The organism is Nocardia sp. NPDC127579, from assembly GCF_042672005.1.
Lineage (GTDB): Bacteria > Actinomycetota > Actinomycetes > Mycobacteriales > Mycobacteriaceae > Nocardia.
In genome coordinates, this window is record NZ_JBHXVZ010000001.1 from 295,751 (window position 1) to 353,421 (window position 57,671).

Sequence of the window (57,671 nt, forward strand, 5' to 3'; positions counted from 1 at the left end):
CGACCTTGTCGAACGCCTCCCCCGCCGCGTCGTCGACGGTGCTGCCGAGCTCCCGGATCGGCTCGGCCAGATCCTCGACGTGCAGCAGATGGGTGTGCCCACCGGACACCAGCAGCGCCACACACGGCGGCATCGGACCGTGCTCGAGCGTGTCCACCGCCACGTGCCCGCCGAGATGGTTCAGCGCGTAGAAGGGGATATCCCAAGCCGCCGCATACGCTTTCGCGGCCGCGACCCCGACCAGCAGCGCACCGGCCAGGCCCGGGCCGATGGTGACGGCGAGCGCGTCCGGCTTGGTGATGCCCGCCGCGGCCAGCGCCCGGCGCATGGCGGGAACGATGGCCTCCAGGTGCGCGCGCGAGGCGATCTCCGGGACCACGCCGCCGAAGCGGGCGTGCTGGTCGACGCTGGAGGCGACCTCATCGGCGAGCAGCTCGCAGGTGCCGTCGTCGTGCCGCCGGACGATGCCGACTCCGGTCTCGTCACAGGAGCTTTCGATGCCCATCACGATCACGACAGCACCTCGTCCGGTAGCGGCAGCGCCGAGAGTTCGGGACGGCGCATGGTGTACGCGTCGGCGCCGCTGGGATGGTAGTAGTTCTTGCGCAGGCCGATGATGTGGAACCCGTGCTTGGCGTACATGGCGATGGCGGGTTCGTTGTCGGTGCGCACCTCGAGGAACACCGGGCCGCCGCGCTTGCCCGCCTCGGCGAGCAGCGCCTCCAGCAGCAGGGTGCCGACACCACCGCGATGACACACCGGGTCCACGCCGATGGTGTGCACCTCGGCCTCGGGGTGTTCGGCATCGCCGAGCAGCGCGATACCGGCGTAACCGACCATGCGGTTCCGCTCGTCGCGGGCGGTGATGTAGCGGTTGTGCGTGGCCGCCAGCTCCGAACGGAACGCGACGGCGGGCCACGGATCGTCCTCCGGGAACAGCAGCTGTTCGAGTTCCACGCAGCGATCGATGTCCTCGACGGTCATCGCTTCGATTCGGACCGGCCCGGGACGGGTGCCTGGGTTCACCGGCTCATGCTCCCTTGGACCTCCGGCCGGGGCAGGGTGCGGAAGGAGTTCTCGACCGCGTCGGGCCGGCGCAGATACAGCGGCACCAGCGGTTCGGGTTCGACCCGGGCGAGCACGGCCGCGGCGGCCACGGCGACCAGACCGGCCGCCGAGGGCGTCTCCACCGGCAGCACGGCCAGGTCGAAAAAGTCGACGTGCGAGGCCGATCCGGCGATGGCCGTGGCCTCGGCGGTGTCCAGCTCGCCCGGCTTGATCACGCCCGGCCCGGCCACCCGGACACCGTCGCGGTATCGCGCCCAATACACCTCGCGCCGGCGCGCGTCGGTCACGACGAGCAACTCGCGCCCCGGGTTGAGGTCGGGTGCGGCGTCGGCGGCGATGGCGTCCAGGCTGCTCACGCCGTGGACGGGGATGCCGAGCGCGTCACCGAAGGCGGCGGCGGTGGCCATGCCGACCCGCAGGCCGGTGAACGGACCGGGCCCGACACCGGCGACGACCGCGGCCAGCTCGGCCCTGGAACGACCTGCCTCGGTGAGACATTCGAGAATCTGCGGGGTCAGCACTTCCGCGTGCGCGCGAGCGTCCACCCGGACCCGCGAGGCGACGGTGCGCAGCCGCACCGCGCCGGTGGCGTCCTGCTCGAGTTCCACCAGTCCCGCCGTAACGGCCGGGGTCGCGGTGTCGACAGCTAGTACAAGCATGATTGCCCCAACGATACCGGGTGGTACCTCGCCGCGGTGCGGTGCTACCTGCTCGGCTCAGTCGAGCCGATATCGGCCCGGCGCTCCGTCATTGACGCAGGTCACTCCGGGCGCACAGGGTGTCGCGGGCCACGCCCCGGACCGATCCATTCCCAGACGGCCGTACGCACGTCGGACTCGGGTTCGCGGGCCAGCCGGACCAGCAGATGCCGGTCGGCCAGGTGCTCGACCACCCCGAGACCCCACTCCACCACGACGACCGCGTGATTCAGGTCGGTATCGAGATCCAGTGCGTCCAGATCGTCGAGGTCACCGCCGAGCCGGTAGGCGTCCACATGCACCAGGGCGATACCGCGTTCCCCGGCCCGGTGCTGCCTGGCGATGATGAAGGTCGGCGAGCTGACCCGGCCCAGTACCCCGAGCCCCGCGGCGATCCCCCGGGTCAGCGCGGTCTTTCCGGCACCGAGCGGTCCGTCGAGGACGACCAGGTCACCGGCCTTCAGGTCCCGCGCCAGCTCCCGCCCGAATGCCTCGGTGTCGGCAACCGTCGACAGCGCGCGCTGCTGCGTCACCATCGACCTCCGCTCCGTGTTCGTTCCCGTGTCGACCGGAGCCTACTAGCCGGAGTTCCGCACGGATTCCGCCGCGGCCGCGCGCGGCGAATCCAGCGCGCCGGCGCGGACCAGGAGATGGTTCAGCGCCTCGTTGACCACGTCCGGGAATTGCAGGTGCGGCATGTGAGCGGCATCACGGAGCAGGATCAGTTCGCTGCCGGGGAGATCGCGGTGCAGGGCACGGGAATTGCGGAACGGGATGACCAGATCATGCAGGCCGCTGATGATCAGGACCGGAATACCGGCCAGCGCCGGGAGCGCGGCCGACTCGTCGTGCAGTTCGAAGGCCTTCAGGAATTTGACGATGGTCTCGATCGGCGTGCGGTCGATCATCATCGTGGTGAAACGCGACAGGGTGGGGCTGACCTGGCCGTGATAGGAGCTCACGTGCAGGATCGGGCTGATCACGTGGCGGACGGTGGCGCGCCCGGCCTGCACCAGCGCCGGTGCGGTGTGCACGGCCAGCCGGAAGCCATCGATGGCGGGGTTGCGCAGCAATTGGGTCAGACCCGCGACGGTGACCTCGGCGGCGGCGGTCGAGAGCAGGCCGACACCGATCACCCGCTCGGCAAACAGGGCCGGGAATTGCGCGGCCGCGGCCAGCACGGCCATGCCGCCCAGCGAATGCCCCACCAGCACAACGGGTCCCGCCGGGGTGGTGGCCGCGATGACGGCGGCCAGATCGCGGCCGAGCTGAGCGACGGTACAGCTCTCGGTGCTCGGCGCCCCGGAGTCACCGTGGCCGCGCAGATCGAAGAACACCAGGCGCGCGCTTGCGCCCCAGCGCTTTTCGAGATCGCGGCGCTGAAAGTGGAAGGACTCCAGGCTGTTGCAGAACCCGTGCACGAAGATCACGGTGACCGGGGCATCGGCCGCGCCGCAGGTGCGGGTGGCCAGCGCCACGCCGTCGTCGGTGCGCACGGTGCCCGCGGGGTCCCGATCGAACAGGGCGAAATCCTCGTCGCGGTACTCGTCGCGGCGGGCGGGCCACAGCACGCGCGCGCCGATCCGCCGCAGCACGTGTGCCCCGGCCAGGGCGCCGACGACACCCGCCGTGGCCATCCCGCCCCGCATGACCCTGCTGCGATTCGCGCGTCGCGATCCCATCGACAACCTCTCAGACCCAGCCTGACTATCGCTCCGAGTCGAACACACGCGGTGTGACCGGACAATGTCGGGGGTCACAGCCGCGGCGCGGTCCCCGTGTGTCGACGTACGACTCGCCCCTTCGGCGCGCAGACGACCTCGTAGTGAATGGTGTCGAGCAGGTCGGCCCATTCCTGGGGATGCGGACCCTCGGGCCCGAAGAGGACGGCGGTGTCGCCCTCGGTCACCCCGGCGGCGTTGTCGCCGAGATCGACCACGAACTGATCCATGCAGACGCGCCCGATATTGCGACGGCGGGCGCCGCCCAGCCAGACCTCGAAACGGTTGCTCAGCGGCCGGAACACGCCGTCGGCGTACCCCGCGGGGATCAGCGCGACCGTGGTGTCACGCGGGGCGGTCCACTGGTGGCCGTAGGAAACGCCCTCGCCCGCCGCGACCCGCTTGACCAGCGCGACCTGGGCTTGCAGGGTCATGGCGGGGCGCAGGCCGAAATCGTCGGCGACGGGGCTGAGCCCGTACATGGCGATACCCGGGCGCACCATGTCGAAGACCAGATCGGGCCGGGTCAGCGTGGCGGCGGAATTGGCCAGATGCACCAGCTCCGGTTCCAGGCCGTGCGTTTTCGCGGTGGCGATCGCGGTGAGGAAGCGGTCGCGCTGCACGTCGAGGAACGGGTGCTCGGGCTCGTCGGCGTGCGCGAGGTGGGAGAAGATCGCGCGCAGGCGCAGCGTCCCCGCCCGGACGAGCGGCTCCAGCGCCGCCAGAACCACGGGGTATTCGGTGGGCGCGATGCCATTGCGGTTCAGACCGGTGTCCACCTTCAGCGAGACCGTCGCCGGGCCACCGGCGGTGCGGGCCGCGCGCTCGACCGCCCGCAGATGGCTCAGCGAGGACACGCCGATCTCGATATCGGCCGCGACCGCCGCGGCGAAATCGGCGTCGGAATTATTGAGCCAGCACAGGATCGGAGCGGTGATCCCGGCCCGCCGCAGCGCCAGCCCTTCACCGACCGTGGTGACGCCGAGCCCGGCTGCCCCGGCAGCCAGCGCGGCACGGCCCACCTCGACCGCACCGTGGTTGTAGCCGTCCGCCTTCACGACCGCCATCACCGCCGCGTCCCCCGCGTGTGCCCGCAGGATCCGCATGTTGTGGGCAATGGCATCCAGGTCGACGACCGTCTCCACTTGCGCATTCACAAGACCTGATCCTGCCATCCGCTCCCGGACGCCCATGCAGGTCATCGGGCCGCAGCCCGATTTGCCGATCCTCGAGCAGGTCGGTATGCCGGTGATCGATGACGCCGGAGGAGCGGCTGGCGCGCTGCACCCCGCGGGGGCCGGTTTCGGCAGCCGGCGAGTTCGGAACTATGCGCCCAATGCGCGCAGCGTTGCGATGGCGGGGCGCAAATGTGCCAGCAGCGGCGACGCGGAGATCGGCGCGGACGCTGGATTCGCTTCCTGCGCGGCGAGATTCGCCGCGAGGGCATGGGCGCGCGCGGCAGCGGCTGCTGCCCACCGCGGTTCCAGTCCGGCGGCGAGCAGTGCGCCGATGATGCCGGAGAGCACATCGCCGGAACCGGCTGTGGCGGCCCAGGAGCCTCCGGCCTCATTGACCAGCACGGGACATCCGGGTGCGGCGATCACGGTGGCGCGGCCCTTCAACAGGACTGTCAGGCACCAGGACTCGGCGAGATCACGAACCGCACCGACCCGATCGGAACCGATTTCGCGACCGGTCAGACGCGCGAATTCCCCCGCGTGCGGCGTGAGAATGGTCGGGGCGGAGCGGCCACGCACCAGGCCCGGATCCGCGGCCAGCAGGGTGAGCCCGTCGGCGTCGACCACCACGGGCAGATCGGTGGCGAGAATCTCGGCGAGACGCTTGTGTGCGTCGGAATCGATGCCCACGCCAGGGCCGTACACCCAGGCCTGGACCCGACCCGTCGACGAAATATCATCGCTGGCAACAACTTCCGGGAAGCGAGCGAGCACGTCGGCCGCACCGGTGCCCGCATAGCGCACCATGCCGGAGGTCGCCGCGACCGCCGCACCGGTGCACAGGACCGCGGCCCCGGGATAGGTCGCGCTGCCCGCGCAGACGCCGGTCACTCCTTGCGTGTACTTATCGTCGGTGGCGCGCGGGACCGGCCAGCGGGCGCCGATCGCGGCGGGTTCCAGCGCCGCCAAGCCCGGCTCGGGAAGCCGTAATCCGATGGGCACCAGCTCGATTCGACCGCACCAGGGCGCGGCGAGCGCGTGCACCGGTTTGTACGCGCCGAACGCGACCGTCACCTCGGCACGCACGGCCGGGCCATCGATCGCGCCAGTATCCGGATCCACCCCGCTCGGCAGGTCCGCCGCAACGATCGGGGCCTCGATACCCGCGACGAGTTCGGCGGCGTGTGGCCGCAGCGGGCCGCGACCCGAGATGCCGACTATGCCGTCGATCACGAGATCGGGCGCGCCAATCTCCTTCGCCACGCGTCCTCCGGCTTTGCGCAGCGCCGCAAGGCCTTTCGCATGCGCACGCTCCGGATTCGACAACACCGCCGACACCGCCACGCCCCGGCGGCGCAGGAACGCTCCGGCCCAGAGCGCGTCACCACCGTTGTCTCCCGACCCCACCAGCAAGGTGACCGATCGGCCCGCCACCCCACCGGTTCGCACCCGCAATTCCCCCGCCACCACATTCGCCAGCCCGAAAGCCGCCCGCCGCATCGGAACTCCGCCGGGCACCCGTGTGAACAACTCCGCCTCCGCGGAGCGCACCTCGTCGGCCGTGAAGTAGCCCCGCGCCTGCGACATCCGTTCGCCTCCCGATTCGGCTCCCTGACCTGGTTCGACCCTACCGGTGCGGCAACGGGGATTGCCGAATCACGGCCGGGTGCCCTACTGTTGGCCGCGTGACTGCCGGGTCGGCCTTGCGCCGCACACAGACGGGTATCCCGGCCGCTCGGTGATACCCGGGCGGGCCAGAGGCCCGCCGCCTCCTTCGCAATCCCCTTGCCCCACCAGGTTTCAGGGACCGAAAGGAGATGATTCTCATGTCCCAACCCGAATGGCCGGAATTCGTCCAGGCGCACAGCGTCGGCGGAGTCCTCGAAGGCGCGGTTGTCCAGATCGTCGCGTTCGGCGCGTTCCTCGAGCTGGCGCCCGGCATCCACGGGCTGCTGCACCGCAACGAATGGCCGGACTGGTCGAACGGCCCGGAGGTCGGTAGCACGCTGTCGGTACGCATCGTCGATATCGATGCCACCCGGCAACGCGTAGCCCTCGCCCCCGCCTAGTGACACGTGTGCGGAGGCAGACTCCACCTGCCTCCGCACACCGTCTCAGCGTAACCGCCGACTAGGCTTCGGGCTCATGCCATTCAGTCGCGTGCAGTCCTTGCGGGTCCTCGCCGGTTTCGCCATCGCAGCAACACTGCTGACCGGATGCGGGTCCGACGACACCGAACCCGCCGCGACCAGCACCACCAAGACCACCGCGACGGTGACCACGACCGCGGCCCCGCGCAGCACGGTGACCATCGACGTCGACGATATGAAGTTCTCCCCCGACACCGTCACCGTACGGGTCGGAGACACCGTCACCTGGAAGTTCGACGACAAGGTGCCGCATTCGGTGCAGGGCATCGGCGACAAGGCGATGGGCATCAACAGCCCGATCTTCGATCAGGGCGAATGGAGCTACACCTTCACCGCCGCCGGCACCTACCGCTACCTGTGCTCCCTGCATCCGGAGATGCGCGGCAGCGTCACCGTGAACTGACTATTCGACCGTGACCGACTTCGCCAGATTGCGCGGCTTGTCCACGTCGTAGCCGCGCGCCTGGGCGATCTCGGCGGCGAAAACCTGCAGTGGAATCGTCGACAGCAGCGGCTGGAACAGGGTGGGCGCGGACGGGATCTCGATCAGGTGATCGGCGAACGGGCGCACCGTGTCGTCGCCCTCCTCGGCGATGACGATGGTGCGGGCGCCGCGCGCCTGGATCTCACGAATATTGCTGAGCAGCTTGGAGTGCAGCACCGCACGCCCCTTCGGCGACGGCATCACGACGATCACCGGCAGGCCGTCCTCGATCAGCGCGATCGGGCCGTGCTTGAGCTCGCCCGCCGCGAACCCCTCGGCGTGCATGTAGGCGAGTTCCTTGAGCTTCAGCGCACCTTCGAGGGCGACCGGGTAGCCGACGTGGCGGCCCAGGAACAGCACGGTCGGCACGTGTGCCAGCTCGCGGGCGATGGCACGCACCTGCGGTGCCGTCTCCAGCACGCGTGCGACCAGCTTCGGCATCGCTTCGAGTTCGGCGAACTCGCGGGCCACCTCGTCGGGGTATTTGGTGCCACGCGCCTGAGCCAGGGCCAGACCGACCAGGTAATTGGCGGCGACCTGGGCCAGGAACGCCTTCGTGGAGGCCACTCCGATCTCCGGGCCGGTCCGCGTGTAGAGCACCGCGTCCGACTCGCGCGGGATCTGCGCGCCATTGGTGTTGCAGATGGCCAGGACCCGAGCCTTCTGCTCCTTGGCGTGGCGGACCGCTTCCAGTGTGTCGGCCGTCTCGCCGGACTGGGAGATCGCCACCACCAGCGTGGAGCGGTCAAGCACCGGGTCGCGATAGCGGAATTCGCTGGCCAGCTCCACCTCGACGGGCAGCCGGGTCCAGTGCTCGATCGCATACTTGGCCAGCAGGCCCGCGTGATATGAGCTGCCGCAGGCAACGACGAAGACCTTGTCGAATTCGCGCAGCTCCTGATCGGCCAGGCGCTGTTCGTCCAGGACGATGTGGCCGCCGTGCTCATCGGTGGTGAAATGCCCGATCAGGGTGTCCGCGACAGCGGCGGGCTGCTCCTCGATCTCCTTGAGCATGAAGTAGTCGTGGCCGCCCTTCTCGGCGGCGGCCAGATCCCAGTCGATCGTGAACGGGCGGGTCTCCACCTCGGGGTTGCCCGCGAAATCGGTGACCTGGTAGCCGTCGGCGGTGATCACCACGGCCTGGTTCTGGCCGAGCTCGACCGCCTCGCGGGTGTGCTCGATGAACGCGACCACATCCGAGCCGATGAACATCTCGCCCTTGCCGACACCGACGACCAGCGGCGTGTTGCGGCGGGCGGCGATGATCCGGTCCGGGTGGTCGGCGTGCGTGAACACCAGCGTGAACGCGCCCTCCAGCCGCTGTAGCACCGACAGCGCGCTCGCCTCGAAATCGCCCGCGGTCGGTCCCTCGGCGTAGGCCCGGGCCACCAGATGCACCGTGACCTCGGTGTCGGTGTCGCTGTGCAGCTCGACACCGGCCTCTTCCAGCTCTTTGCGCAGCGGCGCGAAGTTCTCGATGATGCCGTTGTGCACGACCGCGATCTTGCCGGTGGCGTCGCGATGCGGGTGCGCGTTGCGATCGGTCGGCGCGCCGTGGGTGGCCCACCGGGTGTGCCCCATGCCGGTCGTCCCGACGAACGCGTCGGCGCCGACTTCGGCCAGCTCAGCCTCCAGATTCGCGAGCAGGCCCGCCTTGCGTTCCACCGCCAGCGCGCCCGCGCCGTCGAGGATCGCCACCCCCGCGGAGTCGTAGCCGCGATATTCCATGCGGCGCAACGCGTCAACGACAACACCGAGCGCGTCCCGGTACCCGACGTAGCCAACGATTCCGCACATGGCTCACCAGAGTACTTATCGGATAACGTTCATGCCGTGTCGGCGTCTGTGAAATCGCTACTGAGCACCCTGACCAGCCGGGGACCGCACCGCGTGTTGCGCGGAAACCTGGCCATCGCAGGTCAACCCGGGGTGGTGTTCACGCCCGAGTCCGGTCGGGATCTACCGTGTGTCGCGTTCGGGCACGGTTGGCTGACCGGTGTGTCGCACTATCGCGGCACGCTGGAGCATCTGGCCTCCTGGGGCCTGGTGGTCGCCGCGCCCGACACCGAGCGCGGACCGATCCCGTCCCATCTGGGTCTGGCCACCGATCTGCTCACCACCCTCGACATCTGCACCGGTGTCCGTCTCGGCGACGGCACCGTGCGCGTGCATCCCGAACGGCTGGCCCTGGCCGGGCACGGCATGGGCGCCGGGGCCGCCGTGATCGCCGCCGCCCAGCGCCCGGTCACCACCCTGTGCGCGCTCGCCCCCGCACCCACCGCGCCAGCCTCGGAAACCGCGGCCTCCGCGCTGACCATCTCCGCTCTGGTCCTGTCCGGCGCCGCCGATATCGACAGCGTCAACTGCAACGCCATCCCCCTCACCGCCGCCTGGGCAGGCCCAGCCATCCTCCGCGCCCTCGACGGCGCCTCCAACAACGGCATTGTCGAAGGCCGCCGCGCCCTCGCCGCCCTCGGCGTCGGCAAATACGAGCACAAAACCGCCCGCACCGTCCGCGCCCTCCTGACCGGCTACCTCCTGCACCAGCTCACCGGCGACAAGAAATACCAGCCCTTCGCCGACCCGGAAGCCGTCATCCCGCACACCCAGGTCATCGACCCGAACGCACCGCAGGAAGAGGAGAAGCCGAAGGTAGGGATCGGGACGGTGGTGGGGTTGCTGCGGAGGTAGGGATTATCGCTTGATCAGTGCGGAATCGGCGAACAGTTCGTCAATTCGACCGACGTCGAGCGCTGAGCGCAGCCACCTCTCCAATTGATCCAAATCCTTGCAACCCGTGATCCGGTCCCGAATCTCGTCGGTCACCGTGAATCCCCGGGCGTCGAGGACAATCGAAGTAGCCTCGGCCAAGCCCAGCGCTATTTCCTTCACTCGGCCCATCGCACGAATCAGCGCCCGGCTGGGCACATCACCCTCCGCGATGTACTGGTCCCGGAAGTAGCAAACGAACCCACCGTCGTACTCGTTGATGAGGGCATCCAGAGGGTGGTTGCCACCAGAGATCTCGGTCATGTCTACCTTTCGGTCGGGGTCGCTCTCGAGCGAAGTCGTAAGCCGGCGCGGACAATCAAGGGTCGACCCCACTCCGTTTTCGGCTATGCCGGTAGCGTGGGCGATGTACTCGCGCGCGATGTCGCTACTGAGTCATTACAGAAGGTCAATACCGCGGCGGTGTGGTGCGCGGTCGGGGCGAGCACACACGCCCGTCCATGCTGCGGTACGACGGACTCGTATTCGGGTAGTTCGCAGCCGAGCGAGGTCAGCAACGATGCAACCAGAGCTGGCTGCTCGGTGAACATGTCGATGATCACTTCATGTGGCGCCGACGGCATACCGAACACCCAACGCTCATCGATCCTCCGCTCCGAATCGACCACGGCGCGTTGCATCGGACACGACCAACGCGCGGACTCGACATGCCAAAGCTGCTGCGTAATAGAGCAATCCGACGGCTACGGGTCGGGCCCAGCAGAATCTCGCCCCGGGTATCCCAGCACGGGTTGGGGGGCCTCATCTGGTGGCGAGTTGTCCACAGCTATTCGGCTATCCACAGATTTCCTGTCTCCCCAGGCCGCCGACACCGAGATGAGTCGGGTGTCGGTCACTCTGGGGGGCATGCGACCAGGGCTGGATGATGTGCGGGACAAGCAGTTCGGTGTGTTCGCCTTGTGGCAGGTGCTGTGCGAGTACACGCGTGGGGAGATGCGGGTACACGTGGATCGCGGTGAGTGGGTACGGGTGTTTCGCGGGGTGTATCGGGAGGCGGGCACGCCGTGTACGGCGCGGATGCGGGTCGAGGCGGCGCGGTTGTCGCTGGGGTTGCCGTCGGTGGCGGCTGGATATGGCACTGCGGCTGAGCTGCACGGGTTTTCGGGGCAGGAGCCCGCCACGCATGTGTTCGGTCCGCGATCGTCGCGAACCAGACGGCTGGTGGTGCATCACGATCGGATCGATCGCGCGGAGCTCGAACTGGTGCAGGGTGTGCTGGTCACCGGCATCGTCCGCACGGTCCTCGATGTCGCGCGAACAGCCGCCCCGTCGGTAGTGCTGGTGACGGTGCAAGCAGCGCTGCGACAAGGGGTTTCGCGGTCCGCGCTGCACGTCGAAGCCGCGCGGCACGAGCGCAGACTGGGCTGGGGCCGGGCGATCGAGCTGATCGAACGCGCAGCCGCGCAGACGTGTCGTCGGCGCATCGATATGCGGGCTTTCCGCAGCCGGTCGCCGTTGGCGGCGGAGCTGCGAATATTCGATTGCGACGCGGTATCTCGAGTTCCTACCATGGAATTACCGACGCGGGGTGGAGGCAACTAGGTCGCCCACCGGTCTCATAAGCCGGGTTATGCGGGTTCGAATCCCGTCCCCGCTACCAAGGGGAGCCGGGTCGCCGCAGGGCGATCCGGCTCAGCTCTGCGTGAGCTGCCCGTCCACCATGTGCCAGCGACGGGTGGCGCGCACCGAATCCAACATGCGGCGATCGTGCGTCACCAGGATCATCGTGCCGGTGAACGTGTCGACCGCCTGCTCCAGCTGTTCGATCGCGGGCAGGTCGAGGTGGTTGGTCGGCTCGTCCAGCACCAGCAGGTTCACGCCACGCGCTTGCAGCAGCGCCAGGGCGGCGCGCGTCCGCTCCCCGGGCGACAGGGTCGCGCAGGCCCGCGTGACATGCGGTCCCCGCAGCCCGAATTTCGCCAGCAGCGTGCGCACCTCGGCATCGGGCCAGTCGGGCATCTCGGCACCGAAAGTCGCCGCCAGCGCGCCATTCCCGTTGAACAGACCACGCGCCTGATCGACCTCGCCGATCGCCACACCGGACCCGAGTGTGGCAGTTCCGTTGTCCGGCTGAATCTTTCCGAGCAGCAGGCCGAGCAGGGTGGACTTTCCCGAGCCGTTCGCTCCGGTCAATACGATCCGGTCGGCCCAATCCACCTGTGTCGTCACAGGTCCCAGCGTGAAATCGCCACGCGTGACCATGGCGCGCGACAGTGTCGCCACCACCGCGCCGGAGCGCGGAGCCGCCGCGATCTCCATGCGCAGCTCCCATTCCTTGCGCGGCTCCTCCACCACCTCCAGCCGCTCGATTCGCCGCTGCGTCTGCCGTGCCTTGGCCGCCTGCTTCTCGGTCGATTCCGCGCGGGCTTTGCGGCCCATCTTGTCCGAGTCCCCGCCCTTGGCCTTGCGGCGCACATTCCGGACACCGTGTTCGAGCCAGTTGCGCTGCATCTGCGCCCGGGCCTCCAAACCCGCTTTGGTGTCGGCGTATTCGTCGTACGCCTCGCGCGCGTGCTGCCGGGCGATCGCCCGCTCGGCCAGATACGACTCGTACCCGCCGTCGTACACCCCTACCTGCCGCTGTGCGAGATCCAGCTCCACGATCCGATTCACGGTGCGCGCCAAGAACTCCCGATCGTGGCTGATCACCATCAGCGGAACCCGCACCCCGGTGACGAACTGCTCCAGCCGCGCCAGCCCGTCCAGGTCCAGGTCGTTCGTAGGCTCGTCCAGCAGCAGAATGTCGAAGCGCGACAACAGCACCGAGGCCAGACCGGCTCGCGCCGCCTGCCCGCCCGACAGGCCGGTCATCGGCGTATCGAGTCCGCCGGCCAGGGATTCGGCGAGACCGAGTTCGGCCGCCACCTCCTCGGCCCGCTGCTCGAGGTCCGCGCCGCCCAGCGCCAGCCAGCGCTCCAGGGCGGGCGTGTAGTCGTCGTCGCCGCCGTCGGCCAGGCGCTCGGCCGCCGCGTCCATGCGCTGCTGGGCCGCGGTGACTCCGGTGCGGCGACCCAGGAATTCGAGCACGGTCTCACCGGCGACCCGCTCCGGTTCCTGCGCCAGATACCCCACCGTCGCGTCCGGCGGGCTCAATGTGATGCTGCCGGTCGGCGCGTCGCGCTGCGCCAGCATGCGCAGCAGCGTCGACTTGCCCGCTCCGTTCACACCGACCAGGCCGATCACATCGCCGGGTGCGAGGGTCAGATCGAGGTCGTCGAACAGCGTCCGCTCACCGTGTCCGGCGGACAGTCCGCGCGCATGCAGAGTGGTACTCACCAGGGCATTCTGCCGGTTGCGGTGATCGGTCCGGTAATCGAGGTTCAGGGTCCACCCTGAGCCCGCAGGTCGCGGAAATCAGGGTGCGGATCCGGCGGAGGACCGATGTCGGGCGGCTATCTCCGGAGGACAGTGGATGTCACAGCGACCGAAAGGAAACACCATGACCGCCCCCGCCCGCCGCCTCACCCGTTCCACCCACGACAAGTGGATCGCCGGAGTCTGCGGCGGTCTCGCCGAGTACTTCGGCTGGAGTCCCGCTGTCGTGCGGCTGCTGTTCGTGCTGTCCTGTCTGCTGCCCGGCCCGCAGTTCGTGCTGTACATCGTGCTGTGGCTGGTCATCCCGAAAAAGTGACACTCCCCACCGAGGCGGCACAGCCACGCAGATCGCGCGCTGTGTCGTGCGGTGCGGATCTGGATAAGGGGCTGCGCCGCACGCTCGCGGATGACAGGATGGAGTGACCCGCACGTCGCGGGTACCGGCATCCACAGTCCGTCGAGGAGGAGTCCATGGTCGTCCCGGGTGAGTTCTCCGGTCTGGATCTACCCACAATCGATGCCCATACCTCCCTCGACGGGCTCGGCGCCGTCGAGCTCGACAATCCCACCCAGGACATCAACGGCGACGGCTACCTCGATTCCATCACCACCACCGGTGAGGAGTCGATGCAGGTCTGGTCCGATTTCGATCACGACGGGATCGCCGATCACGTCAAGGTGGTCGAGAAGGACGGCGATTACGCGGCCTGGGAATTCCATCAGCACCCGGACGGCACCCAGGAGTGGGTGCGAACCGATCAGGGTTCGCTGGGCAAGTAGTTCCGGAACCTGGCCGGTCGCACCGGCCAGGTTCGTTCAGTTCGGTATGGGTGTGGTGGCCAGCGGAGCCGGCGTGCTGGTTGCCTGCTCTCCGGTTTCCAGCGGTCCCGCGATCGCGTAGACACCACCCGTCATCCGGCCGCGGTCTACTTCCAGAATCGACAGCAGTACCTTCTCGACCGGCACCGACGCCGGAAATGCCCCGGGCGCAATGGTATTCACCCGCACGCCGAATTCTTTGAACTCCACGGCCAGGTGCCGGCTCAGATGATTGAGCGCCGCCTTCGACGCGCTGTACAGCGCCTGCCCGCCCTCATAGATCTCCGAGCCCGACATGCTCGAGACGTTGACGATATTGCGATTGCGCGCCAGGTTCGTCTCGCGATCATGCATCCAGCACCGCTGCGCCAGCCGCGTCGCCAACCGCAGCGGCACAGCGACATTGGTGTGGAAGTGGTTGTCGAAGTCGTCGAGCGCGTTGTCGCCGTCGACCAGTCCCTGCCCGTGAAATGCCATGTGCGCGGCATTGTTGATCAGCAGATCCACCGTGCCGAACCGGGCCAGCGCCAGATCGACCACCCGTTCCACTTCCCCCGGCTCGTTCAGATCCGACCTCAGCAGGTACACCTGTGAATTGTTCTCCGGCAGTTCGGCTTCCGGATCGAACGGATCGATGAACCATTCATACTGCGTCGGCACCCCCGGCGTCCGACCGCGATGCACGGCCACGATGTCGTACTCGGTGTACAGCGCCTGACAGAACGCGTTCCCGAGCAGCCCGCCCGCCCCGGTGATCAGCGCGACCTTACGGTCACCCAGCACCCGTCCACCGTTCGCCACTGTCGATCTCCTCCCCATCGTGCAAGCCGTTCGATCTTAGGGTCTGAGCGCTGCGGATTCGACTCCAGCACCGCTATACTCGGCACAACGGTCCCCGCATCCCGTGCCCTTTCGAAGGGCAATCCCGGGCCGCAGGCTGCGATGATCCGCGCGTTCCCGCGCGGATCATCGGAACCTGCGAATGCCTACTCGGAGCGCTCGGCCATCGATGCCAGCAGAGCTTCCTTCAATCGCTGCGGATCCGACCCGAGCAACTGTGTCACCGGGCTGTATATCCGCAGTACATCGGCCTCGAGCATGCGTGCGCGGGTCGCGTCGTCCGGAATCCAGGATTGGAAGTACGCTCGCGCTTCCGTCCAGTCCCCGCTCGCCGCTGCCCGGTGCACCAGGTCTCGCGAGCGCAGCATGAATTGCAGCTGGATCGGCAGGCTCGGGTTGTCCCACCAGTAGTTCGAGAACTCGCCGTGATTGCTGAACTTCGCCACCCAGCTGTCGAACGACGAGTTCGGATAGTGCAGGATCACGGGCCCGACCGCCCAGTGATGCTCACCTTCGTAGTCGTGGAATTCGTGGATCCCGGCCCGCACGCCGGCCGATGCGCGGACCGCGCTCTTGCCGTTGCCGTAGGCCATGAAATCGCTTCGCCCGTTCACTCGGAACAGCGTGCACTCGGCAAAACAGTTCTCGGGTTCCTGCTCGACCGGCACCGCTTCGTGGTTTGCGAAGCTCACCTGCCCGAGGTGGTCCTGCTGCCGCCAGGCCCCGTCGCTCTCGTCGTAGAGCAGCTCATCGGTGTCGATCGCCGCGACCCAGTCCACGCCGTGCTCTGTGGCATACATTACAGCGGCCTGGGTATTGGCCATGATCCGCCGCATGACCGCCGACGGCGAATTGTCCTGCCGGTCCCCGGCCCCCACGCGCAGCAGCACCCGCCGCTCCCCGATCACTTCCTCGAACAGCGGCCGCTTGTCCGGATCGTCCAGGAAAATCATGATCAGCTCGGCCTGACGCAGATGAAAGTCCAGCCAGAACCCGAACCCAGGACTCGGGTCCAGCATCGTCGAACAGATGAGAAAGCGGTTGCGCGCCCCCGGCGCAGACTTCACGGACACGGGGCGATCGTAACCAGTCGATTGAACCTTGCGCCCCGGCCCAGTAGATTTCCGGAACATACACCTCGGCCGGCGCGTGACCTCGGATTCGAATGGAACCGATCCGAGCTCGCATACGTCGAAGGTAGTAGGGCCACATTCGGCGAACGCGATGGAGTCGGTGCCGGGAGCCAGAAAGGGGAGACGATCATGGGCTGCGCGCGTGGGACGCACGACAGGATGGAGGACGATCCATGTCTACGTTAGATGTCAGTACGGCCGATCTGACGACACTGTCGAACGAGATGAAGCGTTCGGGCGGAGCGGTCGCCACGGAGATCACGAACATCAAGAACAACCTCTGGGGTACCGGCACCCACAACGGGCAACGTGAATCGGGGAAGAACTATCAGAAGCAGGGGGAAGAAGCCAATGCCGCGCTGGAGCGGGTGGCTTACTGGTTGGCGCATTGGAGCACGGCGGTGAAGTCCACCGGCAGCGCTCTCGGTCAGAGCGCGATCGCTTACTCGAATACCGACGCGCTCAATGCCAAGAAGGTCAGCGAGCTGTCCTGATGGAATTCGGAAATCAACTGCCACGGATGAATTGACCGAGTAGGGACTATGGCCGAAGCAAATGTTGACGACATCCTGACAGCTGGGAACCGGGGGCTGGAGTACTGGAGGCAGTTTCATCCACATTTCGTGAAACTGTGGCCGGGCGAGTGCCAGTACACGGTCGCGCAGCTGGTCGACCGGTACCACGAACAGCAGGGCATGAACCTGGTCAAGCTCAATACGACGCTGGAAGCCCTGAAGAAGGCTAAGACAGTCGCCGATCAGGAGATCACCAGCCAGCGCAATGTCGTAGGGCGGCTGCCGAACGTGTGGAGCGGCAACGCTTCGTCCAACGCGCAGAAGATGATCTGGGAGCAGATCGGACTCGCCGAAGCGGATGTGACGAAGTTGCAGACCGCGATCAATGCGATCGGAACCTTCATCAACGACACCAAGACCGCCGTCGACACCAAAGCAGAATTCACTCTCGCTCTACTCAAAGAAGTCTGGGTGGAACGCGTCGCGGTCGAATGGAAGACCGGGCAGAATTTCAGCGGCCTCGAGGTGAAGATCGACGGAAAAGACGCCGATGCCGTCGCGAAGATGATCGATATTCGTAACGCAAAAGAGTGGTTGAGCTACGACCAGATCTGCTGGGTGTACGACAACTTCCCGGAAACCAAGTCGTTGATGGACGACCCTGTCCGCAAGACTTACAAAGACGGGGAGATGAACAAGCTCGACTCGGAGGATCTGGCGAATGCCAAGGCCGGGAATTATGACTGGAAAGTCAATAATGCCGAGATAGCCCAGACGGCGGTCAACCGGTGGCTCGATACGGTTTTCAAATCGGACTTTTCCGGCAAGCTGTCGAAGTATGTCCAGATGTGCACGGATGTAGACACACTCATCGCGTCGCACTACACGACGATGAAGAACTCGCTGGACCCACTCGACCGCGACGCCTATCCCCAGCCCGCTGGTACCCCGTCGTCTCCCGCGCCGTCCGCGCCGGGCCCATCCCCTGCGTCACCGAGCCCCACCTCGCCGAGTCCGACAACACCCAGCCCGACCACGCCCAGTCCAACTGCTGGTGTCCCGACATCTGGAACACCTGTCTCGGGAACCCCGTCATTTGTCAACACCGCTCTCAGTGGCTTGGCTTCCGCCCTCACTACCGCATTGTCGTCGGCGGCGACTGCGATGACCACCCTGGCCTCGAGCGGCTTGACCACGCTGACCAGCACAATCTCCGAAGCCATCGAAGACTTGACCGAAGAGGTCAAGAACGGCAACACCGACGGTGAGAAGAAGGGGACCTCGGCCGAATTCACTATCGACGGAAAACAGTACAAACTCGAGGTCGGCGCGGACGGTCAGCCGAAACTGGTCGAGACCAGCCCGGACGGCAAGACGCACGAATACAGCGTGAAGCTGGACGCCAACGGCAATCCGATCATTTCCGACGAGGAGAAGACATCCGAGCCGGGCACTCCCAGTACCGGAACTCCGAACGCGGGCACCCCGAACACGGGAACCCCCAATACTGGATCTCCGCCGTCCGCTACGCCCACTCCCAATGTGACGGTGCCACCGGCTGCTACGAAGAAGGCCACCGAGGATGGCGAGCACACGCCGAAGACCGCGCCGGTCGCCGGCGAGCAGCAGCCTGCACCGGTCCAAACCGGTGCCGAGTTGTCCGAGGCGGGCCCGCTGTGATCGGTCAGGGCGAGCCGAAAATGGTTGAGGTGTAGTGGCGATGGACTATGTGCGGCAAATGGAGTACGCCTTCGAGGATTTCCGGCGACGCTCACGAGCGAATCTCGCGGAACTCGAAGAGCAGCAGCGAGAAACCCGGGATGCCTACAACAGGGCGGTCGAGCAGGCGTTGGCTGATGCGCGTCGATTCCGTGAGGAACACGCGGAGGAGATCGAGGCCGCTCGCGCAGCGGAGGCGGAGCGGGAACTACTCGAGGTCGAGGCACGCGCCGAGCAGGAAAGGCTCGAAGCCGAAGCTCGTGATCAGCGCGATTCCATTGCGCGGTCCGCGTTGTCCCGCCAAACCCAGGGATACGAAGCACCCAGCGATGACGATGAGTGGGACGACCCGGACTCTCAGTACTACCGCCGCGACAGCTGGCTCGTTTAAAACCATTGGGGCACAAAAGAAAATGGCATTGAAGCTGGATAACGACTGGCAGCATTGGCTGGCCGAGAACGTCGAGCGTGGTTGTACCGCCGAGACGATTGTCACCGCGATGGTGGGGGCGGGGTTCACCGAAAGCGCGGCCGAGGCGGCCGTGAAGCGGGCGCTGGGGGGTGAGACCGCGCAACCTGTTGCGCGGGAGGCCAATCCGGCTTACACGTATGACGGGTGCCCGGTATCCGAGGACAACGTCATCCACGCCCATGACCGCGATGTCCGAGTGCTGTTGCGGGTCAAGCAACCTCAGGTCGTCCTGTTCGCCGATGTGCTGTCGGCGGATGAGTGCGATCAGGTGATCGAGCGGTCTCGGCATCGGTTGAAGCGGTCCACCACGGTCAATGGGGAGACCGGTGTGGACGAGGTGATACCCAACCGCACGAGTGAGGGCGCGGTCTTCCAGCGCGGGGAGGACACGTTCATCGATCTGCTGGACCGGCGAACCTCCGCGTTGATGAATTGGCCGCTGGATCACGGTGAGGGATTGCAGACGCTGCGCTACACGGCCGGCGGCGAATACCGCCCGCACTTCGACTATTTCCCGCCCGAGGACGCCGGTAGCTGGCAGCACGTCGCGGTGGCCGGTCAGCGGGTTTCCACGCTGATCGTCTACCTGAACGATGTGGAAGCCGGTGGCGCCACCTCATTCCCGGAAGCCGGGCTTTCGGTCACTCCGAAGAAGGGCGATGCCCTCTACTTCCGCTACTGCAACACCGCGGGCCAACTGGACCCACTGACCCGCCACTGCGGTGAACTGGTCACCAGCGGCGAGAAGTGGATCATGACGAAATGGATGCGCCAGCGCCGGTTCTAAACGGCCGCAACCCGTTTCGCCAGATCATCGGCCAGCTGCTGGGCGCGTTCGGGATCGGTGGCTTCCACCATGACGCGGACGAGCTGTTCGGTGCCGCTGGGGCGCAACAGGATACGGCCGGAGTCGCCGAGGATGGCCTCGGCTTCGGCGACCGCGTCGCGCACCTCGGGGGCGGCGGCGACGAGCGCCTTGTCGGTGACGGGAACGTTGATCAGCACCTGGGGCACGGTGCGCAGGACCGATGCGAGTTCGGCGAGGGGGCGGCCGGTCTGGGCCATGCGGGCCATCAGTTTCAGACCGGTCAGGATGCCGTCACCGGTGGTGCCGTGCTCGGGCAGGACGGTGTGGCCGGACTGCTCGCCGCCGAGTGTGTAGTTGCCGCGGCGCAGTTCCTCGAGCACGTAGCGGTCACCAACGGCGGTGGTACGCACCGTGATTCCCGCGTCGCGCATGGCGATGTGCAGGCCCAGATTGCTCATGACGGTGGCGATCAGGGTGTCGTCGCGCAGGGTGCCTGCGTCCTTCATGGCGATGGCGAGGATGGCCATGATGGAATCGCCGTCGACTACGATGCCGGCGGTGTCGACGGCCAGGCAGCGGTCGGCGTCACCGTCGAAACCGAGCCCGAGGTCGGCGCCGTGCTCGACGACCGCCTGCTGCAACGTGCCCAGATGGGTCGAGCCGCAGCTGTCGTTGATGTTGAGGCCGTCGGGTTCGGCGTGGATCGCGATGACGGTCGCGCCCGCGGCCCGCAGCGCGGCGGGGCCGACCTCGGAGGCGGCGCCGTGCGCGCAGTCCACCACCACCCGCAGCCCGGACAGGTCGGCGCCGGTCGCCTCGACGAGGTGCGCGACATAGCGCTCGTGGGTTCCCTCCAGGCTGTACTGGTCGGGAACGGCCTGGCCGTGATCGCGCGCACCGGCGGCGTTCAGTACGCGACCGATGCCCGCGCCGGTCGGGCGGATCGGATGGGGCTCGGCGAGCAACGCCTCGATGCGATCCTCGATGGCGTCGTCGAGTTTGTGGCCGCCTGCGGCGAAGATCTTGATTCCGTTGTCCGGCATGGGGTTGTGCGAGGCGGAGATCATCACGCCGAGGCACGCGTCGTACAGCCCGGTCAGGTAGGCGACGGCGGGTGTCGGAAGTACGCCCACGGGAAGCACATTCATGCCCGCGGCGGTCAGGCCCGCGATCACGGCCGCCTCGAGCATCTCCCCCGATGCCCGCGGATCCCGGCCGACCACCGCGACCGGATGCTTCTTACCCCGGCCGAGAATCTGCGCTGCCGCACCCGAAACCCGCAGTGCCAGTTCCGGACTGAGTGATTCGTTAGCGAGCCCGCGAACACCGTCGGTGCCGAACAAACGTCCCATAACCTCGTCGCCCCTGTAGCTAGTGCCTTGCCGGGATATAGCACGAGAGCAGGCGACCAGCGGGAAAAGCTGGAAGCCTGCTCTCATACAGCTGCCGCGCCGACCGGACCGCCTCCGACACCACCAGGGTGACGGACGGCGACGGCCGGCGAAGCCAAAATCAGCGCTTCGAGTACTGAGGCGCCTTACGGGCCTTCTTGAGGCCGTACTTCTTACGCTCGGTGGCACGCGGGTCACGGGTCAGGAAGCCGGCGCGCTTGAGCGCGGGGCGATCCTCGGGGGTGACCTCGATCAGCGCGCGGGCGATGGCCAGGCGCAGGGCGCCGGCCTGACCCGAGGGGCCGCCGCCGACCAGGCGGGCGTGGATGTCGAAGGACTCGGTGCGCTCGACCGTGACCAGCGGGGACTTGACCAGCTGCTGGTGCACCTTGTTCGGGAAGTAATCCTCGATGGTGCGGCCGTTGAGCACGAAGTTGCCGGTGCCGGGGAGCAGCCGCACCCGCACGACGGCTTCCTTACGACGGCCGACGGTCTGCACCGGGCGGTCGATCACGATGGGGGCGTAGGTGGCGGGCTCGGCGTCGTAGCCGTACTCCTCCTCCACGACCTCGACGACGGCTTCACCGTCGGCGACATCGGCGCCGAACTCTTCGGTGTATTCCTCAGGAGCGGTCACTGGGCCACCTGCTTGATCTCGAAGGGGATGGGCTGCTGAGCGGCATGCGGGTGGTTCGGGCCCGCGTAGACCTTGAGCTTGCCGGCGATGGCGTTGCCCAGCTTGTTCTTCGGGATCATGCCCTTGACGGCCTTCTCCACGAGACGGTCCGGACGGGTCTCCAACACCTGACCGACAGTGCGGCTCTTGAGACCGCCCGGGTGGCCACTGTGGTGGTGGATCAGCTTGTCCTGCTTCTTGTTGCCGGAGATGGCAACCTTGTCAGCGTTGATGATGATGACGAAGTCGCCGCCATCGAAGTTCGGCGCGTAGGTCGGCTTGTTCTTGCCACGCAGCAGGCCAGCGGCCTGCACGGCAAGACGGCCGAGCACTACGTCAGTGGCGTCGATGACGTACCACTTGCGGGTCACGTCACCAGCCTTGGGGCTGTACGTAGGCACAGTGCTTCCCTGTCTGTAGTCGGTGTTGCCGGCCAGGCGTGCGGTCGAGTGCTGCCCCGGCGGCCGGTGGAGACCCGGGACTCGGTGGCCGACCCGAGCCGAAGCCCGCGCCGTCCACACGCCAACGAGCCACGATACCGGACCGGCATCAATTCACCGAATCGGGTGCTAACCCGATCCGAACAGCTTGCCCTTGGTCTTGCCCCACAGCTTGCCCTTGCGCGAGTGGGTGTCCTCGTCGTCGTCGCCCGGATCCCCCCAGAGTTCCTGGGCGCTGTGGCCGGGCGGCGGCTGATACGGCGCGTGCGAGCTCTGCTGCGGCAGTTCCTCGCGGGTGACCCGGGTGGTCGGCGCTTCGCCCTGGGAAGCCGACGGATAGCCAGGACCGTAGGTCACCACCGGGCTGCCGGGCTGCTGAGTCGGCATGTCACGGCGGACCGGCGGCGGGGCGGGCTCGGCATGCCGCCCCGAGGACACCGGCTCGGCGGCATCGTTGTCGGTGACCAGCAGATGCGTCGCGCCGAGCACCAGCGCGTGCATCGGGTGATCCGCCACCTGTAAGCGGTGGCCCAGGTGATTCTGGAACGCCAACCGCAGCGCGTCGTTGAAGCAGACGTTTCCGCACAGCAGCACCGTCGAGGTGTCCGCGCCGATCGAGCGGGCCGCGGCCATCACCTCGATCACCACGTTGTCGGCGGAGCGGGCGTCGCGCATGGCGTCGGCGTCGACCGGGACGTCCACCGATTCGGTGGGCATCTCGTCGTCGCCGTGCACGGCGACCACCAGCATGGTGCGGCCGTCGGAGTAGACGCCGGTCGCGCCGATACCGCGCGGGTCGCGGTCGTCGGGGCGGCGTACCAGGCCGAGCGCGCGCACGTAGCCGGACAGCGCGACGCTCTCCGGCAACGGCTCCACGGCCACGTCGAGTTGCTCGACCAGGGCCGCGTAGACGTCGACCTTCTCGTCGGGCCACGGGTCCGGATACGGCAGCGCCACCACGTCCGGCTTGCCGCGCAGGTGTTTGCCGATGGCGGCGAGCGGGTTGTAGAGCCGGGCCCGGAAGACCAGCTCGGCGGGCCAGGTGGCCCCGGCGACGACGATCTGCGGGTGTCCGAGGATGTCGCGGACGTCGGCGATGGCGCGGCCCAGATCCGGGCGCGCCTGTTCGACCCCCGCGGTGTGCAGCCGACCCTGAGCATCGGCCAGCAGGTACGCCGGCGGGGTATAGGTACCTTCGACCTGCACCGGACGGATCGGCACTCCGCCGCCGCCGGCGGCCACGGACACCACATCCCAGCCGAGATGTATTGCCCCTACACGCACTGTCACAGGCATAAGTGTGCCTGCTGTCCGAACCGAACGCTCGCCACGCCCGACCACCCCAGGTCGGGCGGGGTATTCGCGGCCGGGTTCATGCGGCGGCCTTCTTCTTCAGGCGCAGCCGCTGCCAGATGACCAGCGACAGCAGCGTCGCGATGAGGGCGAGCACGCCCACGTCCAGCGCCCAGGAGAAGATGTCGTGATCGAAGAAGGTGTCGTCGTCCTTCTGTAGCCCGACGACCAGCCGCTTCAGATCCACGGTCGACGCGCTCGCCGCGTATCCCCAGCGCGAGGGGAACAGCCAGGACAGCTGTTCCAGGCCGACCCGCTTGGTGACGGGGATGAAGCTGCCCATGGCGACCAGCTGGACCACCAGCGCGAGCACCAGACCCGCCATGACCTGCTCGTTCGACTTCACGAACGAGGAGATCAGCAGACCGAGCACCACGCTGCAGATGGCGAGCAGGGTCAGGTCGAAGAACAGCTCGGCCGCGCCCAGCCCGTTGTACATATCGAAGCTGTTGGACGCGGTGACCGCGGCGTCGTCGGGTTTCGGGAAGAGCACGCCCTGCTCGGGCGGGTTCTTGAGCAGCAGCACCATGCCCACCATGGCCGCGATCTGATAGACCGCCGCCACCGCGAACACGCCGATCTTCGACCACAGGTAGGCGAAGGAGGACAGGCCCACCGCGCGTTCGCGCTGATAGATGGTCCGCTCGCCGACCAGGTCGCGCACGCTGAGCGCCATGCCCATGAAGAACGCGCCGATCACCAGGAACGACAGCAGCGTGGCCGCCTCGCCGCTGGAGGGGATCTTGAAATCGCCGGTGATCGGGTCCTGTGCCATGGCCGGTTGTTTGAACCCGTTGGAGCCGGGCGCGGCCAAGGTCAGCAAACCGATGACGAGCGGCATGAGCAGCAGTTGCAGCATGTACACCCGGTCGGCGAACATGAGCCGGGTCTGCCGGCGCGCCAGCGTCGAGAATTGTTTGCGCGTATTGGTTTTCGGCGGTTTGCCGGCCTGGCCGCTGCGCACGGCGGGTGGCGGTGGCATCGGCGCGGAGGCCTGCCGGGACCGGTAGGCCGCGAACGCCTGGTCCGGATTGGCGGCGACGTCGCCGAAGATCTTGGCCCAGTCGCTGGTGCCCATCGCGCTGCCGACGCCCGCGGGATGCCCGCAGAAGGCGGTCTTGCCGCCGGGTGCGAGCAGCAGCACCTGATCGCACATGTCCAGGCAGGCCACCGAGTGGGTGACCACGATGACGACGCGACCGGCATCGGCCAGCTCCCGCAGCATCACCATGACCTGGCGGTCCAGCGCCGGGTCCAGGCCGGAGGTCGGCTCGTCCAGGATCAGCAGCGAGGGGCCGGTGAGCAGTTCCATCGCCACCGAGGCGCGCTTGCGCTGGCCGCCGGAGAGCCGGTCGACCCGGGTGTCGGCATGCTCGGTGAGCGAGAGTTCTTTCAGCACACCGTCGATCACCTTCTGGCGATCGGCTTTGGTGGTGTCGGGCGGCAGTCGCAGTTCGGCGGCGTAGCCGAGGGCCTGGCGCACGGTGAGCTTGAGGTGCAGCACGTCGTCCTGCGGGACCATGCCGATGCGAGAGCGCAGCGCCTCGTATTCGCCGTGCAGGCTGCGGCCCTCGAAGGTGACCACGCCGACCGACGGGTTGGTGGCGCCGGCGACGAGCCGGGCCAGTGTCGACTTGCCGGCTCCGGACGGGCCGATCAGCGCGGTCAGCGAGCCCGGCCCGGCCTGCATGTTGACATCGACCAGCAGCTGCTTGTTGTTCTCGACGGTGAACCCGACGCCGTGCACGGCCAGGCCCTGCTCGGCGGCCGGCTTCTTGCGGTGGACGAGCGTGCCGTCCTGGACTTCGAAGTCGACGTTGCCGATGGTGACCACGTCGCGTTCGCGCAGCACCGTGCTCTGCTGGCGGTGCCCGTTGACGAAGGTGCCGTTGGCCGAGCCGAGGTCCTCGATGACCAGTTCGCCCTTGCGCGCGACCAGTCGGGCGTGCTTGCGCGAGGCCAGCGGATCGTTGACGACGATCTGATTGTCGGTGGTGCGGCCGATGCCGAGCCCGTTCGGCGGGATCCGGTCGGCCTTGGCGATGGGCTGGGTCGAGGCCTTGGCTCGTTTGGGCGGGGTGACCGGGCGGCTGGTGAAGTCCGCCTTCATCGTCATATTGAAGTTCGGCTGCTCCGGCTCGGCGGCCGTGGGCGGCTGGGCGGGCGGCTGATAGGACATGGGCGGCGGCGCGGGCTGGTGCTGCGGCGGAATCGGTTGCTGCGGCGGCTGATACGACGGGCGCGGCGGCTGGTATTGCTGGTATGGCTGTTGCTGGCGTGGCGGCTGGGGCCGCTGTTGCATCGGGGCGGGCTGGTAGCTCTGGGGTTGCACGGGGGGCGGCTGCGGCGCCCGATGTGGTTGCGGCGGCGGCTGATAGCTCTGCGGCTGCATGGGTGGTTGCGGCGGGCGGGCCTGTGGGCGCGGCCCCGGGGTCAGGCTCAGCAGCGGCCCGGTGATCGCGTCGCCCAGGCGGACCTGGGTGGGCCGGTCGATCGTGACCGGCTGACTCAACCGGCGCGCGTCCACGAAAACACCGTTGGTACTGCCGTTGTCGGCCAGCACCCAGCCGTGTCCCTGCCACGTCAGCGTCGCGTGCACCCGCGAGACCAGCGGACTGTTGACATACAGCGTGACTTCGGGCGCACGGCCCATGGTGATCTGTTGCGCGGAATCGAAGACCCGTTCGGTTCCATCATGGCGCACGGTGATGGTCTGCGCCCCCGGTGAAGACATGCAGCGGATACTATGCCATCACCCGGACATCGGCGGTGCCCCCGACGCGCCTTCCGCCCGGTTGTTAAGCGAATGACAAGAGAGTGTTGAGTTAGTGAGACCGGCCGACTTAGGGGGAGCCTTGCCGAAACTTCCTGTGACCGCCGTGGTTACGGTTCTGCTCTGCGCGGTGGCATTGCTGGCCGGCTGCACCCGTTCGGTGGATGGGCACGCGGTGTCGGTCTACGCCGACCCGTTCAAGGTCGGGGGGCTGCCCACCACTCAGGGCCCGAGCGGCCCGCGCCAGGGGGTGCCGGACAGCTCCCTGAAAGCGACCAACGGCGACGGCGGCGAGATCGACACCCTCGCACTGAACGCGGTCGACGATATCCAGACCTACTGGTCCGCCGAATACAAGAAGTTCTTCGACGGCGAGTTCGACCCGGTCGACAAGCTGCTGTCCTGGAGCGCGAAAGCGCCGCGCGCGCAGGCGCCGGAGTTCTGCAAGGACACCACCCACCGGCTGGTCAACGCCGCCTACTGCCGCCTGGACAACTCGATCGGCTGGGATCGCTCGGTGCTGCTGCCCACCATGGTGGAGACCTTCGACAAGATGTCGGTGGTGATGGTGCTGGCGCACGAGTACGGCCACGCCATCCAGACCATGTCCAAGATCGTCGGCACCAAGGACCCGGTGATCGTCAAGGAGCAGCAGGCCGACTGCTTCGCGGGGGCCTTCATCCGGCATGTGGCCGAGGGCAAGGCGAAACACTTCACCATCAACACTTCCGACGGTTTGAACAAGGTGCTCGCCGCCACCGTCGCCATCCGCGACTCCAACCCCGACGATCCGGAGAGCGTGCACGGTTCGGCCTTCGAGCGTGTGACGGCCGTGCAGATCGGCTTCACCGACGGCCCCTCCTCCTGCAAGCGGATCGATGCCGATGAGATCACCGCGCGCCGAGGCAATCTGCCGCAGACCACCGGCGGCGGCGAGACCGAATACGAGATCGACAAGAACACACTGAACGAGCTGAGCAAGGCGCTCGCAGCGATCCTGCCGTTGAAGAAGGCGCCCAGCTACGACTATTCGTCCGCGAAGATCGATTGCCGGGACGGCTCGGCCACTCCCCCGGTGACCTACTGCCCGGCCAAGAACACCATCGCCACGGATGTGGCGGCGCTGGCCAAACGCGGGTCGGTCAGCAAGGAGGACGCGGACAATCCGTTGCCGCTCAAGGTCAGTGGCGACTACAACGGCTACGTCGTGTTCATCTCCCGCTACGCCCTGGCGGTGCAGCACGAGAACAAGCAGTCGCTGACCGGAGCGAAGACCGGGCTGCGCGCGGCGTGTCTGGCCGGGGTTGTGACGGGCAAGCTGGCGGACAACACCCGGTCGCAGGATGAGGGCGATATCATCCTGGCCGCAGGCGATCTCGACGAGGCGGTGTCCGGCCTGCTGACCGACGGCCTGGCTGCGAGCGATACGCAGGGACAGACAGTCCCGAGCGGTTTCTCCCGGGTCGACGCGTTCCGGGCCGGAGTGCTCTACGGCAGCAACGTCTGCACCGCGCGCTACTCGTAGCCCTCAGCCGAAGGGTGGGGGTGCGGCGGCTTCGAAGCGCAGGACGCGGTTGCCGATCATGACCTCGGTGCCGGGGATCAGGGCCATGGGCTGGTTGGGGTTGAGCCGGACCCAGTCGCGGTAGCCGGGCAGGCGGGTGCGGGTGCCGTTGGTGGAGCCGCGGTCGATCAGTGTCACGTCCCAATTCACCAGGTGCAGTTCGGCGTGCGCGCGGGACATGCCGCCGGAGGAGTCCTCCACCTTCAGTGGGACCAACCCGCGCCGCGCGGCGTCGGAGTGTTCGGGGTCGCGGCCCAGGACGGCGTCGGCGGCCAGCAGATACGTCATGCCGTCGTCGAGTACCAGCATGCCCAGCGGCGGGCGGAGCACTTCGCTGATCGCCTGGGTCTGATCGACCGGCATGCCGCACACTGTGCAGAAGGCCGAGCGCGGATCGCTGGGATGCGCACGGGCGCATTTGAATCCCAGCACCTTGACGGCCAGCGTGGTCGCTTTGGCGGTGGCTTCGAGCCGCGCCTGTAGGTCCGGGTCCGGCGGCGGCGCCGGATTGGTGCCGCTGTCCTCGAGGTCGCCGTGTTCGGTGGGGGCGTGGTGCGGGTCGTGCACCGAGGTGTCCGCGTGTTCGCGATCGTGCCGCGGTTCGGGATCGATGCGCGCGGTCGGACCCGGAAAAGGCTGGGCCACAGGGGTTTCCGCGGCGTGGCGACCGGACCGGACCGGCTCGGACCAGACGATCGCGCCGACGCCCGCCGCGATGCCTGCCACAAGCCGGCCGATACCGGGCTCGGCGGGCAGTTCCGGGGTCGGGGCGCCTGGGTCGTCGGCGAAGAGCGCGATGGCGCGAGCCGGGAGCGCGGCGACCCGGTCGACGGTGAACGCCGCGTCGCTGCCCCGGAATTGCTCGACGCCGACCGCGCCGGCCAGGACGGCCGTGACATTCCCGTGCAGGAAGATCGCCACACCGCCGTGCTCGGCCGGAGACAGGATCCCGAAGTCGATGGGCACGCCCGGGCTGAGCTGTTCGGCGTGCTTCATCAGCCAGCGAGTCGCCTCCCGGGCCACCAGCGCACCCGGCGCGGCCGGTGCCTGCGCGGTCGCGGACCGGACCAGTTCGGCCAGCGATTCCAGGGCGTGCGCGGCGGTCGATGCCGCGGTCAGCGGCGCCGGTTCGCGGTGCGCGACCACGACCAGCGCACTCGCCACGCGAGCCACCGCATGGCGACCCGCGACCACCTCGACCTGCTGATCCTTCACCGGAATCCGCCTCCGCGCAGCGCTGGGTTTCGGATCGCGGTCATGTCAGACAGGGTAGTGGGCCGCGGCGGCACCAGGTGGGGTTGGTCGATTTCGGCGGGCGGTGCGCACTTTTTCGGTCGCTCACGCAGGCGGTCGTCCGGTAACTTCGAGGGGCACATACGGGAGGAAACGAGGGCCTGTCATGGTTCGGATGTCGCGGGTCGCGATCGGGGTGGCGTGCGTACTGGTGGCGGGGACGCTGAGCGCGTGCGGCGGCGTAGCCGGTAGCCCGACCGCTGGTGAGCTGGATGTTCGCAAGCTGGAAGTCGGGCCCTATCCGGTGGACCGGCACAAGTACGACCAGAGTTCCGGCGGCAAGGGCGCGATGCTGGAGGGCATGCGGATGGCCGATGCCGTCCCGCCGACGGTGAAGATCGACTCCTCGCTGGTCGTCGGGCGCGGCAATACCGTGTTCACCGATACCGAGACCGCCATCGACTACCTGGCCAACGTCTCCAAGCCGATCCTGGAGCGCCGGAAGATGATCGCGGGCTACGCCGCGAGCGGCGCCGACAAACCCGATCCGAAGGATTCGAAACGCCCCGCCGCGGGCACGACCGCCATCACCATGGTGGCGCTTCGCTTCCCGGACGAGTCCGCCGCCGAATCGGCGGCCAAGGAACTCGAGGACGCCGATATCGGCGTCTCCCCGGACAACCGCAAACTGCTGTCCACCAAGTACCCGGACGCGCTGCTGCACTGGCGCCCGGGTATCGCGAACGTCGGCGCGTTCTACGCGCACAAGAGCTTCGTGATCTCGCTGTTCGTCGCGCGCCCGCGCGCCGACAGCACCGATCTGATCAACTGGGTGGAAAAGTCGCTCGCCGTGCAGATTCCGGCGCTGGACAGCTTCCAGGCCACCCCGGCCGATCGCATCGATGGGCTGAAGGTCGACCCGCAGGGCCTGTTGGCGCGGGTCGCCGTGCAGGAGCGCAAGGAGCACACACCCGATCCGCAGCGGTTCGCCATCTACGGGCCGAACAATTTCATTCACGATTCCCGCGACGAGAGCCGCGCCGCGAAACTGCTGACGGACACGGGTGTCGACCAGACAGCGCATGTCTCGGCCAGCTCGGTATTCCGCGCACGTGACGAGGCCGCCGCGCAGCAGCTGCTGCCGGGGCTGATCGTCGAGGCGGGCGAGAAGTTCGATCCGATCGGCGCCCCGGAGGACGTGCCGGGCGCGAAGTGCTTGAAGCTCAACGACAAAGGCGACACCGAGCGGGACTACAAGTACCGCTGCTATGTGCCGTACAAGCGGTACGTGGGCCTGGTGACCAGCGACAAAGAACCCGACGTGCGACAGAAGGTGGCGGCACAATACGCGCTGCTGGCCAATAGCCTGTAGCCGAATTCGCGACTGGCACCGACCGAGCGGTCACCTGTAGCATCCCCGGCGGGAGTTGGCTTGTCGGAGGGGAAGCATGGGGTGGAACGCGATTCGGCTCGCGGGTGCGGTGCTGATGGTTACGCTGAGCGCGAGCGCGTGCGGAACGGAGCAACCAGCGGCCGCCGCCTTGCCGCCGGAGCCGGTGATCGATCTGAGCACCCTCGATGTGGGCGGCCATCCGACCCGTCCCCGGGATTACGGCAAGGTCGCCACGCTGGAGCAGGCCAAGATCATCGAGTCCGAACGGCTGGCGAACTTCATTCCGCTCACTTCGGAGATCGATCCGCGCTTCGCCTTGGGACATCGAGTCAGCCTGAGCTCGCGGGTCTTCTACGATCCGGCGCACTCCAATCTGGGTGATGCCATCAAGCTGGACCGATTCGCCTCGGTCGCACCGGATTTCGTCACCGGATTCGCCAGCGGCGGCACCACCGATCAGGACATGCAGGGCATCGATCTGATGAATGTGGTGCTGGTGTTCCCGACCGAGCAGAAGGCCGCCGAGATGGCGGTCGCGCTGGAGCTCTCCGATCGCGAATACAACAACCGCAACGTCCCGGTGGAGATCCCCGGCTACCCGGCGGCCAAGGCCCATTGGCAGCCGGACAAGCAGTCCATCGGATCCTGGTTCGCCAGCGGCAAACTCGTGATCTACAGCTGGGTGTACGACTATCTGCGGATCACCGCCGAGGTGGTCGATCAGAACGAGTTGGTGACCCTGGTGCGCAAGAGCCTGGACACCGTCGTGCCCGCGGTCGCGAAATTCACGCCCACGCCGCCCGATCAGCTGATGACGCTCGCACTGGACATCGACGGCATGCTGGGTCGGACCCTGCCGCGGATCAACGAGGAGTTCTACACCAGCCCGCCGGGCGCCTACACGGGACTGGCCGGATTGCATTTCGAGTCGGAACCGGCTGCGACGCGGGCAGATTGGGAAGACGCCGGTGTCGACCGCTATGCCCAGGATCAGGCACGGGTCTACCGGGCCCGGGACCGGGCGTCCGCGCTGCGCCTGTGGGAGCGCCAGACTCGGCTGGACAAGCGCCTGCGCACCGTCGCGTCGCCGAAGAACCTGCCGCAGGCCGAGTGTCATGAATATCTCGGCAGCGACAAGTGGGTGGTGCGCTTCTACTGCTCGGTGTCCTACGACCGCTACACCGCGCTGGTCGCGTCCCAGCAGTTGCTGGACGCGCAGCAGCGGATTTCTGCGCAGTACGCACTGCTGGTGAACGCGAAATGAGGCGGCTGATCGGCGCGCTGGCGCTGGCGCTGGCGCTCACCGCCTGTGGTTCGACCGTGTCCGGCACCTCGGCGCCCGGTGAAATCGATGTCCGCGCTTTGAATGTGGGCAAATACGCGACCGTGCCCTATCACGCGCACAATGACGAGATCGTGCCGAGCTTCCAGTACAAGCGGGAGATCGCCGCGATGCGCCTGGCCGAGCACGTGGCCACCTCCTACGATATCGATCCGCGCCTGACCTCGGGCTACTGGCCGTATTCGATCAGTACCGGCGTGCTGCCGGACGCGCTGGGCCGCCGCGCGGATCTGGAACCGATCGCCGTCCGTAACAAGCTGCTCTACGGTCTGGTGACCAACGGTTCGGATCGGGATTTCAGCCTGTCGGCCGGTTCGGACGACTGGGCGACGAAGTCCACCGCGGAGGAGACGATCGTCGTCTCGATGGTCATGCAGTTCCCGGACGCCGAGCGCGCCCAGACGGCCGCGCGGGAGTTCCACGAGGCGAGCTTCGCCGCGAATCCGGCCAATCAGCCGGTGACGCTGTCGAAGTACCCTGCGGCACACACCTATTGGCGCCCGGGCACGCCGTTCCTGCGCACCCTGCTCGCCCGCGGCCCCTTCGTCGTCGGCTTCCTGGTGTCCACCCCGGACACCGAGCCGACGGCGCTGCAGGCGCTGGCCGAGAAGTCCTACGAGACCCAGGTCCCGATGCTGGACCGCGTCCAGCCGCTGTCGGCCACCGAGATGTTCCAATTGCGCTGGGATACCGGCAATCTGGTCAGCCGCGCGCTGCCGAACAGCACCGCGACCCCGCAGCCGAGCTATTCCGGCCGCAGGGTCACCGTCGGCCGTCAGGGCCTGCTGCATTTCGCCAGGGACCGGGCCGTCGCCAAGGCCGCCTACACCGCCCTGGGTACCGATGCGTTCGGCATGACCGAGGACGCCCTGGTGGCTCGCCTGCCCGACGCGGCGGCCGCACGCCGGATCGTCGCCGATCTGATCGTGCCGTTCGAGAAGGTCCGGGTGGCCGCCGCACCGGCCCAACTGCCCGATTCGGCATGTGCGGAGACCAAACGGCGCGGCTCGGGTGCGCAATTCACCTGTGTGGTGGCCTATCACGAATACGTCGGCATCGTCAGTTCACGCACCATCGCCGACGTGCACCAGCGAGCCGCGGCGCAGTACGCGCTGCTCGCGAACAGCTAGGAGATCGCATGCGCCCAGGCACCATCGTCGGCGGCTATCGGATCGAGCAGAAACTCGGTGCCGGCGGGATGGGCACGGTCTACCTGGGCAGGCATCCCAGCCTGCCGCGCACCGACGCCATCAAGGTGCTCAGCGCCGAGCACACCGCCGACGACGAGTTCCGGGCCCGGTTCCAGCGCGAGGCGAATCTCGCGGCGGGACTGGATCATCCGAATATCGTCTCGGTGTACAACCGCGGCGAGGAGAACGGGCAGCTGTGGATCGCCATGCAGTACGTGCGCGGCACGGACGTGGCCGCCGAGCTGGAGCGCGACCCACGGTCGATGAATCCCGTACGCGCGCTGCGTATCATCACCGAGGTCGGCAAGGGCCTGGACTACGCGCACCGAAAAGGCTTGCTGCACCGTGACATCAAACCCGCGAACTTCTTGCTCTCGCACGAGGACAGCGACGAGGAACGCGTACTGCTCACCGATTTCGGCGTCGCGAAATCCTCCGATGACGCCAACGAGCTGACCCAGACCGGCACCTTCCTGGCCACCATCGCCTACGCCTCGCCCGAACAGCTGGCCGGGGGCCATCTCGACCCGCGTTCGGACATCTACAGCCTGGCCTGCTCGCTGTACAAGCTGCTCACCGGCCAGAACCCCTACCCCGGATCGCAACCGGCGCTGGTCATGATGGGGCATCTGCAACAGCCGCCGCCACGGGCCAGCGCGGTGCATCCGGGGCTGCCCGCCGCCCTGGATCAGGTGTTCGCCCGCGCGCTGGCCAAGAACCCGGCCGAAAGATACGCCACCTGCCGGGAATTCACCGATGCCGCCGCCCGCGCGCTCGGCGGCGAGGCGCCGCAGCACACCTCCCCCACCTATCCGATTCGGGCCGCCGCGCCGACGGCTCGCCCCGCCGCCGCGGCCACCGGCGGTAAACGCTGGATCGGGATCGCCGCCGCGGCCGTGGCGGTCGTCCTGGCCATCGGGGGCGGGCTCTGGCTCGCCGGGCGCGACAGCAGCACTGCGCACACCGCCACACCGAGCACCACCACTCGACCGGCGCCCTCGCTACCTCCGAAAGAGCAAGCACGAAGCGACAATCCGAAGTTCGCGGGCAAGCCCATCCTGATCGTCGACGTGACCGGCGCCGATCGGGAGGACGAACCCGATGTGGCGGTGTACCTACAGAACTCCAAGCCGGCGCAGTTCCTCGGCGAGCTCGGGTTCGTCTACAACGACTACTTCGTGGCGCGCGGCGACGAGAAGTCCACTCGCGCACTGCCGAAGGAGTCGCTCTACACCGCGTTCAACGCGGTGACCTCGGGTTACATCCTCGCGGTACGCAGCGACGCGCGTGCCGGGGGCGGTGGCCTGCTCGGCCTGCCGCACGCCCTGCTCAACGCGAAGGCCACGGTGCTGGCCATCGATGACGCACAAGCGGTCAACGCGCTGCGCTACTGGTCCGCGGACTCCGAGACCGTGCTGCTCGCCGAATTGCTGCCGGTGCTCGCGACCGGGGTCCAGTAGGATCGCGGCAGCCGAACAGGACTGGGGAGGAGCGCCGTGCCGAGGGGTTTGCGTGCGGGCGTACGAGCGTGGGGTACCGCGCTCATCCTGCTGATTTCCGGCTGCGGCACAGTGCCCGGGCAGGCGCTGCCCGCGATGGCGCCGGCCGATCTGGCTCGGCTCAATATCGGCCCGTTCGAAGGCAAACCGGTCGACCGGGCACCGGTCGTCGATGACCGGCTCGGGGTGTTCCAGATCGAATCGCGGCGGATGCTGGGCTCGCTGGTCGCACCGTACGAGGTCGACGCCGACCTGACCGACCCGCTGGGCACCCATCTGCTCGCCCTCGGCGAGGCCGCGCTCTACGCCGAGTACGGAGCGAATCTGCCGCCGCAGTTCCAGCCGGTGCTGGAACGCAACTACCTCATCTCCGGCGCGCTGACCGCCCGCTCCAACGCGAACCCGCGGACTTTGAAGGGGCTGACGCTGGGGATCCTCCGGTTCCCGTCCGACGCCCTGGCACAGACGGCCACGATCGAACTCGACGCCGCCACCGGGGCATTCAAACCCGACCGCCACCCGGTGGGCGTGCCGAATCATCCCGATGCGCGCGCCTCGGCGGCCGCCGACGACCGCAAGGGCTACGCCTACGCCGCCCGGGGTCCGTTCGTCGTGCTGGCCATGGTCACCATCCCGGTCTCCGACGTGAACAGCCTGGCGGACCAGTTCAAACGCGTCCTGGACCGGCAGCTGCCGCGTTTGGAGAGCCTGACGCCGACTCCGGTCGACGACATCCTCGACCTTCCGACCAACCCCGACGCCATCATGCGGCGAGTGCTGCCGACGTCCACCGAGGCCACCGATCTCGAGGTGCCACGCCAGACCGTCGGCGTCTACGACCCGGCCGCGCACCTGCACTACGAGCGGGACGGCGCCACCCTCAAGCAGGTCTTCGCCGACACCGGCGTCGACCTGGTGGCCCGCAACGCCGGAATCGTCTATCGGACCCGCGATCTCGCCGCGGCGTTCCGGCTACAGCACGCGCTCACCGCACTCGGCCGCGACGACGAGGCGATCGGGAATCCGCCCGGGGTCGCCGACGCGAAGTGCGTCAAGCTGGACACGAGCGCACCACCGCTGGGCACGCAGTATCTGTGCGCGGTGGTCCACGGCCGCTACGTCGCGGTGGTCGGCAATCGCGCCAAGGTCGGCGGCGGACTCGACGCCACGCTGTATCAGCGCGCCGCCGCGCAGTACTCGATCCTGGCCAAGAGCGCATGAGGCTGCGAATGTCTGTTCCGCGCACCAGGATTCGAGCCGCACTCGCCGGACTGACGACACTGGCGCTGCTGGTCACCGGCTGCGGCGCCGGTGACTCCGCCGGTCCGTCGGCCGAGCCGGCCAAACTCGATGCCGGCAACTACCCGATCACACCGCGCAATCTGGACCGCGAGCGCACCGCCGAAACCGGCGCCATCCAGGAGGCCCTGCGGCTCGGCGGCGTGGTTCCCCTGATGATGGATCTGGACAGCCGGCTCGTATACGGCCGGCCCGGTGTGGCCGGAAAGGTCACCGCCCAGCATCCGCCGGGCACCTGGGTCACCCCGGACGAACGGTTCGGCGAACTGGTACCCGGCCTGATCGCGGGCTGGCGCACCGCGGGTTCGCGCCGCGACAGCACTCAGCTCGGGTTGAACGCCGAACTCGCGCTGCTGCGGTTCGCGAATCCCGATCTCGCCGCCAACGCGGCCCGGGTGCTCGCCGAGGAGAACCACCGGAAGTACCCGCCGAAGGGCCCACTCGAGATCGCCGGACACCCCGGCCACAGCTTCCTGTCGCAATACGACGCGGTCGACACCTGGGTGTCCCGCGGCGATTTCCTGGTGCGGCTCTATGTCAGCAATGCCCTGGCCACCCCGCCGGACCCGGCTCCCCTGCTCGATTTCGCCAAACGTGTGCTGGACAAGCAATTCGAGCTGCTCGCTGGCTTCACTCCCACGGTGGCCGACGAACTCGCCGAGCTGCCGGTCGATTCCGAAGGACTGCTCGCTCGCACCCTCCCGGCCGAGCGCCCAGGCACCTACGAGGACCCGACCGGCGTCTACACCGCCGCCGCGGACCTGCACCTGCGTGAACGCCCGGACCGGATGCGGCCCGCCTACGCCGACGCCGGAGTCGACCTGGTGGCCAGCGCGGGCTCCCGGGTCTACCGCACCCGCGACGCCGCGGCGGCGCAGCGCCTCCTCGCGGCGCTCAGCGCCCCGCTCACCGCCACCCACTACCCCTACGACAGCCCGCCCGGTCTGCCGGATGCCAAGTGCTACAAGGACAAAACCGGCCCGCGCTTCCTCTGCTATCTCGCCTACGAGCATCTGGTAGCGGAGGTCGAGGCCGCCCAGCCCGCGGACTTGAATCAGCGGATGGCAGCCCAGTACCAGCTGCTCACGCATGGTCGGTAGCCGCGTCCCGTAGGATCGCGCCGAGATCAGGCGTAAGGAGAGGGACCGTGAACCTCGGGGGACGAGTCCGGCTACTGGCCCTGGCGGCACTGCTGACCGCGGTGGGCGTGGGCTGCTCATCGACGACGGTCGCCGGGAACCCGCGCCCGATGGCGGCGCCGGTCGATGTGGCCGCGTTGAAGACCGGTCCGCACACACCGGAGCCGACCGCCTACGACCCCGATATCGACACGGTCGGCGATCTGCGCACCCTCGAAGCCCGCCGGCTGCTCAATTATGTTGTGCCGTCCTACCGGATCGATCCGGAGATCGATGTCCCCGGCACCGTCCAGCTCTTCTACGACGGCAAGTCGATGGTCAGCTCGGAGACCTTCCCCGAGAAATACGAATCCGCCGCGGTCGCCAACAATCTGCTCGCCGGCGCCTACGTCTCGCGGATCAACGACAATCTGCGCAGCCGCAAGAAGCTCATCATTGCGGTGCTGCGCTTTCCAACCGAGGCGCAGAGCCGCACTGCCGCAGTCCAATTCGACCAGATCACCAACGCCGATCCCGGCCGCCATCCGTTGTCGATCGACGGCCATCCGAACGCGCTCACCTCCTCGGCCAACGATGTCACCGCGATCACGTTCCTGGCCCACGGCCCCTACATGGTCGTGGTCAACGGTGGCATTCCCACAGCGGATCCGGCCGCGCTGACCAGGCTGATCGGGCAGACACTGAGCCTGCAATCGGCCCGCCTGGACCAGCAGCAGACACCACGCCTGGACGACCTGCTCGACATCCCACTGGATCCGGACGGCATCATGCGCCGGGCGCTGCCGTATTCGATGGATGTCAGCGAACCGTTCATGCTCCGAACCGACTTCGGTGCGTATCAACCGTCGGGGCAGTTGCATTTCGAGCGCAATCCCGCGGCGGTTCAGGCGGCATTCGATCAGGGCGGAGTCGACCTGATCGCCCGGCAGAGCGGAATCGTCTACCGCGCCCGCGATCTCACGAGTGCGTTCCGGCTGCAATCCGCGCTCCTGAAAATGGGAAAGAACGACGAGGATCTCGGCTCACCACCCGGGCTGCCGGACGCCCGCTGCGTCAGGCTCGATCTGCGTGACCCCATCCGGAATTACGACGCGCTGTGCGCCGTCGTCTTCGACCGCTATGTCGCGGTGGTCACCTCGCGGATGCCCGCCCTGGCCCGTATCGATCAGAGTCTGTTCCAGCGCGCCGCCGCACAATACGCCATTCTGGCCAGGAGTTAGTGAGAGCGGCATGCGAATCCGACGAACACTCTGCCTTTCGATCGCGGCACTGCTCACCGCCGTCGCCGGGTGCGGCGACGACGATTCCGGGCCGAGCACGCCCGACATCGATATCACCACGCTGAATTCGGGCAACTATCCGATCGTGCCGTGGAATGTCGAAGCGACCCGGACACCGCTCAGCGGTCCCACCGTGGAGACGATTCGGATCGGCGCGGTGATGCCGGTGCCTTTCGAGCTGGACAGCAAATACATTCACCAGCGTTTGACCCGAGCCGATCGAACGACCGTGCCCGGCACGGACAACACGGTGCGCTCGCTGGACAAGGATGAATTCGCGGCGATCGCGCAGGGCCTGGTCGCCGGCTGGGCGACGAGCGCGGAGCGGCGCCCCGGAACGCAATCGTCGGTCGGCAGCTCGGTATCGATCGAACTACAGCGGTACAGCAACGCAGACACCGCCGCGGCGGCCGCGACCGCGTTCGCCGATCGGCAGGCGCTGAATCTGCCCGGCGACACCGTCGAGATTCCCGGCTTCCCCCGCGCCCGCGCGAAATGGTCGATCAGCAAGCGATATCTGGATGCCTGGCTGGCACACAACGACATGGTGCTCCATGTGCATTCCGAGGATCCGGTGAACGAGCCGGCCGAGCCGCAACTGCTGGCCGAATTCACCCAGAAGGCATTCACCAGGCAGATCGAAATGCTCGCCGAGTACCGGCCGACGCCGCTCGACCGCATCGAATCCCTCCCGCTCGACACCGATGGATTGTTGAGCCGGACGCTGCCGCTGGAGGAACGCCAGCGAATCAACGGGTCCGACCAGTCCCGGGTGCTGCCGACCCGGGCGGCACTGCATCTGGAATTGGAGCCGACACTCGCGGCGGCCGCCTACTCCGACGCCGGAGTGGACCTGGTCGCCTATGCCAACTCACGCGTCTACCGGGCGCGTGACCATGCGAGCGCGCAGCGGTTGATCGCCGGTCTCATCGCCATCGACAATGCCGGATGGAGCCCGATCGACAGCCCGCCCAATATGCCGGGTGTGCAGTGCTTCGACACCAAGGACAAAAAGGTGAGCGGGGCGCGATACGCACCGGCCTGCTTCCTCACCTATGAACGCTATGCCGCTCGGGTCAGCGGACAGAATATCCAGGAATTGCACCAGATGGCCGCCGCGCAGTACAAACTGCTGGCCCACACACCGTAAAGGGTTGGGGGACTTGTGAAGCTGACCATCGGATCGAACCGGTCCCGGATCGCGTCCGTGCTGCTGGCCGTCGCGGTGCTCGCCGTGGGCAGCACCGGATGCGGCGCAACCGTCTCGGGTCGCGCCCTGCGCGGGCAGCCCGATCTGTCGAAACTCGATGTCGGCAACTATCAGTCCAAACCCCGTCAGGTCGGAAACGCCAAGAACGAACGGCAGGCCCGGGCCCGGGAAGCCCAGCGGCTGGCCGATCATGTCATCCTCCCCTACGAGGCCGACCCCGCCTACGTCGAGGACACCTGGCGGCTGCGCTCGCATATCGTGCTCAATCACAAGACGCTGGGCAATCTGGTCATCAACGACACCTTCGACGAGGTGGCCGGGGATTTGGTCGCCGGCTGGGTGAATGCCTGGTCGACCGAAGCGACGGACGACGGCAAGCAGCGCACCGCCAATATCGCGGTGCTGATGTTCCCCGACGCACGGTCCGCGCAAGCAGCGGGCCCGGCGCTCGAACGCGACGACTTCACCTACAACCCCGAGAATCAACCGGTTTCGATCACCAAGCACGCCGGTACCTACGCGCATTGGCGGCCCGGCATCTCTTCCATCGGCTCGTGGACCGTGCACGACCGCTACATCGTCTTCATCAAGGTCGTGGACGAAACCTCCGCACCGGATCTACCTGCGCTCGTCGGCCATGTCGAACGACTGCTGGATGCGCAGATCCCGCTGCTCGCCACATTCGAGCCGACCCCCGCGGCGGCGCTGTCCCGAATTCCGCTGGACCCGCCCGGGATCGTCGGCCGGACGCTGCCGAGCAATCCGGAATCACCGTATCGTCCCGAGCCGGACGGCTACTACACCGGGCGCGGCGCGACCACGCTGTTCCTCGAAGCGGGACCGGCGCTGATGGAAACGCTGAAAAATGGTGAAGTCGAATTGGTTTCGTTCGGTGACGCGGTCGTCTTCCGCAGCCGGACCGCCCGGGGCGCGGATACCCTGTGGCAGAAGTGGAAGTTCTCCGGCGAGGTCGAGGCGAACGAGAAACTCGTCGATCCGCCCGGAGGTATCGCCGGGAATATCGAATGCCAGGCGGAGTATTCGAGCACCGAGAGCCGCATTCTGCTGGGGCACATCTGCATCCTGAGTGTGGACCGCTATGTCGTGCAGGCGCGCAGCAAGAATCTGCAAGATCTGTATCAGCGCATCTCCGCGCAGTACGCACTGCTCACCAGCGGGTGATCGGCCGGAGCACACGAGGTCGTGTACCGGGCCGCGGCTTGCTAGATTTTCTCCCGAACGCTCGTGCTCGGCGCGTTCGACATCGTTAGGAGGAGCGAATGGCGTTGCGGCCCGGCGCGATCGTGGGTGGATACCGGGTGATTCAGCAGCTGGGTAGCGGCGGAATGGGCACGGTCTACCTGGCGCAGAATCCGATTCTGCCCCGCCGCGACGCCCTGAAGGTACTCAGCTCCGAGCTATCCTCGGACGACGAGTTCCGGGCCCGATTCGAGCGCGAAGCCAATCTCGCCGCGGGCCTGGACCATCCGAATATCGTCGCGGTGTACAACCGCGGCGAGGAGGACGGGCAGCTCTGGATCGCGATGCAGTACGTCCAGGGCACCGACGCCGCCGAGGAGGCGAAGCGAGGTCCGGCGGTCATGACGGCGCAGCGGGCCTTGCGCATCGTCGCCGAGGTCGGCAAGGGTCTGGATTACGCCCATCGGCGCGGTCTGCTGCATCGCGACGTGAAACCGGCCAACTTCCTGCTGTCCGCGCCCGACGCGGGCGATGACGAGCGCGTCCTGCTGACCGACTTCGGTGTCGCCAAGTCCGCCGAGGACGGCCAGGATCTGACCCAGACCGGGAACTTCATGGCCACCGTGGCCTACGCGCCACCGGAGCAACTGGTCGGCACCAGCCTCGATCCGCGGGCCGATATCTACAGCCTGGGCTGCGCCTTCTACAAACTCGTCACCGGGCAGAACCCGTACCCGTCGACCATGCCGGCCGTGGTCATGATGGGTCACCTGAACGAACCGCCGCCGAAGATCAGCGCGCTGCGGCCCGATCTGCCGCCTGCCCTGGACGCGGTCATCGCGAAGGTCATGGCCAAGGACCCGGCGGAGCGATACGGCACCTGCCGGGAGTTCATCGTCGAGGCGCAGGCGGCGCTGTACGGGACGCCCGCGCATCAGCGCGCGCCCGGCTTCGAGACCGATCCCCGCGCCACGCTGCCGGGCTACCGGATCGAACCGCACACCCCCGCCACGCCCTACCCGGTCGAGCCGCACACTCCGGTCCCGCCCTACAACGCGATTCCCCAGACGACCGGACACTGGCCGACGCCCGGCCCGCAGCATCACATCGAGCGGACCGATCAGTCCCTGGTGAATACGGCACGAAACGGACATGGCGACAGCCCGGCGCGGAAGCGAAAGTTCCTGATTCCCGCCGTCATCGGTGTCGTGGTGGCCCTGGCGATCGCGGCGGGCACCTACTTCCTGACCCGGCCGGAACCCACCGGCGGCTCGACCCTGGCCGATGTCCGCGCCCAGCATCCGGCCTTCGACGGTCGCACGGTCACCGCGCTCAACTACGGCAACGCGACGCTGTCGGTGGCCTTGAACCCGAGCTCGCAGGCCGAGTTCCTGCAAGGCATCGGATTCCGCTACAGCACCAAGTACAAGGCCGTCGGCGACGAGAAATCACCCCGTCAGCTCTCGATCAACGCCTCGTCCTCGGATCTGGAATCCGAGGTGGTCATCATCTTCCGGACCGACAAGGACGCGGGCAACGGCGGCTTCCGCGGCCTGCCGACGGGCATCGCCAACAGCTCCGCGCGGATGGTCATCGTCGACGATCTGTCCACCGTGCAGGCCTTCCAGGTATGGACCGAGCAGTCGAGCGCGCTGCTCGTCGAGAAGCTGGTCCCGAAGATCGCCGAGGTTGTGAAGTAGGACTCGTCTGCGGCCCGGCGGCGCCCCGCGGCCGGGCCTGGTTCGTCGCCGACACGGTGACCTGGGGATTGCTGCACTTGTGCAGGCCAATCGCTGTAGCGCGAGCAGATCGCATTCGGTAGGGTGATGCCCAGCCAGCCCACTCGCGGACAAGTTGTAGCGAGCAGGGGGAAGGAGGGGATCACGCGCTGGCTAGCGACCGATGCGACGGCACCGCGGTCGAGATGTCCGGGGGGATCTCATCTAGACCCCCGTCCTCGGTGTAGCTGGTCGATTTCGCGCCGGGCCACGGATCCACGGGAACCGCCGAATTCTTTCGGATTCGGATGGAACCGATCGGGCTCAGGATGCGTCCAACATTATGAACAGGGTCAACCGACACCTCGGACGTTGACAGCAAGCAGGAGGAGGAAGTCCCCATGGCGGGAAACCAGCAATTCGTTGCAAGTACTGAAGAGATCAATGCGAAGGCCAAGGAATTCCAGGAGCAGCACGACAAGCTGATGATCGCCATCCGTCAGCTGAAGACGGACGAGGACAACGTCACCAACGGCGCCAACTGGCAGGGTGCGGCGCGTGACGCCTTCAACGCGTTCATGGAGCGCTACTACGTCCAGGCCGACAAGATGAACGACAAGCTCATGGAGACCGCTGACAAGCTCTTCAAGATGAGCAACTCGTTCGACGAGAACGTCAACGATCACGCTGCCAAGGTGCAGGCTCAGATCTCGAGCCTCGACCTGCCCGCGCTCTGATCCACGACAAGCCACACACTCTTAGGAGCCCATCATGAGCAAGCCTATCTCCGCTAATTTCGAAGGTGTCGAGGCCGGCGCGCAGCAGATCGTCAAGCGCGGCCGCGAGATCGGCGACGAGCTGCAGGCCTTCCACCAGAAGGTCGACGCCTTCTTCCAGACCCAGGGCGGTGCCGCGAAGGAAGCCGCCCAGCAGTTCCAGGCCACCTGGAACCAGCACGTGCAGCAGCTGAACGAGACCCTCAGCGGCGCCGGCACCCTGGTCAGCACCGGTAACTCGGAGCTGCAGAACACCGACACCGCCATGGCGAACCTCTTCTGAGTTCAGCTCGGAAACAACTCGGGCCCCGGCACTGTGTGCCGGGGCCCGAGTATTTGTGTGGCCGACTAGGAGTCGGGCATGACATGCACAGAGCCGACGAACTTCTCGCAAGTCTCCCGCAGGGCATCCCAGTCGTCCTTGTACTGGCAGCCGATATTCACCTGAATTCCGTACTCCGCCAGGATGAACCAGCGCACAGTCGAACCGTCACCGGGCTTCTCCGTGTAACCGAGACCGGAGCGACCACCGAAGACGTAGTCCCGCCGCAGATCCGAGAGAACGGGCTTGTCCTTCATCTGGTTCTCCAGATCGGCCGCGATCTGCTGGTAACCGACACCGGGTGCGATCCTGCGCTGCGTGACGATCAGCCGCTGCTTGGTGCCGTCGAACGGGGTCAGCTCCACCCGGTTGTTGTCGGCCGAGGGTTTGATCGTCCACAGATCCGGGGCCACGAAGGTGACATTGCCGAACTTCTCCTGCCCCTCCGGCCCGGGCGGGCCCGGCTTGGCCGAAGGCTTGCCCGAGGGCCCGGGCGGCAGGCCCGCGTCCGGGGGCAGCGCGGAACTCGTCGCGGCGACAGTGCCGCCCCCGCCCTCGTCCTCGGAGCCACCCAGCAGGACCACCGCCGTCACCGCGGCCACCACTACGACGAGAACCGCTGCGGCGGAACCGAACACGAGAGCGGTCTTACGACGGGCCGGTGCCTGCTGTGCCGCGGCGGTCTCCCGCAGCGGTTGCATCCACTCGTTGGACGGCATCACCGGCCGCGGCTGCGGCTCCGGACGGCGTTCCGGCTCGACCGGCTGTGAGCCGCGCACCAAGTCAACTCCTGAAATCGACCGCAGATCCGCCTCGGGTCCACAGGATTGCTGTACCACCGACCGGACCAGATCGAGCTTGGCGGGGTCCGCGATGCCGAGAATCTGGACGGCGTCGACCGGACGACCGTCGAGCAGACGGTCGATCAGGGCGCCCAGCCGATCCAGGGCGTCCGGCGCGATACCGTTGCCCGCGAGCGTGATCTCCGGCTCGAACTCGGTGGATTCGATGTGTACGCCGTCGTGGCTGCGCACCACGGTGGTGGCGGTCGTGGACACCATGCCGAACTCGACGACCACGGTGCGACGGCTGCGCGCCGTACCGCTGTCGGCGGACACGGCGCGAAAAGCCATGTCCTCGAACACCACCTGATGGGTGAAGCGGCGCACGGCATCGTCGAGCATGCCGCGCCGGGCCGAACCCCACTCGGTCGGGCAGACCACGGTCACCTGATCGCAGGGGGTGGCGATGCCGAGATTGTCGAAGATGGTGCCGACCACATGGGTCAGCGCCTCGACCACCGACGGCACCCGCGGCGCCAGCGCGATCCGATCCGCCGGAACGAACTGCACCGCACTGGAAACCTGGGTGGGCGGTGTCAGCGACTCCCCGATCACCAGATTGCCGTTGCTGCCCAACACCACCGACGGCGCCACCGTCCAGTGCGTGTTCGGACCGACCGCCCAGATCCGGGCGTCGGTCACGATCAGTTCGACCCAGGATTCCGTTGCGGCCGCGGTCATTCGACGCTCGGCTGCCAGGCCAGCTGGATGAGGCCCTGGGTATTGCGGGTGATGTAGGTACCGCGGCCGGGCGGCTGCGGGCTCGGGCGCACGGTACCCATGAGCACACCCTCGTCCTTGCTGCAGCTCATGATCAGACCGGCGGAGCCGATGTCCTTCATCCGGGCCAGCACGCTGTCGTACATCGCGCGTGACGCGCCACCGGAACGGCGCGCGATGACCAGGTGGAAGCCGACGTCGCGAGCATGCGGCAGGTGTTCGACCAGCGGCGCGACCGGATTGCCCATCGAGGTGGCGACCAGGTCGTAGTCGTCGATGATCACGTAGAGCTCGGGCCCCTGGAACCAGGAGCGCTCACGCAACTGCTGCGGCGTGACATTGTCCGGTGGCTGCCGCTGGGTCAGATACGCCGCCAGATCGTTCATGTTCTTGGTGAACAGCGGCGCGGCCGACGCGTAGGAAGCCTGGTAGCCCTCGGGGATCTGGCCGAGCATGCCGCGCCGGTAGTCGGCGACGATGAAGCGCGCCTCGTTCGGCGTGTTCGTGGCGGCGATACCGTCGATGATCTGGCGCAGCAGGGTCGTCTTACCGGATTCGGTGTCACCGATGATGATGAAGTGGCCGCTCTCGTTGAAGTCGATGAAGACCGGCGCGAGCTCGGATTCGTTGACACCCAGCGGAATTCGCATATTGCGCACACCGGGCTGGATCTGCGGCCAATTGCCGAGCATCGAGAGCAGCTGATCGCGGTGCAGCAGCTCGGGCAGCATGCGGGCGGCCGGGGCCGCGCGACCGGGCGTGAGCCGGGCAATGGTCGACACCGCGTCGGAGACCGCCTGACCCAGCGTGGTCGGGTCCGAACTGCCGTCGATGCGCGGCAGACCGGTCAGCATGTGCAGAGTCTCGGGAGTCATACCGCGACCCGGACGGCCCTGCGGGACCAGCGCCGCGAACTTGCGGCCGAAATCGGAGTCCATCGGGTCACCGAGGCGCAGCTCGATGCGGGTACCGATCTGATCCTTGAGCGCCGGACGGGCCTCCGCCCAGCGAGCCAGCGCGATCACGACGTGCACGCCGTAGGACAGACCCTGCACCGCGAGGTTCATGATCGGCTGCTCGAGCGGATCGAAATCCTGACGGATCGAACCGAAGCCGTCGATCACCAGGAACACGTCACCGAACGGATCCTCGTGCGCGCCCGCGGCGGCGGGGCTGCTGGCCGGATCCACCGAGCGCAGGCGGCGGAACTCCGCCATCGACTCGATATTCAGTGCGCGGAACTGCATTTCACGCGCGCGCACGATCGAGGTCATCTCGGCGATGGTGCGCCGGACCTTGTCCTCGTCCATGCGGCCCGCGACCGAACCGACGTGCGGCAGACCCTCGAGGCTGGCCAAGGTACCGCCACCGAAGTCCAGGCAGTAGAACTGCACCTGTTCGGCGGTGTGCGTCATCGACATGGACATGATCAGGGTGCGCAGCGCGGTCGACTTACCGGACTGCGGACCACCGACGATGGCCACGTTGCCGCGGGCGCCGGACAGGTCGACGACCAGGTTGTCGCGGCGCTGATCGTAGGGACGGTCCACGATGCCGATCGGGGCGCGCAGGCCCGCGATCGCCGAGTATTCGCCGGTGAGCACCGAGCGCGGGTTGAGCACATCCAGGGTGGGCGCCTCGTCCAACGGCGGCAGCCAGATCTCGTGTGCCGGGCGGCCGTGGCCGTGGATCCGGGAGACCAGCATATTGACGTTGGAGATCTGCTCCCCGTCCTCGTTGATGTGCTCGGTCTCGTCGGGAGTGGCCGCGCTGGGCAGCGGAAGCCGGTCGATGGCCCGGAAGTCCACGTGGTGGGCGGTGAACGGTCGCGCCTTGACGTCGACTTCGCCGCCGGCCACACCGGCCTGGGTGACATCGCGCTGCGAACCACCACCGACATACGGACCGGACACGTAGGACGCCTGGAAGCGCTGGATCTCGCCCGAGTCGGACTTGAGATAACCACCACCGGGCACACCGGGCAGGTTGTAGGCGTCCGGAACACCGAGGACCTGGCGGGATTCGTTGGCGGAGAACGTCTTCAGGCCGATCCGGTAGGACAGGTGCGATTCCAGGCCCTTGAGCTTGCCCTCCTCGAGCCGCTGCGAGGCGAGCAGCAGGTGCACATGCAGCGAGCGGCCCAGCCGGCCGATCATCACGAACAGCTCCGCGAAATCCGGGTGCTGGGTGAGCAATTCGGAGAACTCGTCGAGCACCACGAACAGCGCGGGCAGCGGGTCCAGATCGGCGCCCGCGGCGCGGGCCTTCTCGTATTCGGAGACATTGGCGAAGTTACCGGCCTGGCGCAGCACTTCCTGGCGGCGGTTCATCTCACCGGCCAGGGCGTCCCGCATACGGTCGACCAGGTCGGCTTCCTCTTCGAGGTTGGTGATGACCGCGGCCACATGCGGCACACCGTCGAGGCCGAGGAAGGTCGCGCCACCCTTGAAGTCGACCAGGACCAGGTTCAGCTGATCCGGCGAATGGGTGGCCAGCAGCGAAAGCACCAGGGTGCGAAGGAATTCCGACTTACCGGAACCGGTGGCGCCGATGCACAGACCGTGCGGGCCCATACCGCTCTCCGCGGCTTCCTTGATGTCGAGTTCCACCGGCAGGCCGTCGGCGCCGACACCGAACGGGACACGCAGGCGTTCGCGGCCGTAGCGTGGCCGCCAGGCGTGCTCGGGGTTGAAGGTACCGATATCGCCCAGGTGCATCAGCTGCGCCCAGGTCGAAATGACCTCGGCGTCACTGGTATCCGCGTCGCTGGACTTCTGTGTGGCGGCGCGGTAGGGGGCCAGGCGGCGGGCCACCTGCTGGGCCTGCTGGATGCTGATCCGGTCGATGGTGGCGAAACGTTCCTGATTGCCGGTCGCCCCGCGGCCGATGCACTCACCGTTCTCGATGACCATCTTGATGCCGCGCGAAATCGCCAGGCGCGGAGCGTATCCGCACAGGTCGATGATGGTGACGCCCTCGTAGCCGGATTCGCGCAGCTGATCGTCCTCGGCCTCGAGCAGGCCGCCGTCGACCACGATCACGATGTGCACCAGATTCGCGTTCGCGGGCTGGTTGCGCGAATAGCGCACGCGGGTGGCGAGCAGCGGATGCAGGCTGGCCATGGCTTCACGGATCGAGCCGTAGAACATGCGCTGCGTCCCGATGCCGTCCTGGGCATCGGGGTGCTGGGTGTGCGGGAGCCACTTGGTCCACTCCCACTCGCGGGCGGTGTCCGGGCCCGCCACGACGGCGACCAGCACCTGATCGGGAGCCTGGAACATGCACAGCTGCAACAACATCGCGCGCGTCATGTCGCGGGCCTCGGCGCGATCGCCGTCCAGGGCGATGGTCGCGAAGCCCTTCACCGCGATGGCGGTGGGCAGGTCGGGCACCGTGGAGTGCGCGCGCACGAAGCGGCGCAGCGAGACCGCGGCGATCGGTTCCAGCTCTTCGACCGGGCCGGTTTCCGGCGCGACCAGGCGGGTGGCCAGGCGCTGACCGCCGATGCCGATCCGGGCGTGGCAGAAATCCTTGTCGCCGGCCCGGCGCTCCCACATGCGGCTGGTGCCCGCGAGCATCCAGATCAGCGTCGGCTCGGGATGGCTCCACTCCACCGAGGCGCGCTGCTGGGTGGCCGTCTCGTTGACATCGCGGCGGACCTGATCGAGGTAGCGCAGGTAGTCCTTGCGATCCTCGTTCGCCTCGGACGCCTTCTGTCCCTTGCCGCCGCCCTGACCGGCGAACATGCCGACCATGGAGAAGACCATCATGAGCGGGAACATCATGGTCATCGGGTTGGACCCGAGCTTGTCGATGCCGCCCTGCATGCTGATCATGAGGGCGACCATGCCGACCATGGCGATGATCATGACGACGGGCATCAGCTTGCCCAGCAGATTGCCCGGCGTCACCCGGGGGATCTCGGGTGGTGGCTGCAACGTGACTTCGCCGCCAGGGGTTCGTGGCATCTCACGACGCGCACGCCTCTGAAACCGGACAGTACTCATGCTGAAGCGAATCCCCCTCTTGAAAGCTTGCAACTTCGGCCTCAGTGTAGAGGCGCCCGCCGAGATGTCGTAGAGTTCGACCAGCATTCTGCTGCCCAGATGATGGGTGCGCAAGCTCGCCCCCTGCGCGCGAGCCTGCGGAAAGACAGAGGTTAGACCGATTTGGGGGAAGCTTGACGCACGCGCGACTTGACCACATCGACGAAGACTCCTCGCGCGGAATCGTCCGTGCGCCGGATCTGGCGCGAGTCACCATTCTGGCCAAACACACGCAGGTCGACATGGCCATCCCGGTGGACGTGCCGGTCGCCCTGGTGATCCCCAGCGTCGTCGACATGGTCGCACAGCACAGCCGCTCCAATGACTTCGACAACGAGGGTGAGCGCTTCGAACCGGCCGAGTGGGTGCTCGCCCGGATCGGTCATCCGCCCTTCTCCAACTCGCTCAGCCTCGGCGAGCACGGCGTCCGCGACGGCGAGCTGCTCATGCTCGAGTCGGCTTCGCAAATCGCGCCGGTGCCGCTGTTCGACGACATCATGTACAACGTCGCGATCGCCGACACCGACCACTACCGCAGCTGGACGCCCAAGACGGCACGCGTCACCGGTTCGGTGCTGGCCGCGCTGACCATGCTGGTCGGCTGCCTCGGCCTGCTCATGGCGCCGGACGCCATGCCGGTGTGGGTCAGCGGGTCCATTCCGCTCGGCGTGGGCATCCTGCTGGTCGTGGCCGGCATGGTGCTCAGCCGGATGTACGGCGACACCTCCACCGCGCTGATCCTCGGCGGATGCGCGCTGCCCGCGGCATTCACCGCCGGCATGCTCTACGTCCCCGACCATTACGGCTGGGCGCACATCCTGCTCGGCTCAGTACTGCTCGGCGCGACCGCGGTCCTGGCCTGGCGGGTCACCGGCGTCGGGCTCGCGCTGTTCATCGGCGCGGCCACCCTGGCCGTCTACGCGGTCCCGGCCGCGCTGGTCGGCCTGCTCACCGATCAGTCGACCAAGGCGATCGGCGCGGTCGCCGCCGCGCTCGGCCTGGCCGGTCTGTCGCTGTCGCCGCGGATCTCGATGCTGCTGTCGAAGCTGCCGCTGCCGCCGGTCCCCTCCCCCGGCACCCCGATCGACCCGACCGAGGACGATCCCGACGACCACCGCGCGCTGCCCACCATGGACGCGCTGCGCCAGAAGTCCGAACGCGCCCGCATGTACCTCGGCGGCCTCGTCACCGCCACCACCCTGGTCACCGTCGTCGGCGCGCTCGCCGGCGCCGACCCGGCGGCCAAGAGCGTCTACTGGCCCGGTGTCGCCCTGGCCCTGGTGTGCGCCGTCGTGCTGATGTTCCGCAGCCGCACCTACGCGGGCGCCGAACAGGCCGTGGTGCTGATCATCGGCGGCGCCTCCATCGTGCTGCTCATGCTGGTCGGCGCCAGCTTCATGGAGATGCCGCTGGCCATCTTCGGCGCCGCCATGCTCATGCTGATCGCGGCCCTGATCCTCGGCATCATCATCCCGAACCAGGAAGCCACCCCACCCATGCGCCGCGGCATCGAACTCCTCGAATACGGTTTCGTAGCCGCCGTCCTGCCCTTGGTGTTCTGGGTAGCGTCGCTCTACTCGCTCGTGCGCGGGCTGTGAAGCGGGGACTACGGGTCGCCGCGGTCGCGGCCACAGTGGGGTTGAGCGCTTCGTTCGGGATCGGGGCGAATGTTGGGGTGGCGCAGGCGGAAAGGCCGCCGTCGATCGATGGGGTGGCGCCTCCGGCGGGTGATCCCGCTGTGCCCCTGGAGAAGACCGAACGGCCCGCATCCAACGGCACCTGCAACAGCACTGTCAAAGGCGGCGACGGCCCGACCATTCCGGCCGCCCAACAGTCGCTGGACTTGGAGCGTGCCTGGCAGTTCTCCAAGGGAGCGGGTCAGGTGGTCGCAGTGATCGACACCGGTGTCGCGCCGCATCCGCGACTGCCTGGACTGCGCGCCGAGGGCGATTACGTCGCGAATTCCGGTGATGGAAGCGAGGATTGCGACGCTCACGGGACGTTCGTCGCGGGCTTGATCGCAGCCACACGGGTCGATGGACAGGGGTTCGCCGGTGTAGCGCCAGAGGCGCAGATAATGTCCATCCGGCAAACGAGCAAGTTGTACCAGAAAGAGGGCGCCTCACAGAACAAGCGTCCGGAAGACTACCCAGAAGGCTATGGATCCACCACCACGATGGCAAAGGCTATCGTGCGGGCGGTCGACAAAGGTGCCACCGTAATCAACATCTCCCTTGTGGCATGCGGTATTTCGAACACGGGGGATCTGGACGTCGGCGCGGCACTCAAGTACGCCGTGGATCAAAATGTCGTCGTTGTCGCATCCGCCGGTAACGAAGAAGACAGGTGCAAGACGCCGAATCAGGTGATCGATCCACTGGATCCAACTGCGGACCCGTGGAGCAATGTCAGCACCCAGATCACGCCAGTCCGGTGGGACGAGTATGTGCTGTCCGTCGGATCGATCGATGCCAATGGTGCGCCGTCGTCGTTCACGGTTCCTGGACCATGGCTCAGTGTCGCAGCTCCCGGCTCGGACATGACCTCGCTCAACCCGATTCAGGACAACGGTCAATGGACCACCGCCGTCGGGAAAGTCGAACGCGACAAACAGTTGAGCATTTCCGGAACCAGCTTCGCCTCGCCGATCGTCGCGGGAGTCGTCGCACTGGTCCGCGCCCGCTTCCCGGAGATGAGCGCACGCGAGGTGATGAAGCGGATCCAGGCGACCGCCCACGCACCGGCAGAAGGCTGGAACAAGTACATCGGCTACGGCGCGGTCGACCCGGTCGCGGCGTTGACCGATGTCGTCAGTGGCGAACTTCCACCCAAGCGCCCGACTCCCGCCAAGAGCCAACAGCTCGCCGTGCCGAAAGCCCCACCACCACCGGACAATACAGCCCGCAACGTCTCACTGATCGGCACCGGCATCATCGGCAGCGCCCTGATCCTCGGCTACTTGGCCTCATTCCCGATCCGCCGCCGCTTCGGCGTCCGCAACGACGAGGCCTAACGAGCAACACAAACAGCCCATACAGACAGCGCCACAGCAGCGGGCCGGGTTCAGGCAATAGCCTCGAACCCGGCCCGAGTTGTATTCGCCGACTTCGGCTGCAGCATCGGCCGCTGCCAACAATTCCCGCGCCGACCCCAGGCAAAGGCCGCGCAATACAGCCCTAACTGTCTCGCCCCATTCGCACGGACATCATCGGCACCGTCATGATCCTCGACCATTAGACGCCCTGCCGAACTACCGTCGGTTCGGCGCTTCGTATCGACGACGGATAGTCACAGGTATAGATCATGCGAAGAGTCGTGTCAGGCAATCTGCCTGACACGACTCAGATTGCATTCAGCGTCTACTAGACGAAGCCTCCGCGAATGCCGATCGCGTAGACCGGATTACCGTTGATGTCGTTGTGAGCGACATAGCAGTAGTACTCACTCCATGATGTATGGGTAGAAAGCGGATCCTGCCTCGCCCGGTGTTCCGCCATCTTTTGTGCCGCAACCGCATTGCACTCATCCAGATTCATCGCGTTCGCGGTACCTGCGCCGAGGCCGACCGCGAGGCCGGCGATGGCGGCAAAGGACGCTGCGGCCAATGCAACTGTCTTCTTCATGTCTCCCAGGTCCGTTCGATCTGCGGCAACGCGCTTCCTACATTGCCTTTCGGTCGAGGTACGCAATCCACACCAGGGCAACGAAATCGACTTTCCCCCGGGTTGTTTCGGTGCCCTCTCCCTATATGACGCACTCCAGCCTGGTTCGGTTCCATCCGTTCTGGACCGTTGAGCAGAGCGAAGCGATTCCCCCGTGCACAGGGCAACAGCACAACGGTTTCCGCGACGTCACACATGCGTCTGCGTGTAGATAGTGGTGGAAACCCCCTGTGAGGACACTGTTTACAAGGTCGCCCTTCCGAAGTCACTCCCGCGCAAGGGTTACGGGCGCCTTCTGGTGAGGGGCGATACGTGCTGGGCGCGTTATAGGGGACTCCCCGACGTTGCACACCCCACTGTGTGTGCGTAGTACCGAACAACGGTGCGAAGTCACGATGACTGCGGCGAGCCTCCAGAAGGTCGGCTCTCAGGCGGGGTGCGAGGCCCCTCCGGGGAGGGGACGGGATGTGCTGGGCGCGTTGGGTGCCCTACCGAGCTTACCTCCGCAGTCCCAGTCGGATGCTGGATGTTCTCGAGGGCCCCGCTGTGGTCCGGTTCAGGGCATCTCGAGATTCGCTTGCGACACGGGGTTCGGCGCGCCGGGGCAGGTCACTTCACAGTGGTTTTCGGGACTCTGCACACCCGTATGCGTGTGCGGAGTGCCGAACGCGTGTGTGGAGTGCTGAACTGTGGGGTGCGATTTTCACGCTCGGAGCGGTAGCGGTGCTGGCCGACGTCGTCGCCGGCGAGTCTCGAGCGACGCGCATCGGTCGGTTGGCACTCGCAGGTTGGGGAGCTGGTCAGAGAGGCTCCCCGTCGAGTAGCGGTTCGGCTCGCGCATAAGAGGTGTAGTCCCGGAAGTGCTTCGAGTAGAGGTCGGCGGTTTGGGAGAGGTCGGCGGATAGGCATGGGGAGATGTCTACGACGTGCTTCAAGGTCAGGGTGATCGTGGCACCGTGGGCGTTCGTGGTGACGCCCTCCTCGGTGCGTGCCTTCTCGAAAGCGAGGGCGCGGGCGGATATTTCGTTGTCCGCGTAGAGCAGGACGGTGTCCTCCCGGTAGAGCGGGGGCGCGCCTTCGGAGTTCGACTCGAACAGCAGGATCGCGATGTACGGAGCCATCAGACCACCGGCTCGGCTTGGGTGGATTTGAAACGGATGACGACCACGGCACCCTTTTGGACACAGGTCAGTACGGACAGTGATTTGTTGTGGCGGATCAAATACTGCTCGCAAGCGGTGATCGATCCGAATTTCGCGTCCTGGTGGAAGGGTTCGGCTGACGCCGTGCCCGCCGCGGCGAACGAGCCCGCGATGGCGGCGGCCAGCGCACTGGTGAGGACGATCTGCTTCATGACGCCTTCTTTCGTTGGGTCTGCCTCTCCCCTCTTGGACGCGGCCCGCACGGGATCGGTTCCCCGTTCACCCCGGGGCGAGTAGTAGCGTCTGCGGGGCGGCGCGCTGGGCGTCGTGCCCGATCGATCGCAGGTAGCACCATGTCCGAGAACCAACCGAGTCGTCGTCAACACTGGGAGCGGTCCACGAGTGTGCCGATGATGGCGCTGGCGGTGGCGTTTCTCGGCGTGTACGCCTGGCATGTGCTCGATACGGGGGCCTCTCCGGTACTCGATGCCTGGCTGACCCGGATCGACATCACCATCTGGGTGTTGTTCGCGGCGGATTTCGCGATCCGGGTGTGGTTGTCCACGAATCGGTGGCGGTTCCTGCGGAATCATCCGGTCGAGTTGCTGATCGTGCTGTTGCCGCCGTTCCGTCCGCTGCGCCTGCTGCGCGCCGCGCTCCTGCTGCTGGACACGCTGAACCGCAACACCCGCACCCGCGCCCGCATGGCCGTATTCGTCGGCGCAAGTTCGGTTTTGACGCTGCTGCTGTGCAGCTTGGCGTTCTTCGACGCGGAGTACGGCGCGCCGGACAGCAAGGTCGCCAACTTCGGTGACGCGCTGTGGTGGTCCGCGGTGTCGGTCACCACGGTCGGTTACGGCGACGTCTACCCGGTCACCACCGAGGGCCGCCTGATCTCGCTGATCCTCATGACCTTCGGCATCGGCCTGATCAGTTTCGCGATCGGCACCACCACCAGCTGGGTGATGGATCAGCTGAAGGCGGTCGAAGCCTCCGCCGAGGCCACCGATCGGGAGATCGGCCTGCTGGTCCAAGAGGTTCGGGCGCTGCGCGGCGAGGTGGCCGAACTGCGCGGCACTCCGAAAGAAGAGCACCAGGTCTCCTGAAACTCGCTCCGGATGCGACGATTAGCCCGGCCCGTGATCGTTGCGGGTGAGAGCGAGTGGGTTATGAGTGTTGGTGTGGGACGTGACCAAGTGTCCGGAAGACAGGCGGCCGCGGTCGTTCTCGCGGTGCTCGGCGCGTTCGTCTGGGGGTTCGAGGCCGTGCTGGCCTGGGACAAGTCGACGCACCCGAAGTTCCAGGCGGGCACCTACATCCATCTGGCCTGGTTCGAATTCAGCGCGGCCCGCGTCCTGGTGGTCGCGATGTATTCGTTCGGCCTGGTCGCCACCGTGCTCCTGCTCGGCGCTTTCCTGATCATGATCCGGCGCTATCCGGCGGGCCGCGTCCTGGTCGCCGCGGGCTGCGCCCTGGTGCTGGCGGGCCAGACACTCGTCCTGATCCTGACTCTGCTCCGGTACGACTCGTTCTACAACCCGCCGACGAGCTTGGCCGCCACCGAACTGCTCATGCTGTGCCCGCTGATCACGCTCTGGTGCGTTGCGGGACGCACCAGAGCGCGGCGGTCGCCTGCTGCCGCTCGAGGCGGCAATCGATCCGCGCGACGGGCTGAACCTGTCGGTGGACCTTCTCGTAGGCGAACTTGAGGGTTCTCGCATCGGCGGTTGCCGACATGTGCCCGGATCCACCGGTGGCGGCGTCCAGTCGTGACGATACCCGTCACCACCTCTGCGGCCGAGAGTCCCTCCGCTGGTGAGCAATTCGATTGAGCACCCCGTCGTAGGTCGCTTTCGGTGCCGGCCTTCCGGGGGACGAGATGTGCTGAGCACGTCGAGTGCCCTACCGGACTTACTCCACAGACCCAGCCGGAAACTGGACGCTCGCCAAGCGCCCCTTGCGGTCCGGTTGAGGGCAATACCCGATCGTTGCGGGGCAATGCCCAGCGACAAACCGTGGCCCCTGTCGCATCGACCCGCAGCCGACGAGCAACACACGATCGAGACATGCCCAGCGACAGTGACTTCACAGGCGCTTCCATCACCTCACACAACCGACTGCGAGTGCGCAGTCGCGAAAAGTACTGTGAAGTCGCTGTTTACGGTGTGGACACGCGACGTTCGACCGATGGCGTGGCCGCCGGCGCGACCACGCATCGGAAACTAGCCGCTGGCCTTACCGACCGTCTGCTTCGCCGGGGACGGGTCGGGTGAGACACCGTCGTGGGCGACCATGGCTTCCTCACGGCCGAGAGTCGGCCCGTTGGCGAGCAATTCGATGATCTGCCACGGCGCCGGTTCCGGTTTGACGCCCGCGTCGGCGTCCATGCCCAGTGCTTTCTGAGCTCTCGCGTCCTTGATGCCGTAGCGGACGCCGGTGTCGGCGATGTAGAACAGGCTGTCCTTGCGGCGGCTGGTTGCCTCGATGCCGGTGGTCTGGACGAAGGCGCCGGTGGCGGGCGGAATGTAGACCGAGTCGGCGTTGGGGCCGGAACCGTCGGCCTGGGCCAGCGGCACGGTCTTCGCGTTGTCCGGGATCGGCAGCTTCAATCCGGTGATGATGTTCAGGTCGGCTCGCTTGCCATCCTTGTTGTCGGCTGCCTCCGGGATCGGCTTCCAAGACATGCAGCTGACCAGCTGGTCGTCCTGGGACACCAGCTTCGGCGCGGTCTTCGGATAGTCCTGGACCTGGAGGGAGTTGGAAACCGGCGCGTTCGAGCGTTCGTTCTGGCTGATCCGGCTGTCATCGGGCTGACTCGGGTTCGAGTTCTTGATGATGTCGGCAGTCAGTTTCGAGATCTCCTGCAAGCCGTTGCTCAGCACCACGAGGTACTGCTTCTCCGACGGCACCTCCACCACGTCACCGATGCGGTGGTTGTTGATCGTGTAGTTGACCGAACCACCGCGGTTCTCGAACTCTGGCGCCTTGATCGGCAGCGTCGGCGGGATCGCGTTGATCAGCCCGTCGCTGACCTTCTGCGGCTTCTCCCCGGTGATGCCCAGTGCGTCGGTAACAGCGCGCTCGTTCATATTGATTTCGGCGCGCTTGTTCTCATACACCAGGTAGGTCTTGTCCTTGGCCTGCACCAGCAGCGCCTTGTCGCCGGGCATGACCGAAGCCTTCGCGCCCAGCTCCGGATCGCCTGCGATCACCGTGGTGGTGAGATCGGTGCTACCGCCGCCACCGCGCACATCGCACACCGACCAGCTACGGCCGTCGCCGCTCTTGCCGAATCGCAGCGCGGCCGGCGCACCGGGAATACCGATCAGCTGTCCGCGCGGCTTCTTGCTGAGCTCGGATTCCTTCACCGAGGTCGGCTTGCCCGGATCGTCGGCGGCCAACTGGGCAGACGCCAGGTTCAGCGCCGGATGCACCACATCGTCGATCACGACGTAGACGCCGCCGGATTCCTTGCCGATCAGCAAGGTCTTGTCCTTGATCGAACCCTGCGGTTTCAGCAGCGCGAGAATGCCGCAGCCCGCCAGAATCACGATGCCGAGCACCAATCCCGCGGCATAGGCGCGGGATTGGGAGCGCATCGGATCGTGCAGCATGCGCACATCCCGGCGCACCAATGCGTGTTCCATCCGGCGCACCAGGAAGCGGTAACCGCTCACCTGCCAGCGCGTAGTGGGTTTTGAAGGCATCTTTCCTCCCCCGAACAGTGCTCACGTCCGGCCAACACAGTACA

At 67.0% G+C, this 57,671-nt stretch carries 51 protein-coding genes and 1 tRNA gene (1 of these 52 cut by a window edge); 28 read left to right on the plus strand and 24 right to left on the minus strand.

Annotated features, from left to right (window positions below):
• From tsaD to ACFVMC_RS01525, 7 genes are all read right to left on the minus strand, one after another.
• Positions 1-514, minus strand: partial view of a tRNA (adenosine(37)-N6)-threonylcarbamoyltransferase complex transferase subunit TsaD gene (gene tsaD / locus ACFVMC_RS01495; RefSeq protein WP_379205837.1) — the 5' end (the start) only. 530 nt of this gene lie to the left of the window's left edge; only the first 514 of its 1,044 coding nucleotides appear in the window; it begins with the start codon at positions 512-514; its stop codon lies off the left edge, out of view.
• Positions 511-984 (minus strand): ribosomal protein S18-alanine N-acetyltransferase, encoded by a 474-nt coding sequence (gene rimI, locus ACFVMC_RS01500; RefSeq protein WP_379207756.1) that lies wholly within the window; start codon positions 982-984, stop codon positions 511-513. The genes tsaD and rimI overlap by 4 nt, the downstream gene beginning before the upstream one ends.
• Before the next feature lie 38 nt (positions 985-1,022).
• A complete protein-coding gene (tsaB, locus tag ACFVMC_RS01505) occupies positions 1,023-1,727 on the minus strand; it encodes a tRNA (adenosine(37)-N6)-threonylcarbamoyltransferase complex dimerization subunit type 1 TsaB (protein ID WP_379205839.1) in 705 nt (234 codons plus the stop codon).
• Between the two features lie 101 nt (positions 1,728-1,828).
• The gene (tsaE, locus tag ACFVMC_RS01510) at positions 1,829-2,302 is read right to left on the minus strand and encodes a tRNA (adenosine(37)-N6)-threonylcarbamoyltransferase complex ATPase subunit type 1 TsaE (RefSeq protein ID WP_379205840.1); all 474 of its coding nucleotides are present in this window, start codon (positions 2,300-2,302) and stop codon (positions 1,829-1,831) included.
• Positions 2,303-2,344: 42 nt separating this feature from the next.
• The gene (locus ACFVMC_RS01515; RefSeq protein WP_379205842.1) at positions 2,345-3,448 is read right to left on the minus strand and encodes an alpha/beta fold hydrolase; all 1,104 of its coding nucleotides are present in this window, start codon (positions 3,446-3,448) and stop codon (positions 2,345-2,347) included.
• 74 nt (positions 3,449-3,522) lie between these two features.
• Positions 3,523-4,662 carry an alanine racemase gene (gene alr / locus ACFVMC_RS01520; RefSeq protein WP_379205844.1) on the minus strand — a complete coding sequence of 380 codons (1,140 nt, stop codon included), beginning with the start codon at positions 4,660-4,662 and terminating at the stop codon, positions 3,523-3,525.
• A gap of 150 nt (positions 4,663-4,812) precedes the next feature.
• Positions 4,813-6,252, minus strand: a complete 1,440-nt coding sequence (locus ACFVMC_RS01525; RefSeq protein ID WP_379205846.1) for an NAD(P)H-hydrate dehydratase — start codon at positions 6,250-6,252, stop codon at positions 4,813-4,815.
• Positions 6,253-6,491: 239 nt separating this feature from the next.
• Here ACFVMC_RS01525 and ACFVMC_RS01530 point away from each other — a divergent pair, with 239 nt between their 5' ends.
• Entirely contained in the window at positions 6,492-6,734 is a 243-nt protein-coding gene (locus tag ACFVMC_RS01530) for a S1 RNA-binding domain-containing protein (RefSeq protein WP_379205848.1), read from the plus strand.
• Positions 6,735-6,810: 76 nt separating this feature from the next.
• Positions 6,811-7,218, plus strand: a complete 408-nt coding sequence (locus tag ACFVMC_RS01535) for a cupredoxin family copper-binding protein (protein WP_379205849.1) — start codon at positions 6,811-6,813, stop codon at positions 7,216-7,218.
• Here the strand turns inward: ACFVMC_RS01535 and glmS are convergent, their stop codons facing one another.
• A complete protein-coding gene (gene glmS / locus ACFVMC_RS01540; RefSeq protein ID WP_379205851.1) occupies positions 7,219-9,096 on the minus strand; it encodes a glutamine--fructose-6-phosphate transaminase (isomerizing) in 1,878 nt (625 codons plus the stop codon).
• A gap of 36 nt (positions 9,097-9,132) precedes the next feature.
• Here glmS and ACFVMC_RS01545 point away from each other — a divergent pair, with 36 nt between their 5' ends.
• Positions 9,133-9,990 carry a hypothetical protein gene (locus ACFVMC_RS01545; RefSeq protein WP_379205853.1) on the plus strand — a complete coding sequence of 286 codons (858 nt, stop codon included), beginning with the start codon at positions 9,133-9,135 and terminating at the stop codon, positions 9,988-9,990.
• Positions 9,991-9,993: 3 nt separating this feature from the next.
• Here the strand turns inward: ACFVMC_RS01545 and ACFVMC_RS01550 are convergent, their stop codons facing one another.
• On the minus strand, positions 9,994-10,332 hold the full coding sequence (locus ACFVMC_RS01550; protein ID WP_379205855.1) for a hypothetical protein: 339 nt from the start codon (positions 10,330-10,332) through the stop codon (positions 9,994-9,996).
• Between the two features lie 603 nt (positions 10,333-10,935).
• On the opposite strand from ACFVMC_RS01550, the gene ACFVMC_RS01555 reads away from it, so the two are divergent.
• Positions 10,936-11,631, plus strand: a complete 696-nt coding sequence (locus ACFVMC_RS01555; protein WP_379205857.1) for a hypothetical protein — start codon at positions 10,936-10,938, stop codon at positions 11,629-11,631.
• Positions 11,612-11,689, plus strand: a tRNA-Met gene (locus tag ACFVMC_RS01560). The genes ACFVMC_RS01555 and ACFVMC_RS01560 overlap by 20 nt, the downstream gene beginning before the upstream one ends.
• A 32-nt stretch (positions 11,690-11,721) precedes the next feature.
• On the opposite strand, the gene ACFVMC_RS01565 is transcribed toward ACFVMC_RS01560, so the two are convergent.
• On the minus strand, positions 11,722-13,365 hold the full coding sequence (locus tag ACFVMC_RS01565) for an ABC-F family ATP-binding cassette domain-containing protein (RefSeq protein WP_379205859.1): 1,644 nt from the start codon (positions 13,363-13,365) through the stop codon (positions 11,722-11,724).
• A 163-nt stretch (positions 13,366-13,528) separates the two neighbouring features.
• Here ACFVMC_RS01565 and ACFVMC_RS01570 point away from each other — a divergent pair, with 163 nt between their 5' ends.
• Together ACFVMC_RS01570 and ACFVMC_RS01575 are read left to right on the plus strand one after the other, a co-directional pair.
• Positions 13,529-13,720, plus strand: coding sequence for a PspC domain-containing protein (locus tag ACFVMC_RS01570; RefSeq protein ID WP_379205861.1), 192 nt, complete (start codon positions 13,529-13,531; stop codon positions 13,718-13,720).
• A 155-nt stretch (positions 13,721-13,875) separates the two neighbouring features.
• Positions 13,876-14,184 (plus strand): DUF6802 family protein, encoded by a 309-nt coding sequence (locus ACFVMC_RS01575; RefSeq protein ID WP_379205862.1) that lies wholly within the window; start codon positions 13,876-13,878, stop codon positions 14,182-14,184.
• Between the two features lie 36 nt (positions 14,185-14,220).
• On the opposite strand, the gene ACFVMC_RS01580 is transcribed toward ACFVMC_RS01575, so the two are convergent.
• Positions 14,221-15,024, minus strand: coding sequence for an SDR family NAD(P)-dependent oxidoreductase (locus ACFVMC_RS01580; protein WP_379205864.1), 804 nt, complete (start codon positions 15,022-15,024; stop codon positions 14,221-14,223).
• 185 nt (positions 15,025-15,209) lie between these two features.
• A complete protein-coding gene (locus tag ACFVMC_RS01585; protein ID WP_379205866.1) occupies positions 15,210-16,136 on the minus strand; it encodes a hypothetical protein in 927 nt (308 codons plus the stop codon).
• 233 nt (positions 16,137-16,369) lie between these two features.
• Here ACFVMC_RS01585 and ACFVMC_RS01590 point away from each other — a divergent pair, with 233 nt between their 5' ends.
• From ACFVMC_RS01590 to ACFVMC_RS01605, 4 genes are read left to right on the plus strand one after another with little or no spacing between them, the layout of a single operon-like run.
• Positions 16,370-16,690: a hypothetical protein gene (locus tag ACFVMC_RS01590; RefSeq protein ID WP_379205868.1), complete on the plus strand. Its 321-nt coding sequence runs from the start codon at positions 16,370-16,372 to the stop codon at positions 16,688-16,690.
• A 48-nt stretch (positions 16,691-16,738) separates the two neighbouring features.
• Positions 16,739-18,391: a hypothetical protein gene (locus tag ACFVMC_RS01595; protein ID WP_379205870.1), complete on the plus strand. Its 1,653-nt coding sequence runs from the start codon at positions 16,739-16,741 to the stop codon at positions 18,389-18,391.
• A gap of 40 nt (positions 18,392-18,431) precedes the next feature.
• Positions 18,432-18,821: a hypothetical protein gene (locus ACFVMC_RS01600; protein ID WP_379205872.1), complete on the plus strand. Its 390-nt coding sequence runs from the start codon at positions 18,432-18,434 to the stop codon at positions 18,819-18,821.
• Positions 18,822-18,849: 28 nt separating this feature from the next.
• Positions 18,850-19,689 carry a 2OG-Fe(II) oxygenase gene (locus tag ACFVMC_RS01605; protein WP_379205874.1) on the plus strand — a complete coding sequence of 280 codons (840 nt, stop codon included), beginning with the start codon at positions 18,850-18,852 and terminating at the stop codon, positions 19,687-19,689.
• On the opposite strand, the gene glmM is transcribed toward ACFVMC_RS01605, so the two are convergent.
• The 5 genes from glmM to ACFVMC_RS01630 all read right to left on the minus strand — a co-directional run bounded on the left by glmM (position 19,686) and on the right by ACFVMC_RS01630 (position 26,304).
• A complete protein-coding gene (gene glmM, locus ACFVMC_RS01610; protein WP_379205876.1) occupies positions 19,686-21,062 on the minus strand; it encodes a phosphoglucosamine mutase in 1,377 nt (458 codons plus the stop codon). The two genes, ACFVMC_RS01605 and glmM, sit on opposite strands and share 4 nt — an antisense overlap.
• A gap of 160 nt (positions 21,063-21,222) precedes the next feature.
• Entirely contained in the window at positions 21,223-21,738 is a 516-nt protein-coding gene (gene rpsI, locus ACFVMC_RS01615) for a 30S ribosomal protein S9 (protein WP_379205877.1), read from the minus strand.
• Positions 21,735-22,178, minus strand: a complete 444-nt coding sequence (gene rplM / locus ACFVMC_RS01620; protein WP_209883881.1) for a 50S ribosomal protein L13 — start codon at positions 22,176-22,178, stop codon at positions 21,735-21,737. The genes rpsI and rplM overlap by 4 nt, the downstream gene beginning before the upstream one ends.
• Positions 22,179-22,346: 168 nt before the next feature.
• Positions 22,347-23,507, minus strand: coding sequence for a hypothetical protein (locus ACFVMC_RS01625; RefSeq protein WP_379205879.1), 1,161 nt, complete (start codon positions 23,505-23,507; stop codon positions 22,347-22,349).
• Positions 23,508-23,589: 82 nt separating this feature from the next.
• Complete coding sequence (locus ACFVMC_RS01630; protein WP_379205881.1) at positions 23,590-26,304, minus strand: FHA domain-containing protein; 2,715 nt, start codon at positions 26,302-26,304, stop codon at positions 23,590-23,592.
• Positions 26,305-26,440: 136 nt separating this feature from the next.
• On the opposite strand from ACFVMC_RS01630, the gene ACFVMC_RS01635 reads away from it, so the two are divergent.
• A complete protein-coding gene (locus ACFVMC_RS01635) occupies positions 26,441-27,868 on the plus strand; it encodes a metallopeptidase (RefSeq protein ID WP_379207758.1) in 1,428 nt (475 codons plus the stop codon).
• A 3-nt stretch (positions 27,869-27,871) separates the two neighbouring features.
• Here the strand turns inward: ACFVMC_RS01635 and ACFVMC_RS01640 are convergent, their stop codons facing one another.
• The gene (locus ACFVMC_RS01640; RefSeq protein ID WP_379205883.1) at positions 27,872-29,122 is read right to left on the minus strand and encodes an FHA domain-containing protein; all 1,251 of its coding nucleotides are present in this window, start codon (positions 29,120-29,122) and stop codon (positions 27,872-27,874) included.
• A gap of 184 nt (positions 29,123-29,306) precedes the next feature.
• Here ACFVMC_RS01640 and ACFVMC_RS01645 point away from each other — a divergent pair, with 184 nt between their 5' ends.
• From ACFVMC_RS01645 to ACFVMC_RS01700, 12 genes are all read left to right on the plus strand, one after another.
• A complete protein-coding gene (locus tag ACFVMC_RS01645) occupies positions 29,307-30,512 on the plus strand; it encodes a hypothetical protein (RefSeq protein WP_379205885.1) in 1,206 nt (401 codons plus the stop codon).
• Between the two features lie 76 nt (positions 30,513-30,588).
• Positions 30,589-31,797 carry a hypothetical protein gene (locus tag ACFVMC_RS01650; RefSeq protein WP_379205886.1) on the plus strand — a complete coding sequence of 403 codons (1,209 nt, stop codon included), beginning with the start codon at positions 30,589-30,591 and terminating at the stop codon, positions 31,795-31,797.
• A complete protein-coding gene (locus ACFVMC_RS01655; protein ID WP_379205887.1) occupies positions 31,794-33,005 on the plus strand; it encodes a hypothetical protein in 1,212 nt (403 codons plus the stop codon). The genes ACFVMC_RS01650 and ACFVMC_RS01655 overlap by 4 nt, the downstream gene beginning before the upstream one ends.
• 8 nt (positions 33,006-33,013) lie before the next feature.
• The gene (locus ACFVMC_RS01660; RefSeq protein WP_379205889.1) at positions 33,014-34,525 is read left to right on the plus strand and encodes a serine/threonine-protein kinase; all 1,512 of its coding nucleotides are present in this window, start codon (positions 33,014-33,016) and stop codon (positions 34,523-34,525) included.
• 36 nt (positions 34,526-34,561) lie between these two features.
• Positions 34,562-35,785 carry a hypothetical protein gene (locus tag ACFVMC_RS01665; RefSeq protein WP_379205891.1) on the plus strand — a complete coding sequence of 408 codons (1,224 nt, stop codon included), beginning with the start codon at positions 34,562-34,564 and terminating at the stop codon, positions 35,783-35,785.
• 8 nt (positions 35,786-35,793) lie between these two features.
• Positions 35,794-36,963: a hypothetical protein gene (locus tag ACFVMC_RS01670; RefSeq protein WP_379205893.1), complete on the plus strand. Its 1,170-nt coding sequence runs from the start codon at positions 35,794-35,796 to the stop codon at positions 36,961-36,963.
• Between the two features lie 47 nt (positions 36,964-37,010).
• Complete coding sequence (locus ACFVMC_RS01675) at positions 37,011-38,222, plus strand: hypothetical protein (protein ID WP_379205895.1); 1,212 nt, start codon at positions 37,011-37,013, stop codon at positions 38,220-38,222.
• Positions 38,223-38,232: 10 nt separating this feature from the next.
• Positions 38,233-39,432, plus strand: coding sequence for a hypothetical protein (locus ACFVMC_RS01680; protein WP_379205897.1), 1,200 nt, complete (start codon positions 38,233-38,235; stop codon positions 39,430-39,432).
• A gap of 15 nt (positions 39,433-39,447) precedes the next feature.
• Complete coding sequence (locus ACFVMC_RS01685) at positions 39,448-40,674, plus strand: hypothetical protein (protein ID WP_379205899.1); 1,227 nt, start codon at positions 39,448-39,450, stop codon at positions 40,672-40,674.
• A gap of 98 nt (positions 40,675-40,772) precedes the next feature.
• A complete protein-coding gene (locus ACFVMC_RS01690) occupies positions 40,773-42,392 on the plus strand; it encodes a serine/threonine-protein kinase (RefSeq protein ID WP_379205901.1) in 1,620 nt (539 codons plus the stop codon).
• A gap of 419 nt (positions 42,393-42,811) precedes the next feature.
• The gene (locus tag ACFVMC_RS01695; protein ID WP_379205903.1) at positions 42,812-43,147 is read left to right on the plus strand and encodes a WXG100 family type VII secretion target; all 336 of its coding nucleotides are present in this window, start codon (positions 42,812-42,814) and stop codon (positions 43,145-43,147) included.
• A 34-nt stretch (positions 43,148-43,181) separates the two neighbouring features.
• Complete coding sequence (locus ACFVMC_RS01700; protein WP_379205905.1) at positions 43,182-43,469, plus strand: WXG100 family type VII secretion target; 288 nt, start codon at positions 43,182-43,184, stop codon at positions 43,467-43,469.
• A gap of 65 nt (positions 43,470-43,534) precedes the next feature.
• Here ACFVMC_RS01700 and ACFVMC_RS01705 read toward each other — a convergent pair whose 3' ends face one another.
• A complete protein-coding gene (locus tag ACFVMC_RS01705; protein ID WP_379205907.1) occupies positions 43,535-45,031 on the minus strand; it encodes a type VII secretion-associated protein in 1,497 nt (498 codons plus the stop codon).
• Positions 45,028-49,077 carry a type VII secretion protein EccCa gene (eccCa, locus tag ACFVMC_RS01710; RefSeq protein ID WP_379205909.1) on the minus strand — a complete coding sequence of 1,350 codons (4,050 nt, stop codon included), beginning with the start codon at positions 49,075-49,077 and terminating at the stop codon, positions 45,028-45,030. Before eccCa ends, ACFVMC_RS01705 begins: the two co-directional genes overlap by 4 nt.
• Positions 49,078-49,250: 173 nt before the next feature.
• On the opposite strand from eccCa, the gene eccD reads away from it, so the two are divergent.
• Positions 49,251-50,714, plus strand: a complete 1,464-nt coding sequence (gene eccD, locus ACFVMC_RS01715) for a type VII secretion integral membrane protein EccD (RefSeq protein ID WP_379205911.1) — start codon at positions 49,251-49,253, stop codon at positions 50,712-50,714.
• 140 nt (positions 50,715-50,854) lie between these two features.
• Positions 50,855-52,129 (plus strand): type VII secretion-associated serine protease mycosin, encoded by a 1,275-nt coding sequence (mycP, locus tag ACFVMC_RS01720; RefSeq protein WP_379205913.1) that lies wholly within the window; start codon positions 50,855-50,857, stop codon positions 52,127-52,129.
• Positions 52,130-52,478: 349 nt separating this feature from the next.
• Here the strand turns inward: mycP and ACFVMC_RS01725 are convergent, their stop codons facing one another.
• From ACFVMC_RS01725 to ACFVMC_RS01735, 3 genes are all read right to left on the minus strand, one after another.
• Positions 52,479-52,739, minus strand: a complete 261-nt coding sequence (locus ACFVMC_RS01725; protein ID WP_379205915.1) for a hypothetical protein — start codon at positions 52,737-52,739, stop codon at positions 52,479-52,481.
• 839 nt (positions 52,740-53,578) lie between these two features.
• A complete protein-coding gene (locus ACFVMC_RS01730; RefSeq protein ID WP_379205917.1) occupies positions 53,579-53,899 on the minus strand; it encodes a DUF4288 domain-containing protein in 321 nt (106 codons plus the stop codon).
• Positions 53,899-54,132 carry a hypothetical protein gene (locus ACFVMC_RS01735; protein WP_379205919.1) on the minus strand — a complete coding sequence of 78 codons (234 nt, stop codon included), beginning with the start codon at positions 54,130-54,132 and terminating at the stop codon, positions 53,899-53,901. The genes ACFVMC_RS01730 and ACFVMC_RS01735 overlap by 1 nt, the downstream gene beginning before the upstream one ends.
• 141 nt (positions 54,133-54,273) lie before the next feature.
• Here ACFVMC_RS01735 and ACFVMC_RS01740 point away from each other — a divergent pair, with 141 nt between their 5' ends.
• Together ACFVMC_RS01740 and ACFVMC_RS01745 are read left to right on the plus strand one after the other, a co-directional pair.
• The gene (locus ACFVMC_RS01740; protein ID WP_379205920.1) at positions 54,274-55,026 is read left to right on the plus strand and encodes a potassium channel family protein; all 753 of its coding nucleotides are present in this window, start codon (positions 54,274-54,276) and stop codon (positions 55,024-55,026) included.
• Between the two features lie 90 nt (positions 55,027-55,116).
• Positions 55,117-55,629, plus strand: coding sequence for a hypothetical protein (locus ACFVMC_RS01745; RefSeq protein ID WP_379205922.1), 513 nt, complete (start codon positions 55,117-55,119; stop codon positions 55,627-55,629).
• A 513-nt stretch (positions 55,630-56,142) separates the two neighbouring features.
• Here the strand turns inward: ACFVMC_RS01745 and eccB are convergent.
• Positions 56,143-57,627, minus strand: coding sequence for a type VII secretion protein EccB (gene eccB, locus ACFVMC_RS01750; RefSeq protein ID WP_379205924.1), 1,485 nt, complete (start codon positions 57,625-57,627; stop codon positions 56,143-56,145).
• Positions 57,628-57,671: the final 44 nt, after the last annotated feature.

Bases quoted from the DNA above. Each gene is read 5' to 3' on its own strand.
- ACFVMC_RS01650 (WP_379205886.1), top strand. From the start codon at position 30,589: ATGGGGTGGAACGCGATTCGGCTCGCGGGTGCGGTGCTGATGGTTACG.
- ACFVMC_RS01705 (WP_379205907.1), bottom strand. From the start codon at position 45,031: ATGACCGCGGCCGCAACGGAATCCTGGGTCGAACTGATCGTGACCGAC.
- eccB (WP_379205924.1), bottom strand. From the start codon at position 57,627: ATGCCTTCAAAACCCACTACGCGCTGGCAGGTGAGCGGTTACCGCTTC.
- ACFVMC_RS01555 (WP_379205857.1), top strand. From the start codon at position 10,936: ATGCGACCAGGGCTGGATGATGTGCGGGACAAGCAGTTCGGTGTGTTC.
- ACFVMC_RS01700 (WP_379205905.1), top strand. From the start codon at position 43,182: ATGAGCAAGCCTATCTCCGCTAATTTCGAAGGTGTCGAGGCCGGCGCG.
- ACFVMC_RS01530 (WP_379205848.1), top strand. From the start codon at position 6,492: ATGTCCCAACCCGAATGGCCGGAATTCGTCCAGGCGCACAGCGTCGGC.
- ACFVMC_RS01590 (WP_379205868.1), top strand. From the start codon at position 16,370: ATGTCTACGTTAGATGTCAGTACGGCCGATCTGACGACACTGTCGAAC.
- ACFVMC_RS01660 (WP_379205889.1), top strand. From the start codon at position 33,014: ATGCGCCCAGGCACCATCGTCGGCGGCTATCGGATCGAGCAGAAACTC.
- eccCa (WP_379205909.1), bottom strand. From the start codon at position 49,077: ATGAGTACTGTCCGGTTTCAGAGGCGTGCGCGTCGTGAGATGCCACGA.
- ACFVMC_RS01680 (WP_379205897.1), top strand. From the start codon at position 38,233: ATGCGAATCCGACGAACACTCTGCCTTTCGATCGCGGCACTGCTCACC.
- ACFVMC_RS01550 (WP_379205855.1), bottom strand. From the start codon at position 10,332: ATGACCGAGATCTCTGGTGGCAACCACCCTCTGGATGCCCTCATCAAC.
- ACFVMC_RS01670 (WP_379205893.1), top strand. From the start codon at position 35,794: ATGTCTGTTCCGCGCACCAGGATTCGAGCCGCACTCGCCGGACTGACG.
- tsaE (WP_379205840.1), bottom strand. From the start codon at position 2,302: ATGGTGACGCAGCAGCGCGCGCTGTCGACGGTTGCCGACACCGAGGCA.
- ACFVMC_RS01575 (WP_379205862.1), top strand. From the start codon at position 13,876: ATGGTCGTCCCGGGTGAGTTCTCCGGTCTGGATCTACCCACAATCGAT.
- ACFVMC_RS01630 (WP_379205881.1), bottom strand. From the start codon at position 26,304: ATGTCTTCACCGGGGGCGCAGACCATCACCGTGCGCCATGATGGAACC.
- ACFVMC_RS01690 (WP_379205901.1), top strand. From the start codon at position 40,773: ATGGCGTTGCGGCCCGGCGCGATCGTGGGTGGATACCGGGTGATTCAG.
- ACFVMC_RS01735 (WP_379205919.1), bottom strand. From the start codon at position 54,132: ATGAAGCAGATCGTCCTCACCAGTGCGCTGGCCGCCGCCATCGCGGGC.
- glmS (WP_379205851.1), bottom strand. From the start codon at position 9,096: ATGTGCGGAATCGTTGGCTACGTCGGGTACCGGGACGCGCTCGGTGTT.
- ACFVMC_RS01600 (WP_379205872.1), top strand. From the start codon at position 18,432: ATGGACTATGTGCGGCAAATGGAGTACGCCTTCGAGGATTTCCGGCGA.
- ACFVMC_RS01570 (WP_379205861.1), top strand. From the start codon at position 13,529: ATGACCGCCCCCGCCCGCCGCCTCACCCGTTCCACCCACGACAAGTGG.
- ACFVMC_RS01595 (WP_379205870.1), top strand. From the start codon at position 16,739: ATGGCCGAAGCAAATGTTGACGACATCCTGACAGCTGGGAACCGGGGG.
- glmM (WP_379205876.1), bottom strand. From the start codon at position 21,062: ATGGGACGTTTGTTCGGCACCGACGGTGTTCGCGGGCTCGCTAACGAA.
- ACFVMC_RS01695 (WP_379205903.1), top strand. From the start codon at position 42,812: ATGGCGGGAAACCAGCAATTCGTTGCAAGTACTGAAGAGATCAATGCG.
- ACFVMC_RS01535 (WP_379205849.1), top strand. From the start codon at position 6,811: ATGCCATTCAGTCGCGTGCAGTCCTTGCGGGTCCTCGCCGGTTTCGCC.
- alr (WP_379205844.1), bottom strand. From the start codon at position 4,662: ATGGCAGGATCAGGTCTTGTGAATGCGCAAGTGGAGACGGTCGTCGAC.
- ACFVMC_RS01525 (WP_379205846.1), bottom strand. From the start codon at position 6,252: ATGTCGCAGGCGCGGGGCTACTTCACGGCCGACGAGGTGCGCTCCGCG.
- ACFVMC_RS01740 (WP_379205920.1), top strand. From the start codon at position 54,274: ATGTCCGAGAACCAACCGAGTCGTCGTCAACACTGGGAGCGGTCCACG.
- tsaB (WP_379205839.1), bottom strand. From the start codon at position 1,727: ATGCTTGTACTAGCTGTCGACACCGCGACCCCGGCCGTTACGGCGGGA.
- ACFVMC_RS01725 (WP_379205915.1), bottom strand. From the start codon at position 52,739: ATGAAGAAGACAGTTGCATTGGCCGCAGCGTCCTTTGCCGCCATCGCC.
- rimI (WP_379207756.1), bottom strand. From the start codon at position 984: ATGACCGTCGAGGACATCGATCGCTGCGTGGAACTCGAACAGCTGCTG.
- ACFVMC_RS01645 (WP_379205885.1), top strand. From the start codon at position 29,307: ATGGTTCGGATGTCGCGGGTCGCGATCGGGGTGGCGTGCGTACTGGTG.
- ACFVMC_RS01655 (WP_379205887.1), top strand. From the start codon at position 31,794: ATGAGGCGGCTGATCGGCGCGCTGGCGCTGGCGCTGGCGCTCACCGCC.
- ACFVMC_RS01515 (WP_379205842.1), bottom strand. From the start codon at position 3,448: ATGGGATCGCGACGCGCGAATCGCAGCAGGGTCATGCGGGGCGGGATG.
- ACFVMC_RS01730 (WP_379205917.1), bottom strand. From the start codon at position 53,899: ATGGCTCCGTACATCGCGATCCTGCTGTTCGAGTCGAACTCCGAAGGC.